Source organism: Escherichia sp. E2661 (assembly GCF_004745185.1).
Lineage (GTDB): Bacteria > Pseudomonadota > Gammaproteobacteria > Enterobacterales > Enterobacteriaceae > Escherichia.
This window is the reverse complement of sequence record NZ_PDIG01000001.1, coordinates 287,770-345,440: the sequence shown is the minus strand read 5'-3', so window position 1 is coordinate 345,440 and position 57,671 is coordinate 287,770. Positions and strand designations below refer to the sequence as shown.

The 57,671-nt window shown below is 51.2% G+C and carries 40 protein-coding genes and 6 pseudogenes (1 of these 46 running past the window's edge); 31 read left to right on the top strand and 15 right to left on the bottom strand.

From position 1 onward, the window contains the following. Positions 1–135 precede the first annotated feature (135 nt). Entirely contained in the window at positions 136–1,896 is a 1,761-nt protein-coding gene (gene ycaO, locus CRI63_RS01830) for a 30S ribosomal protein S12 methylthiotransferase accessory factor YcaO (RefSeq protein ID WP_135404496.1), read from the bottom strand. Between the two features lie 129 nt (positions 1,897–2,025). Here ycaO and CRI63_RS01825 point away from each other — a divergent pair, with 129 nt between their 5' ends. The 14 genes and pseudogenes from CRI63_RS01825 to CRI63_RS01755 all read left to right on the top strand — a co-directional run bounded on the left by CRI63_RS01825 (position 2,026) and on the right by CRI63_RS01755 (position 17,911). Then, entirely contained in the window at positions 2,026–2,718 is a 693-nt protein-coding gene (locus tag CRI63_RS01825) for a DUF421 domain-containing protein (protein WP_130205321.1), read from the top strand. A gap of 198 nt (positions 2,719–2,916) precedes the next feature. Further along, complete coding sequence (serC, locus tag CRI63_RS01820; RefSeq protein WP_000057132.1) at positions 2,917–4,005, top strand: 3-phosphoserine/phosphohydroxythreonine transaminase; 1,089 nt, start codon at positions 2,917–2,919, stop codon at positions 4,003–4,005. 70 nt (positions 4,006–4,075) lie between these two features. Beyond that, a complete protein-coding gene (aroA, locus tag CRI63_RS01815) occupies positions 4,076–5,359 on the top strand; it encodes a 3-phosphoshikimate 1-carboxyvinyltransferase (RefSeq protein ID WP_135518321.1) in 1,284 nt (427 codons plus the stop codon). Positions 5,360–5,529: 170 nt separating this feature from the next. Further along, positions 5,530–6,294 (top strand): metallopeptidase YcaL, encoded by a 765-nt coding sequence (gene ycaL / locus CRI63_RS01805; protein WP_130205325.1) that lies wholly within the window; start codon positions 5,530–5,532, stop codon positions 6,292–6,294. A gap of 172 nt (positions 6,295–6,466) precedes the next feature. Continuing rightward, positions 6,467–7,150 carry a (d)CMP kinase gene (cmk, locus tag CRI63_RS01800; RefSeq protein ID WP_000125014.1) on the top strand — a complete coding sequence of 228 codons (684 nt, stop codon included), beginning with the start codon at positions 6,467–6,469 and terminating at the stop codon, positions 7,148–7,150. A gap of 111 nt (positions 7,151–7,261) precedes the next feature. Next, entirely contained in the window at positions 7,262–8,935 is a 1,674-nt protein-coding gene (rpsA, locus tag CRI63_RS01795; RefSeq protein WP_000140327.1) for a 30S ribosomal protein S1, read from the top strand. A gap of 159 nt (positions 8,936–9,094) precedes the next feature. Continuing rightward, positions 9,095–9,379 (top strand): integration host factor subunit beta, encoded by a 285-nt coding sequence (gene ihfB, locus CRI63_RS01790; RefSeq protein WP_000167336.1) that lies wholly within the window; start codon positions 9,095–9,097, stop codon positions 9,377–9,379. Positions 9,380–9,584: 205 nt separating this feature from the next. Further along, positions 9,585–11,848, top strand: a pseudogene (locus CRI63_RS01785) (ComEC family protein). 36 nt (positions 11,849–11,884) lie between these two features. Continuing rightward, entirely contained in the window at positions 11,885–13,633 is a 1,749-nt protein-coding gene (msbA, locus tag CRI63_RS01780; RefSeq protein WP_130205329.1) for a lipid A ABC transporter ATP-binding protein/permease MsbA, read from the top strand. Next, the gene (gene lpxK / locus CRI63_RS01775) at positions 13,630–14,616 is read left to right on the top strand and encodes a tetraacyldisaccharide 4'-kinase (protein WP_135518319.1); all 987 of its coding nucleotides are present in this window, start codon (positions 13,630–13,632) and stop codon (positions 14,614–14,616) included. The genes msbA and lpxK overlap by 4 nt, the downstream gene beginning before the upstream one ends. A 36-nt stretch (positions 14,617–14,652) precedes the next feature. Continuing rightward, positions 14,653–15,885, top strand: a complete 1,233-nt coding sequence (ycaQ, locus tag CRI63_RS01770) for a crosslink repair DNA glycosylase YcaQ (RefSeq protein ID WP_135518317.1) — start codon at positions 14,653–14,655, stop codon at positions 15,883–15,885. A 51-nt stretch (positions 15,886–15,936) separates the two neighbouring features. Continuing rightward, entirely contained in the window at positions 15,937–16,119 is a 183-nt protein-coding gene (gene ycaR / locus CRI63_RS01765; RefSeq protein WP_000350058.1) for a protein YcaR, read from the top strand. After that, positions 16,116–16,862: a 3-deoxy-manno-octulosonate cytidylyltransferase gene (kdsB, locus tag CRI63_RS01760; RefSeq protein ID WP_064528339.1), complete on the top strand. Its 747-nt coding sequence runs from the start codon at positions 16,116–16,118 to the stop codon at positions 16,860–16,862. Before ycaR ends, kdsB begins: the two co-directional genes overlap by 4 nt. Positions 16,863–17,016: 154 nt before the next feature. Next, positions 17,017–17,911: pseudogene (locus CRI63_RS01755) on the top strand (YcbJ family phosphotransferase). On the opposite strand, the pseudogene elyC reads toward CRI63_RS01755, so the two are convergent. Beyond that, positions 17,888–18,668 (bottom strand): annotated as a pseudogene (gene elyC, locus CRI63_RS01750) (envelope biogenesis factor ElyC). The pseudogenes CRI63_RS01755 and elyC sit on opposite strands and share 24 nt — an antisense overlap. A gap of 135 nt (positions 18,669–18,803) precedes the next feature. Here elyC and cmoM point away from each other — a divergent pair. The 7 genes and pseudogenes from cmoM (at position 18,804) to gloC (ending at position 29,560) form a co-directional block, all read left to right on the top strand. After that, positions 18,804–19,589 carry a tRNA uridine 5-oxyacetic acid(34) methyltransferase CmoM gene (gene cmoM / locus CRI63_RS01745; RefSeq protein WP_135518315.1) on the top strand — a complete coding sequence of 262 codons (786 nt, stop codon included), beginning with the start codon at positions 18,804–18,806 and terminating at the stop codon, positions 19,587–19,589. Beyond that, on the top strand, positions 19,586–20,908 hold the full coding sequence (mukF, locus tag CRI63_RS01740; protein ID WP_130205341.1) for a chromosome partition protein MukF: 1,323 nt from the start codon (positions 19,586–19,588) through the stop codon (positions 20,906–20,908). The genes cmoM and mukF overlap by 4 nt, the downstream gene beginning before the upstream one ends. Continuing rightward, positions 20,889–21,593, top strand: coding sequence for a chromosome partition protein MukE (gene mukE / locus CRI63_RS01735; protein WP_130258244.1), 705 nt, complete (start codon positions 20,889–20,891; stop codon positions 21,591–21,593). Before mukF ends, mukE begins: the two co-directional genes overlap by 20 nt. Then, positions 21,593–26,051: pseudogene (gene mukB / locus CRI63_RS01730) on the top strand (chromosome partition protein MukB). Before mukE ends, mukB begins: the two are co-directional and overlap by 1 nt. Before the next feature lie 258 nt (positions 26,052–26,309). After that, positions 26,310–28,157 (top strand): L,D-transpeptidase, encoded by a 1,848-nt coding sequence (gene ldtD, locus CRI63_RS01725; RefSeq protein WP_135518313.1) that lies wholly within the window; start codon positions 26,310–26,312, stop codon positions 28,155–28,157. Between the two features lie 180 nt (positions 28,158–28,337). Beyond that, positions 28,338–28,886, top strand: coding sequence for a YcbK family protein (locus CRI63_RS01720; protein WP_130205347.1), 549 nt, complete (start codon positions 28,338–28,340; stop codon positions 28,884–28,886). Between the two features lie 26 nt (positions 28,887–28,912). Continuing rightward, positions 28,913–29,560, top strand: a complete 648-nt coding sequence (gene gloC, locus CRI63_RS01715; protein WP_135518311.1) for a hydroxyacylglutathione hydrolase GloC — start codon at positions 28,913–28,915, stop codon at positions 29,558–29,560. A 221-nt stretch (positions 29,561–29,781) separates the two neighbouring features. On the opposite strand, the gene aspC is transcribed toward gloC, so the two are convergent. The 4 genes from aspC to pncB all read right to left on the bottom strand — a co-directional run bounded on the left by aspC (position 29,782) and on the right by pncB (position 35,603). Continuing rightward, positions 29,782–30,972: an aspartate transaminase gene (aspC, locus tag CRI63_RS01710; protein WP_130205351.1), complete on the bottom strand. Its 1,191-nt coding sequence runs from the start codon at positions 30,970–30,972 to the stop codon at positions 29,782–29,784. Between the two features lie 183 nt (positions 30,973–31,155). Then, the gene (gene ompF, locus CRI63_RS01705) at positions 31,156–32,226 is read right to left on the bottom strand and encodes a porin OmpF (RefSeq protein ID WP_130205353.1); all 1,071 of its coding nucleotides are present in this window, start codon (positions 32,224–32,226) and stop codon (positions 31,156–31,158) included. Positions 32,227–32,831: 605 nt separating this feature from the next. Beyond that, positions 32,832–34,232 (bottom strand): asparagine--tRNA ligase, encoded by a 1,401-nt coding sequence (gene asnS, locus CRI63_RS01700; RefSeq protein WP_130205355.1) that lies wholly within the window; start codon positions 34,230–34,232, stop codon positions 32,832–32,834. Positions 34,233–34,400: 168 nt separating this feature from the next. Further along, positions 34,401–35,603 (bottom strand): nicotinate phosphoribosyltransferase, encoded by a 1,203-nt coding sequence (gene pncB / locus CRI63_RS01695; RefSeq protein ID WP_130205357.1) that lies wholly within the window; start codon positions 35,601–35,603, stop codon positions 34,401–34,403. A 265-nt stretch (positions 35,604–35,868) separates the two neighbouring features. Here pncB and pepN point away from each other — a divergent pair, with 265 nt between their 5' ends. Then, a complete protein-coding gene (gene pepN / locus CRI63_RS01690; RefSeq protein ID WP_135486369.1) occupies positions 35,869–38,481 on the top strand; it encodes an aminopeptidase N in 2,613 nt (870 codons plus the stop codon). 306 nt (positions 38,482–38,787) lie between these two features. Here the strand turns inward: pepN and ssuB are convergent, their stop codons facing one another. Genes ssuB through ssuE form a run of 5 tightly spaced genes read right to left on the bottom strand, consistent with a single transcriptional unit; the run spans position 38,788 to position 43,024 of the window. Next, positions 38,788–39,555, bottom strand: a complete 768-nt coding sequence (gene ssuB / locus CRI63_RS01685) for an aliphatic sulfonates ABC transporter ATP-binding protein (protein WP_130205361.1) — start codon at positions 39,553–39,555, stop codon at positions 38,788–38,790. Next, positions 39,552–40,343 (bottom strand): aliphatic sulfonate ABC transporter permease SsuC, encoded by a 792-nt coding sequence (gene ssuC, locus CRI63_RS01680; RefSeq protein WP_053263467.1) that lies wholly within the window; start codon positions 40,341–40,343, stop codon positions 39,552–39,554. The genes ssuB and ssuC overlap by 4 nt, the downstream gene beginning before the upstream one ends. Positions 40,344–40,354: 11 nt before the next feature. Next, entirely contained in the window at positions 40,355–41,500 is a 1,146-nt protein-coding gene (gene ssuD, locus CRI63_RS01675) for an FMNH2-dependent alkanesulfonate monooxygenase (protein ID WP_135518309.1), read from the bottom strand. Then, positions 41,497–42,456 (bottom strand): aliphatic sulfonate ABC transporter substrate-binding protein SsuA, encoded by a 960-nt coding sequence (gene ssuA / locus CRI63_RS01670; protein ID WP_135518307.1) that lies wholly within the window; start codon positions 42,454–42,456, stop codon positions 41,497–41,499. The genes ssuD and ssuA overlap by 4 nt, the downstream gene beginning before the upstream one ends. After that, positions 42,449–43,024, bottom strand: a complete 576-nt coding sequence (ssuE, locus tag CRI63_RS01665) for an NADPH-dependent FMN reductase (protein WP_135518306.1) — start codon at positions 43,022–43,024, stop codon at positions 42,449–42,451. Before ssuE ends, ssuA begins: the two co-directional genes overlap by 8 nt. Before the next feature lie 237 nt (positions 43,025–43,261). On the opposite strand from ssuE, the gene pyrD reads away from it, so the two are divergent. Together pyrD and zapC are read left to right on the top strand one after the other, a co-directional pair. Further along, entirely contained in the window at positions 43,262–44,272 is a 1,011-nt protein-coding gene (gene pyrD / locus CRI63_RS01655; RefSeq protein ID WP_130205367.1) for a quinone-dependent dihydroorotate dehydrogenase, read from the top strand. Positions 44,273–44,444: 172 nt separating this feature from the next. After that, the gene (gene zapC / locus CRI63_RS01650) at positions 44,445–44,987 is read left to right on the top strand and encodes a cell division protein ZapC (protein WP_064528385.1); all 543 of its coding nucleotides are present in this window, start codon (positions 44,445–44,447) and stop codon (positions 44,985–44,987) included. On the opposite strand, the gene ycbX is transcribed toward zapC, so the two are convergent. Further along, complete coding sequence (gene ycbX, locus CRI63_RS01645) at positions 44,984–46,093, bottom strand: 6-N-hydroxylaminopurine resistance protein YcbX (protein ID WP_135518304.1); 1,110 nt, start codon at positions 46,091–46,093, stop codon at positions 44,984–44,986. The two genes, zapC and ycbX, sit on opposite strands and share 4 nt — an antisense overlap. 242 nt (positions 46,094–46,335) lie before the next feature. Here ycbX and rlmKL point away from each other — a divergent pair. The 6 genes and pseudogenes from rlmKL (at position 46,336) to rmf (ending at position 54,450) form a co-directional block, all read left to right on the top strand. Further along, positions 46,336–48,445 (top strand): annotated as a pseudogene (gene rlmKL / locus CRI63_RS01640) (bifunctional 23S rRNA (guanine(2069)-N(7))-methyltransferase RlmK/23S rRNA (guanine(2445)-N(2))-methyltransferase RlmL). A gap of 11 nt (positions 48,446–48,456) precedes the next feature. Further along, positions 48,457–50,364: an ABC transporter ATP-binding protein gene (locus CRI63_RS01635; RefSeq protein WP_135518302.1), complete on the top strand. Its 1,908-nt coding sequence runs from the start codon at positions 48,457–48,459 to the stop codon at positions 50,362–50,364. 203 nt (positions 50,365–50,567) lie between these two features. Beyond that, positions 50,568–51,822: pseudogene (pqiA, locus tag CRI63_RS01630) on the top strand (membrane integrity-associated transporter subunit PqiA). Positions 51,823–51,826: 4 nt separating this feature from the next. Continuing rightward, positions 51,827–53,467 carry an intermembrane transport protein PqiB gene (gene pqiB / locus CRI63_RS01625; RefSeq protein WP_130205377.1) on the top strand — a complete coding sequence of 547 codons (1,641 nt, stop codon included), beginning with the start codon at positions 51,827–51,829 and terminating at the stop codon, positions 53,465–53,467. Then, positions 53,464–54,027: a membrane integrity-associated transporter subunit PqiC gene (gene pqiC / locus CRI63_RS01620; protein WP_064528397.1), complete on the top strand. Its 564-nt coding sequence runs from the start codon at positions 53,464–53,466 to the stop codon at positions 54,025–54,027. The genes pqiB and pqiC overlap by 4 nt, the downstream gene beginning before the upstream one ends. 255 nt (positions 54,028–54,282) lie before the next feature. Further along, positions 54,283–54,450, top strand: a complete 168-nt coding sequence (gene rmf, locus CRI63_RS01615) for a ribosome modulation factor (RefSeq protein ID WP_000828648.1) — start codon at positions 54,283–54,285, stop codon at positions 54,448–54,450. A gap of 69 nt (positions 54,451–54,519) precedes the next feature. Here rmf and fabA read toward each other — a convergent pair whose 3' ends face one another. Both fabA and CRI63_RS01605 read right to left on the bottom strand, forming a co-directional pair. Beyond that, complete coding sequence (fabA, locus tag CRI63_RS01610) at positions 54,520–55,038, bottom strand: bifunctional 3-hydroxydecanoyl-ACP dehydratase/trans-2-decenoyl-ACP isomerase (protein WP_000227926.1); 519 nt, start codon at positions 55,036–55,038, stop codon at positions 54,520–54,522. A 68-nt stretch (positions 55,039–55,106) separates the two neighbouring features. Next, positions 55,107–56,867, bottom strand: coding sequence for a Lon protease family protein (locus CRI63_RS01605; protein ID WP_135518300.1), 1,761 nt, complete (start codon positions 56,865–56,867; stop codon positions 55,107–55,109). Between the two features lie 185 nt (positions 56,868–57,052). Here CRI63_RS01605 and matP point away from each other — a divergent pair, with 185 nt between their 5' ends. Continuing rightward, positions 57,053–57,505 (top strand): macrodomain Ter protein MatP, encoded by a 453-nt coding sequence (matP, locus tag CRI63_RS01600; RefSeq protein WP_064528401.1) that lies wholly within the window; start codon positions 57,053–57,055, stop codon positions 57,503–57,505. 72 nt (positions 57,506–57,577) lie between these two features. Here the strand turns inward: matP and ompA are convergent, their stop codons facing one another. Continuing rightward, positions 57,578–57,671, bottom strand: the final stretch of a protein-coding gene (gene ompA, locus CRI63_RS01595; RefSeq protein ID WP_064528817.1) for a porin OmpA. 959 nt of this gene lie beyond the right edge of the window; 94 of the gene's 1,053 nt are visible here — the last part of the coding sequence; its start codon lies off the right edge, out of view — the gene reads right to left on this strand; it ends in the stop codon at positions 57,578–57,580.

Below are 57,671 nucleotides of genomic sequence, written 5' to 3'. Positions count from 1 at the left end.
CAAATTACCGATATTTAACTTTATAATTACAATTATTTTATTAATGCAAATATATGTAAAGCGGGGCATTAAAAAAATGCCCCGTAATATAACTCAGACGAATCATTAAGCCTACATTGCGTAGGCTATTTGATTTTATTTTGCCCAGAATGCTGCTTTGGCGCGCTGCAGCTTTTCGTAGGCCTTCAACAACGACTGATGTGCAGCAAACGCGTGCAGATCGCTATCTACTGGTTGCAACCCATAAAACGCCGCTTCGCCGCTCATTGCCGCACTGGCGGCTTCTACGGCATCTGCGCCGTACATGCGAACAAACGCATTCAGATATTGCAGCGGCTGGCGATCTTCTTCCTGTGCCAGTAATAACAACGTTTGCAGGCAACGATAATAGTTGGCGCGTTCCGGACTAAATACTGATGAGTTAAACTCCATCGTCCATTCGGTCCAGACCAGAGCCTGTTCCAGATCGCCACCAGCCAGCGCCAGCATGGCTTTTAATTCACCGATACGCAGAGTGTACCAGCCGTTATCCGGTCCGGTCGCCAGACCCAGCAGCTCACGCACGCGGGTAAAGTCATCAAAACCTTCTTCATCCAGTTGCTCGATGAGGTTCAGGTAATCTTCCTTTTCCCACTCGCTACCGGGCAGTGACAGAATTGTTTCCCGTAAATGGCTGCCCATACCGTTATTTGCCAGCCATAAATCTTCAGCCGGATAAATATCGGACATGCCAGGCACGATAATGCGGCAAGCGTAGACACCCAGATGCTCGTAATCGGCAATATAAACTTCTTTATCTTCCTTTTTGAAGATAGCCATCAGCGTGGCGAACTCTTCTTCCGTGGTGCCGGAGAAGCTCCAGTCAACAAACGGATAATCGGCATCCTGCTTGAACAGGTCCCAGGAGATCAAACCGCTGGAGTCGATAAAGTGCGTTTCGAGGTTAGTATGTTCAGCGACTTCTTCATCATCGAAGGTTGGTGGAGTAAACACATCCAAATCTTTCAGGCCACGACCTTGCAGCAGCTCGGTCACGGTACGTTCCAGTGCAACGCCAAAATCAGGATGCGCACCGAAAGAGGCAAAGCAGGTACCGTTAGCAGGATTGAACAGTACCACGCAAATCACCGGATACTGGCCGCCAAGCGAACCATCATAAGCAAAGATTGGGAAACCTTCTGCTTCCAGTGTTTCGATGGCTTCAACCACCGCTGGGTAACGCGCCAGCACGTCTGCCGGGATCTCTGGCAGGCTGATGCTTTCAGCAATAATGCGGTTTTTCACGTAGCGTTCGAAAACTTCAGACAATCCCTGAACGCGTGCTTCGTTGCGGGTATTACCTGCGGACATACCGTTGGAGACGTACAGGTTACCAATGATATTCATCGGAATATAAACGGTCTGATTGTCGGACTGACGCGTAAACGGCAGGCCGCAAATACCACGATCTTCGTTACCGGATTGCAGGTCAATCAGCATGCTACCGGTCAGTTCATTTTCCGGATCGTAAAATGCGCGCAGACGGTCATCGAGCAGCCCTTCTGGCACATCGTCATTTTCGGTCAGCGGGAACCATTTTTCGTTGGGATAATGCACGAACGGACCGTTGGCGATGGTTTCGCCCAGCCAGAAGTCCGCAAAGAAGTAGTTGGTAGACAGACGCTCGAAATATTCACCGAGGGCAGAAGCCAGCGCCGCTTTTTTGGTTGCGCCTTTGCCGTTGGTAAAACACAGGGCGCACTCTTTGTCGCGAATGTGCACAGACCAGACGTTCGGTACTGGATTCAGCCAGGAGGCCTCTTCAATCTGAAAACCGAGGTCGGAGAGTTTTTGCTGGAAGCGAGCGATGGAATCTTCCAGAGCGGCATCTTTGCCGGGGATAAATGTTTGCGTCATGAAAATCACTTTAGTCGTACGGAAAGCGCGCAATAATACGGGTTTTATCTCAAAGGCGCTATCACCGCCGCCATGCCGATGAACTGTTGACTATGCTTTTAGCGGATAAACCACGATAAGAGCATAAAAATGAAGGCGTTCGATCTCCACCGTATGGCATTTGATAAAGTGCCTTTTGATTTCCTTGGCGAAGTTGCACTACGTAGTCTTTATACCTTTGTACTGGTCTTTTTGTTCCTCAAAATGACCGGAAGACGCGGTGTGCGGCAGATGTCGCTGTTTGAAGTTTTAATCATTCTGACGCTGGGATCAGCGGCGGGAGATGTGGCGTTTTATGATGATGTGCCGATGGTCCCGGTACTTATCGTCTTTATTACTCTGGCGTTGTTATACCGCCTGGTAATGTGGTTGATGGCGCACAGTGAAAAACTGGAAGATTTGCTGGAAGGTAAACCGGTTGTCATTATTGAAGATGGCGAGCTGGCCTGGTCGAAACTCAATAACTCCAACATGACGGAATTTGAGTTCTTTATGGAACTACGGTTGCGTGGCGTGGAACAACTGGGGCAGGTACGTTTGGCTATTCTCGAAACCAACGGGCAAATTAGCGTCTATTTCTTTGAGAATGACAAAGTAAAACCGGGATTACTTATTTTACCCAGTGACTGTACTCAGCGTTACAAAGTGGTGCCGGAGTCGGCGGACTATGCATGCATCCGTTGCAGTGAAATCATTCATATGAATGCGGGGGAAAAACAATTATGTCCGCGCTGTGCAAATCCAGAATGGACGAAGGCAAGTCGGGCAAAACGGGTGACTTGACAGTAAAAACATCGGCTTTTTGCTAATAATCCGAGAGATTCTTTTGTGTGATGCAAGCCACATTTTTGCCCTCAACGGTTTTACTCATTGCGATGTGTGTCACTGAATGATAAAACCGATAGCCACAGGAATAATGTATTACCTGTGGTCGCAATCGATTGACCGCGGGTTAATAGCAACGCAACGTGGTGAGGGGAAATGGCTCAAATCTTCAATTTTAGTTCTGGTCCGGCAATGCTACCGGCAGAGGTGCTTAAACAGGCTCAACAGGAACTGCGCGACTGGAACGGTCTCGGTACGTCGGTGATGGAAGTGAGTCACCGTGGCAAAGAGTTCATTCAGGTTGCAGAGGAAGCCGAGAAGGATTTTCGTGATCTTCTTAATATCCCCTCCAACTACAAAGTATTGTTCTGCCACGGCGGCGGTCGCGGTCAGTTTGCTGCTGTACCGCTGAATATTCTTGGTGATAAAACCACCGCAGATTATGTTGATGCTGGTTACTGGGCGGCAAGTGCCATTAAAGAAGCGAAAAAATACTGCACGCCAAATGTCTTTGACGCCAAAGTGACTGTTGATGGTCTGCGTGCGGTTAAGCCAATGCGCGAATGGCAACTCTCTGATAATGCTGCTTATATGCATTACTGCCCGAATGAAACCATTGATGGTATCGCCATCGACGAAACGCCAGACTTCGGCAAAGATGTGGTGGTCGCTGCCGACTTCTCTTCAACGATTCTTTCCCGTCCGATTGACGTCAGCCGTTATGGCGTAATTTACGCTGGCGCGCAGAAAAATATCGGCCCGGCTGGCCTGACAATCGTCATCGTTCGTGAAGATTTGCTGGGCAAAGCGAATATCGCTTGTCCGTCGATTCTGGATTATTCCATCCTCAACGATAACGACTCCATGTTTAACACGCCGCCAACGTTTGCCTGGTATCTGTCTGGTCTGGTCTTCAAATGGCTGAAAGCGAACGGCGGTGTGGCTGCAATGGATAAGATCAATCAGCAAAAAGCAGAACTGCTGTATGGTGTGATTGATAACAGCGATTTCTACCGCAATGATGTGGCGAAAGCTAACCGTTCGCGGATGAACGTGCCGTTCCAGTTGGCGGATAGCGCGCTTGATAAATTGTTCCTCGAAGAGTCTTTCGCTGCGGGCTTACATGCGCTGAAAGGTCACCGTGTGGTCGGCGGAATGCGTGCTTCTATTTATAACGCCATGCCGCTGGAAGGCGTTAAAGCACTGACAGACTTCATGGTTGAGTTCGAACGTCGTCACGGCTAATGCCGACATTTTGCGTAATCCCCACAGCCAGACTGTGGGGTTTTTATTTCTGTTGTAGAGAGTTGAGTTCATGGAATCCCTGACGTTGCACCCCATCGCCCGTGTCGATGGCACTATTAATCTGCCCGGTTCCAAGAGCGTTTCTAACCGCGCTTTATTGCTGGCGGCATTAGCACACGGCAAAACAGTATTAACTAATCTGCTGGATAGCGATGACGTGCGCCATATGCTGAATGCATTAACGGCGTTAGGGGTAAGTTACACGCTTTCAGCCGATCGTACGCGTTGCGAAATCATCGGTAACGGCGGTCCATTACACGCAGAAAGCGCGCTGGAGTTGTTTCTTGGAAACGCCGGAACGGCTATGCGTCCGCTGGCGGCGGCACTTTGTCTGGGAAACAATGATATTGTCCTGACTGGTGAGCCGCGTATGAAAGAACGCCCGATTGGTCATCTGGTGGATGCGTTGCGCCAGGGCGGAGCGAAAATCACTTACCTGGAACAAGATAATTATCCGCCGTTGCGTTTACAGGGCGGTTTTACTGGCGGCAGCGTCGACGTTGATGGCTCCGTTTCCAGCCAGTTCCTCACCGCACTGTTAATGACTGCGCCTCTTGCGCCGAAAGATACAGTTATTCGTATTAAAGGTGATCTGGTTTCTAAACCTTATATCGATATCACGCTCAACCTGATGAAAACGTTTGGTGTTGAGATTGAAAATCAGCACTATCAACAATTTGTCGTAAAAGGGGGGCAGTCTTATCAGTCTCCGGGTACTTATTTGGTCGAAGGAGATGCATCTTCAGCTTCTTACTTCCTGGCAGCAGCAGCAATCAAAGGCGGCACGGTAAAAGTGACCGGCATTGGACGCAACAGTATGCAGGGCGATATTCGATTTGCTGATGTACTGGAAAAAATGGGGGCGACCATTAGCTGGGGCGATGATTATATTGCCTGCACGTGTGGCGAACTGAACGCCATCGATATGGATATGAACCATATTCCCGATGCGGCGATGACCATTGCCACGACGGCGTTATTTGCAAAAGGCACAACCACGCTGCGCAATATTTATAACTGGCGCGTAAAAGAAACGGATCGCCTGTTCGCGATGGCAACAGAGCTACGTAAAGTCGGTGCAGAAGTTGAAGAGGGGCACGATTTCATTCGCATAACTCCACCGGTAAAACTGAACTTTGCCGAGATCGCGACATACAATGATCACCGGATGGCGATGTGTTTCTCGCTGGTGGCATTGTCAGATACGCCAGTGACGATTCTTGACCCCAAATGTACGGCTAAAACCTTCCCGGATTACTTCGAACAACTGGCGCGGATAAGCCAACCAGCTTGAATAACGGGCGATAAATAGACAAATATTTCTTTCTAAAAACGTCGGCACATTGCCGGCGTTTTTTTTTTTTTTCGGACCTTGTGAGTCATTTTGAACAGTGGTAACGTCGATTATCAATGTAACTTATTGATACATAATATTTATATATGATTAATCAACGGATGATTCACATGAAGAATACTAAATTACTGCTGGCGATTGCGACTTCTGCAGCACTACTGACAGGGTGTCAAAATACGCACGGTATTGATACCAATATGGCTATCAGCTCCGGTTTAAATGCCTATAAAGCTGCAACGTTAAGCGACGCCGATGCAAAAGCCATTGCCAATCAGGGCTGTACCGAAATGGACAGCGGCAATCAAGTTGCAAGCAAATCCAGCAAGTACGGTAAACGTCTGGCAAAAATCGCCAAAGCATTGGGTAACAACATTAACGGTACGCCGGTTAACTATAAGGTTTATATGACCAGCGACGTTAACGCATGGGCGATGGCAAACGGCTGTGTCCGTGTCTACAGTGGCCTGATGGACATGATGAACGACAACGAAATTGAAGGCGTTCTGGGTCATGAACTGGGACACGTTGCATTGGGTCACTCTCTGGCTGAAATGAAAGCATCTTATGCGATTGTTGCCGCACGCGATGCAATTTCCGCCACCAGCGGTGTTGCTTCCCAGCTTTCTCGCTCGCAACTGGGCGATATCGCAGAAGGCGCTATCAATGCTAAGTACTCCCGCGATAAAGAGTCTGAAGCAGATGATTTCTCCTTTGATCTGCTGAAGAAACGTGGCATTAACACCCAGGGACTGGTCGGTAGCTTTGAAAAACTGGCCAGCCTGGATGGCGGTCGTACTCAGTCTATGTTTGACTCTCATCCACCATCAGCAGAGCGTGCACAGCACATCCGCGATCGTATCGCCTCCGGTAAGTAAATCATTGTCATCTTTCGGGCTGGTCTTTCGCCAGCCCGCTATAATTGCGCAATAAATCCCCATCTGAATACAGACAAAACTGGTTTTTGCACACAACGTTAACGATTTGTGGCGCCGACGCGTATAATGCGCGCGGTTATGTTAACGGTACGCCTGTTTTAAGGAGATAAAGATGACGGCAATTGCCCCGGTTATTACCATTGATGGCCCAAGCGGTGCAGGGAAAGGCACCTTGTGTAAGGCTATGGCGGAAGCGTTGCAATGGCATCTGCTGGACTCGGGTGCAATTTATCGCGTACTGGCACTGGCGGCATTACATCACCATGTTGATGTTGCGTCGGAAGATGCGCTGGTGCCGCTGGCATCCCATCTGGATGTACGTTTTGTGTCGACCAATGGCAATCTGGAAGTGATCCTCGAAGGGGAAGATGTCAGCGGCGAAATTCGTACTCAGGAAGTGGCGAATGCTGCTTCACAAGTCGCTGCATTCCCACGCGTTCGTGAAGCATTATTGCGTCGCCAACGCGCATTCCGGGAGTTACCCGGTTTGATCGCCGATGGTCGCGATATGGGGACAGTGGTATTCCCTGATGCGCCAGTAAAAATTTTCCTTGACGCCTCCTCGGAAGAACGTGCGCATCGCCGCATGCTACAGTTGCAGGAGAAGGGCTTTAGTGTTAACTTTGAGCGCCTTTTGGCCGAGATCAAAGAACGCGACGATCGCGATCGTAATCGCGCGGTAGCGCCCTTGGTTCCGGCAGCCGATGCTTTAGTTTTGGATTCCACCACCTTAAGCATTGAGCAAGTGATTGAAAAAGCGTTACACTACGCGCGCCAAAAATTGGCTCTCGCATAAGCGACCGAATTTGCAGTACCCCCCGTTGCAATGGAATGACAGCGGGTATGTTAAACAACCCCATCCGGCACGGAGCCAGGTGGACGTTAAATATAAACCTGAAGATTAAACATGACTGAATCTTTTGCTCAACTCTTTGAAGAGTCCTTAAAAGAAATCGAAACCCGCCCGGGTTCTATCGTTCGTGGCGTTGTTGTTGCTATCGACAAAGATGTAGTACTGGTTGACGCTGGTCTGAAATCTGAGTCTGCCATCCCGGCTGAGCAGTTCAAAAACGCCCAAGGCGAACTGGAAATCCAGGTAGGTGACGAAGTTGACGTTGCTCTGGACGCAGTAGAAGACGGCTTCGGTGAAACTCTGCTGTCCCGTGAGAAAGCTAAACGTCACGAAGCCTGGATCACGCTGGAAAAAGCTTACGAAGATGCTGAAACTGTTACCGGTGTTATCAACGGCAAAGTTAAGGGCGGCTTCACTGTTGAGCTGAACGGTATTCGTGCGTTCCTGCCAGGTTCTCTGGTAGACGTTCGTCCGGTGCGTGACACTCTGCACCTGGAAGGCAAAGAGCTTGAATTCAAAGTAATCAAGCTGGATCAGAAGCGCAACAACGTTGTTGTTTCTCGTCGTGCCGTTATCGAATCCGAAAACAGCGCAGAGCGCGATCAGCTGCTGGAAAACCTGCAGGAAGGCATGGAAGTTAAAGGTATCGTTAAGAACCTCACTGACTACGGTGCATTCGTTGATCTGGGCGGCGTTGACGGCCTGCTGCACATCACTGACATGGCCTGGAAACGCGTTAAGCATCCGAGCGAAATCGTCAACGTGGGCGACGAAATCACTGTTAAAGTGCTGAAGTTCGACCGCGAACGTACCCGTGTATCCCTGGGCCTGAAACAGCTGGGCGAAGATCCGTGGGTAGCTATCGCTAAACGTTATCCGGAAGGTACCAAACTGACTGGTCGCGTGACCAACCTGACCGACTACGGCTGCTTCGTTGAAATCGAAGAAGGCGTTGAAGGCCTGGTACACGTTTCCGAAATGGATTGGACCAACAAAAACATCCACCCGTCCAAAGTTGTTAACGTTGGCGATGTAGTGGAAGTTATGGTTCTGGATATCGACGAAGAACGTCGTCGTATCTCCCTGGGTCTGAAACAGTGCAAAGCTAACCCGTGGCAGCAGTTCGCGGAAACCCACAACAAGGGCGACCGTGTTGAAGGTAAAATCAAGTCTATCACTGACTTTGGTATCTTCATCGGCCTGGACGGCGGTATCGACGGCCTGGTTCACCTGTCTGACATCTCCTGGAACGTTGCAGGCGAAGAAGCAGTTCGTGAATACAAAAAAGGCGACGAAATCGCTGCAGTTGTTCTGCAGGTTGACGCAGAACGTGAACGTATCTCCCTGGGCGTTAAACAGCTCGCAGAAGATCCGTTCAACAACTGGGTTGCTCTGAACAAGAAAGGCGCTATCGTAACCGGTAAAGTAACTGCAGTTGACGCTAAAGGCGCAACCGTAGAACTGGCTGACGGCGTTGAAGGTTACCTGCGTGCTTCTGAAGCATCCCGTGACCGCGTTGAAGACGCTACCCTGGTTCTGAGCGTTGGCGACGAAGTTGAAGCTAAATTCACTGGCGTTGATCGTAAAAACCGCGCAATCAGCCTGTCTGTTCGTGCGAAAGACGAAGCTGACGAGAAAGATGCAATCGCAACTGTTAACAAACAGGAAGATGCAAACTTCTCCAACAACGCAATGGCTGAAGCTTTCAAAGCAGCTAAAGGCGAGTAATTCTCTGACTCTTCGGGATTTTTATTCCGAAGTTTGCTGAGTTTACTTGACAGATTGCAGGTTTCGTCCTGTAATCAAGCACTAAGGGCGGCTACGGCCGCCCTTAATCAATGCAGCAACAGCAGCCGTTAAATTTGCCTTTAAGGAACCGGAGGAATCATGACCAAGTCAGAATTGATAGAAAGACTTGCCACCCAGCAATCGCACATTCCCGCCAAGACGGTTGAAGATGCAGTAAAAGAGATGCTGGAGCATATGGCCTCGACTCTTGCGCAGGGCGAGCGTATTGAAATCCGCGGTTTCGGCAGTTTCTCTTTGCACTACCGCGCACCGCGTACCGGACGTAATCCGAAGACTGGCGATAAAGTAGAGCTGGAAGGAAAATACGTTCCTCACTTTAAACCTGGTAAAGAACTGCGCGATCGCGCCAATATTTACGGTTAAGTTTTAGTAAAACTTGAACGCGGAAAAAGCACCTGACGGGTGCTTTTTTCATTTCTGCAATATGGTTCTGGAAGCTGTCTCGCAGAGTTGTGTACAGTTTTCATGATCCTGCTAAATTCTTCCGAACGTGCCTCGGGCAACGCAAAACTCCCGCCAGACAACCACTCAACAAAGTTGCACACTTTCCAAAAACAGGGAGGAGTGCATGAAAATAACGACAGTTAGCCTGTGCATAATTTGCGGGATTTTTCCGCTGCTGATTTTGCCGCAGTTGCCTGGGACATTAACTCTCGCGAGTCTGACTGTATTCGTCTGCGTACTGGCATTTATTCCTGTTAAAGTCGTCCGTTATTTCACGCTGACATTGCTGTTTTTTCTTTGGGGCGTGTTGGCGGCGAAGCAAATTCTGTGGGCAGGAGAAAACTTAACTGGCGCGACGCAGGATGCAGTCGTCGAGATTACCGCCACTGACGGCATGACCACGCATTACGGGCAAATTACTCATCTACAAGGGCGGCGGTTATTTCCCGCGCCAGGCATCGCGCTATATGGCGAATATTTGCCACAATCGGTATGCGCTGGGCAACGATGGTCGATGAAACTCAAAGTACGTGCTGTTCATGGTCAACTTAATGATGGCGGCTTTGACAGCCAGCGTTATGCCATTGCCCAGCATCAGCCACTTACCGGACGTTTTCTGCAAGCAAGCGTCATTGAACCAGGTTGTAGCCTACGTGCGCAATATCTGGCATCCCTGCAAACGACGCTGCAGCCGTATTCATGGCAGACGGTGATGCTCGGCTTAGGAATGGGTGAACGGTTATCGGTATCTAAAGAAACTAAAAATATAATGCGCGATACCGGTACGGCACATTTAATGGCGATATCGGGTTTACACATCGCTTTTGCAGCATTACTGGCTGCGGGGCTAATTCGTGGCGGGCAAATTTTCCTCCCCGGGCGTTGGATTTACTGGCAGATGCCATTAATCGGTGGAGTTTGCTGCGCTGCTTTTTATGCCTGGCTTACCGGTATGCAGCCGCCTGCATTGCGTACCGTGGTGGCGCTTGCGACCTGGGGAGCGCTCAAATTGAGCGGCCGGCAATGGAGTGGTTGGGATGTGTGGATATGCTGCCTGGCAGCAATTCTGCTGATGGATCCTGTCGCTATCCTCTCGCAAAGTTTGTGGCTCTCTGCCGCAGCGGTGGCAGCGCTGATATTTTGGTATCAGTGGTTTCCCTGCCCAGTCTGGCCATTGCCGCCTGTATTGCAATCTATTGTTTCACTTATCCATCTGCAACTTGGTATAACACTCCTGCTAATGCCGGTGCAAATAGTCATATTTCATGGCATTAGTCTGACTTCATTTATGGCAAATTTGTTCGCTATTCCCTTAGTGACATTTATTTCGGTTCCGTTGATCCTCGCCGCGATGGTTGTACATTTAAGCGGGCCATTAATCCTGGAACAAGGTATATGGTTTCTTGCCGATCGGTCCTTAGCTTTACTTTTTTGGGGGTTAAAGAGTTTGCCTGAAGGGTGGATAAGCATTGCTGAACGTTGGCAATGGCTATCATTTTCGCCCTGGTTATTACTGGTGATATGGCGACTAAACGCATGGCAAACGTTGCCTGCGGTGTGTATGGCTGGAGGAATTATAATGTGTTGGCCACTGTGGCAAAAACCACGGTCTGATGAGTGGCAGGTTTATATGCTTGATGTCGGGCAAGGGCTGGCAATGGTGATCGCTCGAAACGGTAAAGCGGTTCTCTATGATACAGGGCTCGCCTGGCCGGAGGGGGACAGTGGGCAACAACTGATTATTCCCTGGCTCCGCTGGCATGACCTTGAACCGGTAGGCGTTATTCTTAGTCATGAACATCTTGATCATCGGGGTGGACTGGACTCGATATTACATGCCTGGCCGACGTTATGGGTAAGAAGCCCCTTAAACTGGGTGCATCATCAGCCTGCGTGCGTGGCGAAGCGTGGCAGTGGCAAGGATTGCAGTTTAGTGTGCTCTGGCCTTTGCAAGGGAGTAACGAAAAGGGAAATAACCATTCCTGTGTGATTAAGGTTGATGATGGAACACATAGCATTCTTTTGACTGGCGATATTGAAGCCCCCGCTGAACAAAAAATGCTAAGTCATTACTGGCAACAGGTTCAGGCAACTTTGATTCAGGTACCCCATCACGGTAGTAATACCTCGTCATCAGTGCCATTGATTCAGCGGGTAAATGGAAAAATGGCACTGGCATCGGCATCGCGCTATAACGCATGGCGATTGCCCTCCAGTAAAGTCAAACTTCGCTATCAACTACAAGGATATCAATGGGTTGACACCCCACATCAGGGGCAAATAACGGTCTATTTTTCAGCTCAAGGTTGGCGGGTGAGCAGCCTAAGGGAGCAAATTTTACCTCGTTGGTATCATCAGTGGTTTGGCGTGCCAGTGGATAACGGGTAGAATATGCGGCTATTTCAACAAATGCTGGTTTTTTGAATGCATAACGACAAAGATCTCTCTACGTGGCAGACATTCCGCCGACTGTGGCCAACCATTGCGCCTTTTAAAGCGGGTCTGATCGTGGCGGGCATAGCGTTAATTCTCAACGCAGCCAGCGATACCTTCATGTTATCGCTCCTTAAGCCGCTTCTCGATGATGGCTTTGGTAAAACAGATCGCTCCGTGCTGATGTGGATGCCGCTGGTGGTTATCGGGCTGATGATTTTACGTGGTATCACCAGTTATATCTCCAGCTACTGTATCTCCTGGGTATCAGGAAAAGTGGTCATGACCATGCGTCGACGTCTGTTCGGCCACATGATGGGAATGCCAGTGTCATTTTTTGACAAACAGTCAACCGGGACACTGCTTTCACGTATTACATACGACTCTGAACAGGTTGCTTCGTCGTCTTCCGGCGCGCTGATTACGGTGGTGCGTGAAGGTGCTTCCATTATCGGTCTGTTCGCCATGATGTTCTATTACAGCTGGCAGCTGTCGATCATTTTGATTGTGTTGGCGCCGATTGTCTCGATTGCGATTCGTATCGTGTCGAAGCGTTTTCGCAGCATCAGTAAAAACATGCAGAACACCATGGGGCAGGTGACCACCAGTGCTGAACAGATGCTGAAAGGCCACAAAGAAGTATTGATTTTTGGCGGCCAGGAAGTAGAAACAAAGCGTTTTGATAAGGTCAGCAACAAGATGCGTTTGCAGGGCATGAAAATGGTTTCTGCTTCTTCCATCTCTGACCCGATCATTCAGCTGATCGCCTCTCTGGCACTGGCATTTGTTCTCTACGCTGCGAGCTTCCCAAGCGTGATGGATAGCCTGACCGCCGGTACGATTACTGTCGTCTTCTCTTCGATGATTGCACTGATGCGTCCGTTGAAATCGCTGACCAACGTTAACGCCCAGTTCCAACGCGGGATGGCAGCATGTCAGACGCTGTTTACCATTCTGGATAGTGAACAGGAGAAAGACGAAGGTAAACGCGAGATTGAGCGTGCTACCGGCGACGTCGAATTCCGCAATGTCACCTTTACCTATCCGGGGCGTGAAGTCCCGGCGCTGCGTAATATCAACCTGAAGATCCCGGCAGGGAAAACAGTGGCTCTGGTAGGGCGTTCGGGGTCGGGTAAATCGACCATCGCCAGCCTGATCACCCGTTTTTATGATATCGATGAAGGCGAGATCCTGATGGATGGTCACGATCTGCGCGAGTATACCCTGGCGTCTTTACGTAACCAGGTTGCTCTGGTGTCGCAGAATGTCCATCTGTTTAATGACACGGTTGCCAACAACATTGCTTACGCCCGTACTGAACAGTACAGCCGTGAGCAAATTGAAGAAGCTGCACGTATGGCCTACGCCATGGACTTTATCAATAAGATGGATAACGGTCTTGATACGGTGATTGGTGAAAACGGCGTGTTGCTCTCTGGCGGTCAGCGCCAGCGTATTGCCATTGCCCGTGCCTTGCTGCGTGATAGCCCAATTCTGATTCTGGATGAAGCCACCTCGGCGCTGGACACCGAATCCGAACGCGCGATTCAGGCGGCGCTGGACGAGTTGCAGAAAAACCGTACCTCTCTGGTGATTGCCCACCGCTTGTCTACCATTGAAAAGGCAGACGAAATTGTGGTCGTCGAGGACGGGATCATTGTGGAACGCGGTACGCATAACGATTTGCTTGAGCACCGTGGAGTCTACGCACAACTTCATAAAATGCAGTTTGGCCAATGATCGAAAAAATCTGGTCTGGCGAGTCGCCTTTGTGGCGGCTACTGCTGCCACTCTCCTGGCTGTATGGTCTGGTGAGTGGCGTTATCCGTCTTTGCTATAAACTAAAACTGAAGCGCGCCTGGCGTGCCCCCGTACCGGTTGTCGTGGTTGGTAATCTCACCGCAGGCGGCAACGGAAAAACTCCGGTGGTTGTCTGGCTGGTGGAACAACTACAAAAACGCGGTATTCGTGTTGGCATAGTGTCCCGGGGCTATGGCGGTAAAGCTGAGTCGTATCCGCTGTTATTGTCGGCAGATACCACCACCGCACAGGCGGGCGATGAACCGGTGCTGATTTATCAGCGTACGGGTGCACCTGTTGCAGTTTCTCCTGTCCGTTCAGATGCGGTAAAAGCCATTCTGGCGCAATATCCCGATGTGCAGATTATCGTGACTGATGACGGTTTACAGCATTATCGTCTGGCGCGTGATGTGGAAATCGTCGTCATCGATGGCGTACGTCGCTTTGGCAATGGCTGGTGGTTGCCTGCGGGGCCAATGCGCGAGCGCGCGGGGCGCTTAAAATCGGTTGATGCGGTAATCGTCAACGGCGGTGTCCCCCGCAGCGGTGAAATCCCCATGCATCTGCTGCCGGGTCAGGCGGTGAATTTACGTACCGGTACGCGTTGTGACGTTGCTCAGCTTGAACATGTGGTGGCGATGGCGGGGATTGGGCATCCGCCGCGCTTTTTTGCCACGCTGAAGATGTGCGGCGTACAACCGGAAAAATATGTACCGCTGGCCGATCATCAGTCTTTGAATCATGCGGATGTTAGTGCGTTGGTAAGCGCCGGGCAAACGCTGGTAATGACTGAAAAAGATGCGGTGAAATGTCGGGCTTTTGCAGAAGAAAATTGGTGGTATTTGCCCGTTGACGCACAGCTTTCAGGTGATGAACCAGCAAAACTGCTTGCGCAACTAACTTCGCTGGCTTCTGGCAACTAGTTACGCCGCGGCAGCGTTCGATTGATGGAGTCATGAATGTCGCTGCCGCACCTCTCCCTTGCTGATGCGCGTAATCTTCACCTTGCCGCGCAAGGCCTGTTAAACAAACCCCGCCGTCGAGCGTCGTTGGAGGATATTCCAGCAACGATCTCCCGCATGTCCTTGCTGCAAATCGATACCATCAATATTGTTGCCCGTAGTCCATATCTGGTGCTTTTCAGTCGTCTGGGAAATTATCCTGCGCAGTGGCTGGATGAGTCTCTGGCGTGTGGCGAATTAATGGAATACTGGGCGCATGAAGCCTGCTTTATGCCGCGTAGCGATTTTCGTCTTATTCGCCACCGCATGCTGGCACCTGAAAAAATGGGCTGGAAATACAGAGATGCCTGGATGCAGGAACATGCGGCGGAAATTGCACAGTTAATTCAGCATATTCATGATAAGGGGCCGGTACGTTCAGCCGATTTTGAGCATCCTCGTAAAGGGGCGAGCGGCTGGTGGGAGTGGAAGCCGCATAAACGGCATCTGGAAGGGCTCTTTACCGCCGGAAAGGTGATGGTGATTGAACGGCGCAACTTCCAGCGCGTTTATGATTTAACCCACCGAGTCATGCCTGACTGGGATGATGAGCGCGACCTCGTTTCGCAAACAGAAGCAGAAATCATCATGCTGGATAACAGTGCGCGCAGCCTGGGAATATTTCGCGAGCAGTGGCTGGCGGATTACTACCGGCTGAAACGTCCGGCGCTGGCGGCGTGGCGCGAAGCGAGGGCTGAACAGCAGCAAATCATTGCTGTGCATGTTGAAAAATTGGGTAATCTTTGGCTGCATGCTGATTTGCTGCCGCTACTCGAACGTGCGCTCGCCGGAAAGCTCACTGCAACGCACAGCGCGGTACTTTCGCCTTTTGATCCTGTTGTCTGGGATCGTAAACGGGCAGAGCAACTTTTTGATTTTAGCTACCGGCTGGAGTGCTACACGCCAGCGCCCAAACGCCAGTATGGTTATTTCGTTCTACCGTTATTGCATCGTGGGCAATTAGTTGGGCGAATGGATTCTAAGATGCATCGCCAGACTGGCATCTTTGAAGTGCTCTCTCTCTGGTTACAGGATGGGGTAAAACCAACAGTGACCCTTCAAAAAGGGCTGCGTCAGGCGATTACTGATTTTGCTCACTGGCAGCAGGCAACACGAGTAACAATAGGGCGCTGCCCGCACGGTTTCTTTACCGATTGCCGCACCGGCTGGGAAATAGACCCCGACGCATAAATGATTATGATAAGATTTATGCATTCATAACCCGATCCATCTGGAGGAACTATGGATCATCGTCTGCTTGAAATCATTGCCTGCCCGGTTTGCAACGGCAAACTTTGGTATAACCAGGAAAAACAAGAACTTATTTGCAAACTGGACAACTTGGCTTTTCCGCTGCGCGATGGCATTCCAGTGCTGCTGGAAACGGAAGCCCGCGTGCTGACTGCTGATGAGAGTAAATCATGAGTTTTGTGGTCATTATTCCCGCGCGCTACGCTTCCACGCGTCTGCCAGGTAAGCCGCTGGTCGATATTAACGGCAAACCCATGATTGTTCATGTACTCGAACGCGCGCGCGAATCAGGTGCCGAGCGCATCATCGTCGCAACCGATCATGAGGATGTCGCCCGCGCTGTTGAAGCTGCTGGCGGTGAAGTATGCATGACGCGTGCTGATCACCAGTCAGGTACAGAACGCCTGGCGGAAGTTGTCGAAAAATGCGCGTTCAGCGACGACACGGTGATTGTGAATGTGCAGGGGGATGAACCGATGATCCCCGCGACAATCATTCGTCAGGTTGCCGATAACCTTGCCCAGCGTCAGGTTGGAATGGCGACCCTGGCTGTGCCTATCCACAGTGCGGAAGAAGCCTTTAATCCGAATGCGGTTAAAGTTGTTCTCGACGCCGAAGGTTATGCGCTCTACTTCTCGCGCGCCACCATTCCGTGGGATCGTGACCGTTTTGCGAAAGGTCTGGAAACCGTAGGAGATAACTTCCTGCGACATCTCGGCATTTATGGCTATCGTGCAGGTTTTATCCGCCGCTATGTTAACTGGCAGCCAAGCCCGTTAGAACATATCGAAATGCTAGAGCAGCTTCGTGTGCTGTGGTATGGAGAAAAAATCCATGTTGCTGTCGCCCAGGAGGTTCCTGGCACCGGTGTAGATACTCCCGAAGATCTTGAGCGTGTTCGCGCTGAAATGGCTTAATTTTTCCCCACGACACTCCATCTCAATTTTGGGAGGAGTGTCGTAGCGTTACGATTCTCTTCATTTTTTCCCTTCAACAATTGATCTCATTCAGGTGACATCTTTTACATTGGCGCTCATTATGAAAGCAGTAGCTTTTATGAGGGTAATCTGAATGGAACAGCTGCGTGCCGAACTAAGCCATTTACTGGGCGAAAGATTGAGTCGTATAGAGTGTGTGAATAGAAAAAGCAGACACAACTCTGTGGGCGTTGTATGACAGCCAGGGAAACCCGATGCCGCTCATGGCGCGAAGTTTTTCTACCCCGGGGCAGGCCAGACAGCTGGCATGGAAAACCACCATGCTGGCTCGGAGCGGGACTGTTCGCATGCCGACTATCTATGGCGTGATGACGCATGAAGAACATCCCGGTCCCGATGTCTTGTTGCTGGAGCGGATGCGCGGTGTTTCTGTGGAAGCTCCCGCAAGAACGCCAGAGCGCTGGGAACATCTGAAAGATCAAATTGTTGAAGCGTTGCTGGCCTGGCACCGTCAGGACAGCCGCGGATGTGTTGGCGCAGTTGACAATACTCAGGAAAATTTCTGGCCTTCCTGGTATCGTCAGCACGTTGAAATGCTGTGGGCGACGCTCAATCAGTTCAATAACACAGGTTTAACCATGCAGGATAAGCGGATTCTGTTTCGCACTCGTGAATGTCTGCCGGTGTTGTTTGAAGGTTTTAACGATAATTGTGTGCTGATTCACGGCAATTTCTGTTTGCGTAGCATGCTGAAAGATTCCCGTAGCGATCAGCTCCTGGCGATGGTCGGACCGGGGTTAATGCTCTGGGCGCCGCGTGAGTATGAATTATTCCGGTTGATGGATAACACCCTGGCGGAAGATTTGCTCTGGAGTTACCTGCAACGCGCGCCAGTGGCGGAGTCTTTCATCTGGCGGCGTTGGCTGTATGTGTTATGGGATGAAGTTGCGCAACTGGTCAATACCGGACGGTTTAACCGTAGCAACTTTGATCTGGCGACTAAATCACTCCTGCCGTGGCTCGCCTGACGAACCTTTTAACCACTGCCAGATGCGGCCAAGCGTTTCATAGCCAACGCGGTCGCTATGCATCAACCAGACCGGAGACGGGATTGCCCGTTCCCAAGGATTAAGCGGCGAGTCGATTGCTAACTGGTTCGCCGGGGCTGGCAGCGGATTTAGCCCTTCCTGCTGAAAAAAGATCATCGCGCGTGGCAAATGAGACGCAGATGTCACCAGCAGGAAAAGGGCATCGCCAATCGCCTGTTTCACTGCGGCAGCTTCTTCTTCGGTATCTTTTGGTAAATCCAGTGTGATAATTTGCTCGCGTGGGACACCCAGCGATTGCGCCACTCTGGCACCTACTTCCGCTGTACTCACCGTATTGGTTTTTGCTACGCCTCCCGTGAAGATCAGCTTTGATCCCGGATTTTCGCGCCATAAGCGAATACCTTCATTCAGGCGCGGCAAACTGTTATTGATTAAATTAGAGCTCGGTGCCCACTGTGGGTTCCAGGTATAACCACCTCCGAGCACCACGATATAGTCCACTTTTTTGCGCATTATTCCATGTCGGATAGGTGCTTTCGATGGGACGCAGCAGGCGGTCGGCTACCGGTTGCAAACTCAATAACAAGAGCGCCAGCCACCCAATGCTAACAAAAATCTTCCCGGTTTTTTGAAAACGGCTAAACCACAGCAGCGCCAGGCCAGCACCAATAATCAACAACATCAGCGGAAGTGGCAGCAGCATGCCGCCAATCACTTTTTTCAGTGTAAAAAGCATCCTTTCTGGTTCCTTTTTTGACCATATAGCAAGGGATCGCCAGCGATATTACACCAGACGGGTTCATTCTCGCCGTGGCTGTGACAAAATAGCGTCTTTATCAGAAAACGTCTTAGCCAACCGGTGGAGAAAGCAATGCAGGATCGCAATTTTGATGATATTGCGGAAAAGTTTTCCCGTAACATTTACGGCACCACCAAAGGGCAGCTTCGACAGGCTATTCTGTGGCAGGATCTCGATCGCGTGCTGGCGGAAATGGGCCCGCAAAAACTGCGTGTGCTGGATGCTGGCGGTGGAGAAGGGCAGACCGCAATCAAAATGGCCGAGCGCGGGCATCAGGTCATTTTATGCGATCTCTCTGCGCAGATGATCGACCGCGCAAAACAGGCGGCAGAAGCAAAAGGTGTGAGCGACAACATGCAATTTATACATTGCGCCGCTCAGGATGTTGCTTCACATTTGGAAACGCCCGTTGATCTGATATTGTTCCATGCGGTGCTGGAGTGGGTGGCCGATCCCCGCAGCGTATTGCAGACCCTGTGGTCAGTGTTGCGTCCAGGCGGCGTGTTGTCATTAATGTTCTACAATGCGCACGGCTTGCTGATGCATAACATGGTCGCCGGGAATTTTGATTACGTGCAGGCGGGAATGCCGAAAAAGAAAAAACGGACGCTTTCGCCAGATTATCCACGCGACCCGGCGCAGGTTTATCTGTGGCTGGAAGAAGCTGGTTGGCAAATTATGGGTAAGACAGGCGTTCGCGTGTTTCATGATTATCTGCGTGAAAAGCACCAACAGCGCGACAGCTATGAAGCATTACTTGAATTAGAAACGCGTTATTGCCGTCAGGATCCGTATATTAACCTGGGGCGTTATATTCATGTCACCGCGCACAAACCGCAGAGCAAGGATAAAGTATGAGTGAATTATCCCAGACAGTCCCCGAACTGGTTGCCTGGGCCAGAAAAAATGACTTCTCCATCTCGCTGCCGGTAGACCGACTCTCTTTTCTGCTGGCGGTTGCCACTCTAAATGGCGAGCGTCTTGATGGTGAGATGAGTGAAGGCGAGTTGGTGGATGCGTTCCGCCATGTGAGTGATGCGTTTGAGCAAACCAGCGAAACCATCGGCGTGCGCGCCAACAACGCGATCAACGATATGGTACGTCAACGTCTGCTGAACCGCTTTACCAGCGAGCAGGCGGAAGGGAATGCTATTTATCGCCTGACGCCGCTCGGCATCGGCATTACTGACTACTACATCCGTCAGCGCGAGTTTTCTACGTTGCGCCTTTCTATGCAGTTGTCGATTGTGGCGGGTGAGTTAAAACGTGCAGCCGATGCCGCCGAAGAGGGCGGTGATGAATTTCACTGGCACCGCAACGTCTATGCGCCGCTGAAATATTCGGTAGCGGAAATTTTCGACAGCATCGACCTGACGCAACGTCTGATGGACGAACAGCAGCAGCAGGTGAAGGACGATATCGCTCAGTTGCTGAATAAAGACTGGCGGGCGGCGATCTCCAGCTGTGAATTGTTGCTTTCGGAAACTTCCGGAACGCTGCGTGAATTGCAGGATACGCTGGAAGCAGCAGGCGACAAGTTGCAGGCCAACCTGTTGCGCATTCAGGATGCGACGATGACCCATGACGACCTGCATTTTGTCGATCGTCTGGTGTTCGATCTGCAAAGTAAGCTCGATCGTATTATCAGCTGGGGCCAGCAATCCATCGACTTGTGGATTGGCTACGATCGCCACGTACACAAATTTATTCGTACCGCTATCGATATGGATAAAAACCGCGTCTTTGCCCAGCGTTTACGTCAGTCGGTACAAACCTATTTTGATGAGCCGTGGGCGCTGACTTACGCCAATGCCGATCGTTTGCTGGATATGCGTGACGAAGAGATGGCACTGCGCGATGAAGAAGTGACCGGGGAACTTCCGCCAGATTTAGAGTACGAAGAGTTTAACGAGATCCGCGAACAACTCGCCGCGATTATCGAAGAGCAGCTCGCCGTCTATAAAACCAGACAAGTACCGCTGGATCTTGGTCTGGTGGTACGCGAATATCTGGCGCAGTATCCGCGTGCGCGTCACTTTGACGTCGCGCGTATTGTAATTGATCAGGCGGTACGCCTCGGCGTAGCGCAAGCAGACTTCACCGGACTGCCAGCGAAATGGCAGCCGATTAATGATTACGGAGCCAAGGTACAGGCGCATGTCATCGACAAATATTGAACAAGTGATGCCGGTTAAGCTGGCGCAGGCGCTGGCGAATCCGTTATTTCCGGCGCTGGATAGCGCCTTACGTTCAGGCCGCCATATTGGCCTCGACGAACTGGATAATCATGCTTTCCTGATGGATTTTCAGGAATATCTGGAAGAGTTTTACGCGCGTTATAACGTGGAGTTAATCCGCGCGCCGGAAGGTTTCTTCTATTTACGTCCACGTTCCACCACCATCATCCCACGTTCCGTATTGTCTGAACTGGACATGATGGTCGGTAAAATCCTCTGTTATCTCTATCTCAGCCCGGAACGGCTGGCCAACGAGGGGATCTTTACCCAGCAGGAACTGTATGACGAACTGCTCACTCTGGCCGATGAAGCAAAATTGCTGAAACTGGTGAACAATCGTTCTACCGGTTCAGACGTTGACCGCCAGAAGTTGCAGGAAAAAGTGCGCTCTTCGCTCAACCGTCTGCGTCGCTTAGGCATGGTGTGGTTTATGGGCCACGACAGCAGCAAGTTCCGCATTACCGAATCGGTGTTCCGCTTTGGTGCCGATGTGCGTGCGGGCGACGATCCGCGTGAAGCACAACGTCGTCTGATTCGCGATGGCGAAGCAATGTCGCTGGAAAATCACCTGCAACTCAATGACGAAACTGAAGAGAGTCAGCCAGATAGCGGAGAGGAAGAATAATGATTGAACGCGGTAAATTTCGCTCACTGACGCTGATTAACTGGAACGGCTTTTTTGCCCGAACTTTTGACCTGGATGAGCTGGTTACGACGCTTTCCGGCGGTAACGGGGCGGGCAAATCCACTACTATGGCGGCGTTTGTTACGGCGCTCATTCCCGACCTGACCCTGCTGCATTTCCGTAACACCACGGAAGCCGGGGCTACCAGTGGTTCGCGCGATAAAGGTCTGCACGGTAAGCTGAAAGCGGGTGTCTGTTATTCGATGCTCGATACCATTAACTCGCGCCACCAGCGCGTGGTGGTCGGTGTGCGTCTGCAACAGGTTGCCGGACGCGATCGTAAAGTGGATATCAAGCCGTTTGCCATTCAGGGACTGCCGATGTCGGTGCAGCCGACACAGCTGGTGACCGAATCCCTGAACGAACGTCAGGCGCGCGTGCTGCCGCTTAACGAGCTGAAAGACAAGCTCGAGGCGATGGAAGGCGTGCAGTTTAAACAGTTCAACTCCATTACCGATTACCACTCGCTGATGTTCGATCTGGGCATCATCGCGCGTCGTCTGCGCTCAGCGTCTGATCGTAGTAAATTCTATCGTCTGATCGAAGCCTCGCTGTATGGCGGGATCTCCAGTGCCATTACCCGTTCTCTGCGCGACTACCTGCTGCCGGAAAACAGCGGCGTGCGTAAAGCGTTCCAGGACATGGAAGCGGCGCTGCGTGAAAACCGTATGACGCTGGAAGCGATTCGCGTCACCCAGTCGGACCGCGACCTGTTTAAACATCTGATCAGCGAAGCCACCAACTACGTGGCGGCGGACTACATGCGTCACGCCAACGAGCGCCGTGTCCATCTCGATAAAGCGCTGGAGTTTCGTCGCGAGCTACATACTTCGCGTCAGCAACTGGCGGCGGAGCAGTACAAACATGTCGATATGGCGCGTGAACTGGCAGAGCACAACGGTGCCGAGGGCGATCTGGAAGCGGATTATCAGGCGGCCAGCGATCACCTGAACCTGGTGCAAACCGCTTTGCGTCAGCAGGAGAAAATCGAACGCTACGAAGCGGACCTCGATGAACTGCAGATCCGTCTGGAAGAGCAAAATGAAGTGGTGGCAGAAGCCATCGAGCGTCAGGAAGATAACGAAGCGCGCGCGGAAGCCGCCGAACTGGAAGTGGACGAGCTGAAAAGCCAGCTTGCCGACTACCAGCAGGCGCTGGACGTCCAGCAACGCGCGCGATCCAGTACAACCAGGCGATTGCTGCGCTTAATCGTGCCAAAGAACTGTGCCATCTGCCAGACTTAACCGCCGACAGCGCCGCCGAATGGCTGGAAACCTTCCAGGCGAAAGAGCTGGAAGCGACTGAAAAAATGCTCTCTCTTGAGCAGAAAATGAGCATGGCGCAAACCGCGCACAGCCAGTTTGAGCAGGCTTATCAGCTGGTGGTTGCAATCAACGGCCCGCTGGCGCGTAACGAGGCGTGGGATGTCGCCCGCGAACTGCTGCGCGAAGGGGTCGATCAGCGTCACCTGGCAGAGCAGGTTCAGCCACTGCGGATGCGTTTAAGCGAACTGGAACAGCGTCTGCGCGAGCAGCAAGAAGCTGAACGTCTGCTGGCAGATTTCTGCAAACGTCAGGGCAAGAATTTTGATATCGACGAACTGGAAGCCCTGCATCAGGAACTGGAAGCGCGTATTGCCTCTCTTTCTGACAGCGTTTCCAACGCCCGTGAAGAGCGTATGGCACTGCGTCAGGAACAGGAACAGCTGCAATCTCGTATTCAGAGCCTGATGCAGCGTGCGCCGGTTTGGCTGGCAGCGCAAAACAGTCTCAATCAGTTGAGCGAGCAGTGCGGTGAAGAGTTCACCTGCAGCCAGGATGTCACCGAATATCTGCAACAACTGCTGGAGCGTGAGCGCGAAGCGATTGTTGAACGTGATGAAGTGGGCGCGCGCAAAAACGCTGTCGATGAAGAGATCGAACGTTTAAGCCAGCCAGGCGGCTCCGAAGACCAGCGTCTGAATGCGCTGGCGGAACGCTTTGGCGGCGTGCTGCTGTCAGAAATTTATGACGACGTTAGCCTGGACGATGCGCCGTACTTCTCGGCGTTGTATGGCCCGTCTCGCCACGCCATTGTGGTGCCGGATCTGTCACAGGTGGCCGAACAGCTGGAAGGCTTAACCGATTGCCCGGAAGATCTCTACTTGATCGAGGGAGATCCGCAGTCGTTCGATGATAGCGTGTTCAACGTCGATGAGCTGGAAAAAGCGGTGGTGGTGAAAACCGCCGAGCGTCAGTGGCGTTATTCACGTTTCCCGGAAGTGCCGCTGTTTGGTCGCGCGGCGCGTGAAAGCCGGATCGAAAGCCTGCACGCCGAGCGCGAATTGCTCTCTGAACGCTTTGCTACGCTCTCCTTTGATGTTCAGAAAACCCAGCGACTGCATCAGGCATTCAGCCGCTTTATTGGCAGCCATCTGGCAGTGGCGTTTGAGTCCGATCCGGAAGCCGAAATTCGCCAACTGAACAGCCGCCGTGTCGAACTGGAGCGGGCGTTGAGTAATCATGAAAATGATAACCAGCAGCAGCGAATTCAGTTTGAGCAGGCGAAAGAGGGCGTTGCGGCACTGAACCGTATCCTGCCGCGTCTCAACCTGTTGGCGGATGACTCACTGGCGGATCGTGTCGATGAAATCCGCGAACGTCTTGATGAAGCTCAGGAAGCTGCGCGTTTTGTTCAGCAGTTTGGCAACCAACTGGCGAAACTGGAGCCGATCGTTTCTGTGTTGCAGAGCGACCCGGAACAGTTCGAACAGTTAAAAGAAGATTACGCGTATTCTCAGCAGATGCAGCGCGATGCCCGTCAACAGGCATTTGCCCTGACTGAAGTGGTACAGCGTCGTGCGCACTTTAGCTACTCTGACTCGGCAGAAATGCTTAGTGGGAACAGCGATCTCAACGAAAAACTGCGCGAACGTCTGGAGCAGGCGGAAGCGGAGCGTACCCGCGCTCGTGAAGCGTTGCGCGGACACGCTGCGCAGTTGAGTCAGTACAACCAGGTACTGGCTTCTCTGAAAAGTTCTTACGACACCAAAAAGAGCTGCTCAACGATCTGCAACGCGAACTGCAGGATATCGGCGTGCGTGCCGATAGCGGGGCAGAAGAGCGGGCGCGTATTCGTCGTGACGAATTGCATGCGCAACTGAGCAATAACCGTTCACGCCGCAATCAACTGGAAAAAGCGCTGACCTTCTGCGAGGCGGAGATGGACAACCTGACCCGCAAACTGCGCAAGCTGGAACGTGATTACTTTGAGATGCGCGAGCAGGTAGTGACCGCCAAAGCGGGCTGGTGTGCGGTAATGCGCATGGTGAAAGATAATGGCGTTGAACGCCGCTTACACCGTCGTGAGTTGGCTTATCTCTCTGCCGATGATTTACGTTCCATGTCGGATAAGGCGTTAGGTGCGCTGCGTCTGGCGGTGGCGGATAACGAACATCTGCGCGACGTGCTGCGCATGTCGGAAGATCCAAAACGACCTGAGCGCAAAATCCAGTTCTTCGTGGCGGTTTATCAGCATCTGCGCGAACGTATTCGCCAGGATATTATTCGTACCGATGATCCGGTGGAAGCTATCGAGCAGATGGAAATCGAACTCAGCCGTCTGACCGAAGAGTTAACTTCTCGCGAACAGAAACTGGCGATCAGCTCCCGCAGTGTGGCGAACATCATTCGCAAAACCATTCAGCGCGAACAGAACCGTATCCGCATGCTCAACCAGGGCTTGCAGAGCGTATCGTTCGGTCAGGTGAACAGTGTGCGTCTGAACGTGAACGTGCGTGAAACCCACGCCATGTTGCTTGACGTGCTTTCAGAACAGCATGAGCAACATCAGGATCTGTTCAAGAGCAACCGCCTGACCTTCTCGGAAGCTCTGGCAAAACTGTATCAGCGACTTAACCCACAAATTGATATGGGCCAGCGCACGCCGCAGACCATTGGTGAAGAACTTCTGGATTACCGTAACTACCTGGAGATGGAAGTTGAGGTTAACCGTGGTTCCGATGGCTGGCTGCGCGCGGAGTCTGGCGCACTGTCGACCGGTGAGGCTATCGGTACGGGGATGTCGATTCTGGTGATGGTAGTACAGAGCTGGGAAGATGAATCTCGCCGCCTGCGCGGTAAAGATATCTCTCCTTGCCGTCTGCTATTCCTCGATGAAGCTGCGCGACTGGATGCCCGTTCCATCGCCACGCTGTTTGAATTGTGTGAGCGTTTGCAAATGCAGCTCATCATCGCGGCACCTGAAAATATCAGCCCGGAGAAAGGCACCACCTATAAACTGGTGCGTAAAGTCTTCCAGAATACCGAACACGTTCACGTAGTCGGCCTGCGAGGATTTGCGCCGCAACTCCCTGAAACGCTTCCAGGAACAGATGAAGCGCCTTCTCAGGCAAGTTAAGTTCAAGGCGGCAGCGATGCCGCCTTTTTTTTCGAAAAACTCCGTTTCTGCACTAAAAAAAATGCCGCATTATGGCGCGCTTTTCTTTAAACTTCTTTACATTAGGTTGTGTAAAAACGTACCGACGTTTATATACTGAAGGTAAGCTTGATAAGTAACAGGCTTGCTCGTCATACTTTCATGAGTATTGGCGTTGTAAAGGCAGTTAAGATAAAACAGCCTGGCTATTCAGAGTATGATAAAAACAGGGGGCAAGGGATGTTGCTTAACATGATGTGTGGTCGTCGGCTTTCGGCAATCAGTTTGTGCCTGGCCGTAACATTCGCTCCACTGTTCAGTGTGCAGGCTGATGAGCCTGAGGTTATCCCTGGTGACAGCCCGGTGGCTGTAAGTGAACAGGGAGATGTACTGCCGCAGGCGCAAGCCACGGCAATAATGGCGGGGATCCAACCGCTACCTGAAGGTGCGGCAGAAAAGGCCCGCACGCAAATTGAATCACAATTACCTGCAGGTTATAAGCCGGTTTATCTTAACCAGCTTCAACTCTTGTATGCAGCACGCGATATGCAGCCGATGTGGGAAAATCGTGATGCAGTTAAAGCTTTCCAGCAGCAGTTGGCGGAAGTGGCGATTGCCGGTTTTCAACCGCAGTTTAACAAATGGGTGGAGTTACTGACTGACCCTGGCGTTAACGGTATGGCACGTGATGTGGTGCTATCGGATGCAATGATGGGGTATCTCCATTTCGTCGCAAACATTCCGGTCAAAGGTACCCGCTGGCTGTACAGCAGTAAACCTTATGCGCTCTCAACACCGCCGCTCTCGGTCATTAACCATTGGCAGGTGGCGCTGGATAACGGTCAACTGACCACGTTTGTCTCAGGGTTGGCACCACAGCATCCGCAATATTCAGCAATGCATGAATCTTTGCTGACCTTATTGAGTGATTCCAAACCGTGGCCGCAACTGACCGGTAAAGCAACGCTACGCCCTGGTCAATGGAGTAACGACGTCCCGGCGCTGCGCGAGATTTTGCAGCGTACAGGTATGCTCGAAGGTGGGCCGAAAATAGCACTGCCGGGCGATGAAACATCGACAGGCGCGGTAGTTAGTCCGTCTGCCGCTGCAATCGAAACAGCCGAAACTAAGCCGATGGATAAGCAAACTACAGCTCGCAGTAAACCTGCGCCAGCCGTCCGAGCTGCTTATGATAATGAGCTGGTGGAAGCCGTTAAACGTTTTCAGGCATGGCAAGGCTTAGGGGCAGATGGATCTATTGGCCCGGCAACGCGAGACTGGTTAAACGTCACGCCTGCACAGCGTGCGGGCGTGCTGGCGCTCAATATCCAGCGATTGCGCTTGCTGCCATCCGAGCTTTCTACTGGCATCATGGTTAACATTCCGGCCTACTCGCTGGTCTATTATCAGAACGGCAATCAAGTGCTGGATTCACGGGTCATTGTCGGTCGTCCCGATCGCAAAACGCCGATGATGAGCAGTGCCTTAAACAATGTGGTGGTAAACCCGCCGTGGAACGTACCACCGACGCTGGCACGCAAAGATATTCTGCCAAAGGTGCGTAACGATCCTGGTTATCTGGAAAGTCATGGCTATACGGTGATGCGCGGCTGGAACAGCAAAGATACGCTTGACCCGTGGCAGATTGACTGGTCGACGATCACCGCATCGAATTTGCCGTTCCGCTTCCAGCAAGCTCCTGGTCCGCGAAATTCGCTAGGACGGTATAAATTTAATATGCCGAGTTCAGACGCTATCTATTTGCATGACACGCCGAATCACAATCTTTTCAAACGTGAAACGCGCGCGTTGAGTTCTGGCTGTGTGCGGGTGAACAAGGCGTCGGATCTGGCAAATATGCTGCTGCAGGATGCTGGCTGGAATGACAAACGTATCTCCGATGCTCTGAAGCGGGGTGATACCCGTTACGTTAATATTCGTCAATCGATACCGGTTAATCTTTACTATCTGACCGCCTTTGTTGGTGCAGATGGTCGTACCCAATATCGTACAGATATTTACAATTATGATCTGCCTGCACGATCCAGCTCGCAAATTGTCTCAAAAGCGGAACAATTAATCAGATAAATGAAGTAGTTCGGGAAAATCTGTTGTCGTAATAATTGGCATGTTCGGGGGCTATTCTCTGTAGCCCCCGTCGCTGCTGGGGGTGAGTCATCTTGACGTCAGCTTTATGGGCGGTTAAGGTGCCTCTTGTGCGCCAGAAGTGCATATAAACGATAACATTGACCTGTAGACTTGATTATCATGGACAAATTCGACGCTAATCGCCGCAAACTACTGGCGCTTGGTGGCGTTGCACTTGGTGCCGCCATCCTGCCGACGCCTTCATTTGCGACACTCTCTACCCCACGTCCGCGCATTTTGACACTTAACAATCTCCACACCGGAGAGTCAATTAAGGCGGAGTTTTTCGATGGCAGAGGCTATATTCAGGAAGAATTGGCAAAACTAAACCATTTTTTCCGCGATTTCCGCGCGAACAAAATAAGGTCCATCGACCCAGGATTATTCGACCAGTTATATCGCCTGCAAGGGTTGTTAGGCACTCGCAAGCCAGTACAGCTCATATCTGGCTACCGTTCGATTGACACCAATAACGAATTACGCGCCCACAGCCGTGGAGTAGCAAAGAAAAGCTATCACACTAAAGGGCAGGCGATGGACTTCCATATTGAAGGTATTGCGTTAAGCAATATACGCAAAGCAGCGTTATCTATGCGCGCAGGTGGTGTAGGATATTACCCACGCAGTAACTTTGTGCATATTGATACCGGGCCAGCGCGGCACTGGTAACAATCGCTTAACGAAACAGGGGCAGTATGAACTATCGTATTATTCCGGTCACCGCATTTTCCCAGAACTGTTCATTGACCTGGTGTGAGCAAACTCGCCTGGCAGCACTGGTCGATCCGGGCGGCGATGCGGAAAAAATCAAACAGGAAGTTGACGCCAGCGGTCTGACGCTAATGCAGATCCTGCTGACGCATGGTCATCTGGACCACGTTGGCGCAGCGGCGGAACTGGCACAACACTACGGCGTGCCAGTGCTTGGCCCGGAAAAAGAAGATGAGTTCTGGCTGCAAGGCTTGCCTGCGCAGAGTCGCATGTTTGGCCTGGAAGAGTGTCAGCCATTAACGCCAGATCGCTGGCTGAATGAAGGCGACACTATCAGCATAGGGAATGTGACTTTACAGGTGTTACATTGCCCAGGGCATACGCCAGGCCATGTGGTTTTCTTTGATAATCAGGCAAAACTGTTGATTTCTGGCGACGTCCTTTTCAAAGGCGGAGTAGGGCGCAGTGACTTCCCACGAGGCGATCACAATCAACTGATTTCTTCAATCAAAGATAAATTGCTGCCATTGGGGGATGACGTGACATTTATTCCGGGTCACGGACCATTATCCACTCTTGGTTATGAGCGCCTGCATAATCCCTTCCTGCAAGACGAAATGCCCGTCTGGTAAAAGCACATAAAAAAGCCCGCTTTTAATGCGGGCCTGGATTTCTGGCAAAGTGCGCTTTGTTTATGCCGGATGCGGCGCGAGCACCTTATCCAGCTTACAAAATGGTGCAAATTCAAAATATTGCAGGGGACGCATAGGTCTGATAAGCGTAGCGCATCAGGCAATGTTGCGTTTGTCATCAGTCTCAGCCCGCTTTCAGCGGGCTTCATCGGTTTTAACGCTTACAGCACAGCCACAATCGCTTCGCACAGCGGCGCCATGTTATCTGGCGTCATTCCGGCCACGTTTACGCGACCAGAAGCAACAGCATACACGCCAAACTCTTCACGCAGACGCAGTACCTGTTCTTTTGTCAGGCCACTGAAAGAGAACATACCATTCTGTTTGATGATAAAGCTAAAGTCGCGGTTTGCGCCTTTCTCCTGCAGTGTATTAACAAATAACTGACGCATACGCTGAATACGCTGGCGCATATCGGTCAGCTCTTGTTCCCAGATCGCACGCAAAGCCTCGTTGCTCAGGATCGTAGCAACAACCGAAGCCCCGTGAGCCGGTGGGTTAGAATAGTTTGCACGAATTACTGCTTTCATCTGGCTGAATGCACGATCGACAGTTTCACTGTCTGCGGCAACCAGAGTACAAGCGCCAACACGCTCGTTGTACAGGCCAAAGTTCTTAGAGTAGGAACTGGCGACGATCAACTCTTTATGCAGAGCCGCGAAAGCGCGCAGACCTTCAGCATCCTCTTCCAGACCACGGGCGAAACCCTGGTAAGCGAAGTCAAATAGCGGCAGCCAGCCTTTCTCAACAGAAAGCTGCGCCAGTGTTTGCCATTGCTCCAGTGTAGGATCGATGCCGGTAGGGTTATGGCAGCAGCCGTGGAACAGGACAACGTCACCAGCCTGAGCTTCGTTCAGACTGTTAACTAAAGCGTCGAAGTCCAGAGTGTGATTTTCCGCATCGTAATAAGCGTATTCACGAACTTCCAGACCCGCAGAGTTAAATACGCTCTTATGGTTTGGCCAGCTTGGGTTGCTCACCCACACGCGCTTAACGCTGGTATTTTTTGCCAGGAAATCGGCGGCTACACGTAATGCCCCGGTACCACCTGGGGTCTGGGCTGTACGAGCGCGTTTGTCATTGATTAAGGCGCTACCTTTACCAAACAGCAGTTCCTGAGTACAACGACCAAATTCAGGAATACCGTCAATGCCGAGGTAGTTTTTGGTGGTTTCATTTTCGAGCAGATACTGTTCAGCCTTTTTAACGCTGGTCAATACCGGGGTTTTGCCCGTCTCATCTTTATAGACACCAATCCCGAGGTTAATTTTGCCGGGACGTTCATCGGCACGAAACAGATCGGCCAGGCCCAGAATCGGGTCGGCAGGAGCGGCGGTAATGTTCTCAAACATGACGAGGTTCCATTATGGTTACAGAAGGGAAGTCCGCTATCAGGGTAACGGGAGATTTACAAAATTCCAACTATTACTGATGAAAACGCAGGCTGTTTTTTCAAGACGTGAGATTGCTCTGGAAGGCATAAAAAAACAGGACCAAAGTCCTGTTTTTTCGGCATTTAACAAAGAGGTCTGCTATTAGAACTGGTAAACGATACCTACAGCAACGGTATCATCAGAACCTACGCCCAGTTTGTTGTCAGAATCGATCTGGTTGATGATGTAGTCAACATAAGTGGACATGTTTTTGTTGAAGTAGTAGGTTGCGCCCACTTCAACGTAGTTCACCAGATCAACATCACCGATGCCTTCTACGTCTTTCGCTTTAGATTTGGTGTAAGCGATGGACGGACGCAGACCAAAGTCAAACTGGTATTGCGCAACTAACAGAACGTCTTGCGTTTTGTTGGCAAAGCCACCAGTGATCGGGGTAGCGTTACGGGTTTCACCGTAGTTTGCTGCCAGGTAGATGTTATTTGCATCATACTTCAGGCCAGTTGCCCACTGTTCAGCTTTTTTACCCTGGCCGAGAGGCTGAGCTTCTTGCAGGTCGGTGCGGTCAGCTGCACCATAAGCACCAACGATACCAAAGCCTTCGAATTCGTAGCTGATGGAACCGCCAACACCGTCGCCGTTAGAACGTCGTGCAGTATCACGCTCGTTTTTACCGAGGTACTGAACAGCGAAGTTCAGGCCGTCAACCAGACCAAAGAAGTTGGAGTTACGGTAAGTTGCAACGCCGCCAACACGACCAACGAAGAAGTCATCGCTGTATGCGGTATCACCACCGAACTCTGGCAGCATATCGGTGTAGCCCAGTGCGTCATAAACAACACCGTAATTACGACCGTAATCGAAAGAACCTACGTCAGCGTATTTCAGACCAGCGAATGCCAGACGGGTTTTGTTGCCAGTTTGAGCGTCAGCACCTTCAGAGTTGTTACCCTGGAAGTTGTATTCCCACTGACCGTAACCGGTCAGATCGGAATTGATTTGAGTTTCCCCTTTAAAACCAAGACGGGCATAGGTCATGTCACCATTGCCACCGTAACTGTTTTCACCGTTATCCTTGGAAAAATAATGCAGACCGACAGCTTTACCGTACAGATCTACTTTGTTGCCATCTTTGTTATAGATTTCTGCAGCGTTTGCAGTACCTGCTACTAACAGAGCAGGGACAATCACTGCCAGAATATTGCGCTTCATCATTATTTATTGCCCTCATGGTTTTTTTTTATAACACCTGCCACTGCCGCCAATAAGTTCTGTCAATGAATCTTTACGGAACTATTGATGAGAGTTTGGTGTTTTATGTATCTGCAGGCATCTTTCCATTCAAACTAACGTTTCGCTACCGTGAAAGTGCTACAAAGATAAAGATATAGTTACAAAAAGCAAAAATGTGTAACCAATAGTAAAATTTAAGGAACTTTGTGAACGCCGTCATATTTCCATTGGACTTTAATGATATTTGCAGTGGATTTTATCTATTTATATGATTTCCTTATATTTAAATTAACTAAACGAAAATTTTCTTTCTGATCATTTATCCCCGCAGTCACACTGAATCACGCTTTCAGGCGTCCAGAAAGCCAAAAATAAGTATAAAAAATTGTGCTATCAGCTAAGAAATTGCTAATCCGCAATAAGACTGTGGGTTAATTTTTTGTTCGCAAATATTTCAGAGAAATATTCCGTAACAGGAAGAGGGGCCTTGAGGGGTTGCAAATAGATTGATTGACTTAACAAACAGATAACTTGACAGAAGGGGATGAAAAAAGAGCCAGCGTGCGCTGGCTCTTTCAGGAAGTGAATTAGAAGCTGGCGTTACGCGGGGTACGTGGGAAAGGAATCACGTCACGCACGTTCTGTACGCCGGTCACGTAGGCAATCAGGCGTTCAAAGCCAAGACCGAAACCGGAATGTGGAACAGTACCGTAGCGACGCAGATCGCGATACCACCAGTAATCTTCTTTGTTCAGGCCCATCTCCAGCATGCGCTCGTCCAGCACGTCCAGACGCTCTTCACGCTGCGAACCACCAATGATCTCACCGATACCCGGCGCCAGAACGTCCATTGCGGCAACGGTTTTACCGTCTTCGTTAAGGCGCATATAGAACGCTTTAATGTCTTTCGGATAGTTTTTAACCACTACCGGTGCTTTAAAGTGTTCTTCCGCCAGATAACGCTCGTGCTCAGAAGAGAGATCGACGCCCCAGTAAACCGGGTTTTCAAATTTCTTACCGCAGTTTTCAAGGATGGTGACTGCTTCGGTGTAATCAACCTGGGCGAAGTCTGCTTCAATGAAACGTTCCAGGCGGCTTACAGCATCTTTGTCCACGCGTTCAGCGAAGAATTTCATGTCGTCAGCACGTTCTTCGAGAACTGCTTTGAAGACATATTTCAGCATGGCTTCAGCCAGACCGGCGATATCGTTCAGATTAGCAAACGCGACTTCTGGCTCCAGCATCCAGAATTCCGCCAGGTGACGGCTGGTGTTGGAGTTTTCAGCACGGAAGGTCGGGCCGAAGGTATAAATTTTCGACAGCGCACAGGCATAGGTTTCGCCGTTCAACTGACCAGATACGGTCAGGAAAGACTCTTTACCAAAGAAGTCTTTATCGAAATCGACTTTGCCCTGATCGTTACGCGGCAGGTTTTCTAGATCCAGCGTTGAAACGCGGAACATTTCGCCAGCGCCTTCGGTATCGGACGCGGTAATCAGCGGCGTAGAAACCCAGAAGAAGCCCTGCTCGTTAAAGAAGCGATGCAGCGCCTGTGCCAGCGTGTGGCGAACGCGTGCTACTGCGCCAATCAGGTTGGTACGCGGACGCAGGTGAGCGACTTCACGCAGATATTCGATGCTGTGGCGTTTTGCGGCCATCGGGTAAGTGTCTGGATCTTCAACCCAACCGGCAACTTCAACGTTGCTGGCCTGAATTTCAAATTGTTGCCCCTGGCCCGGCGATGCCACGACTTTACCCGTCACAATGACCGAGCAACCGGTGGTCAGACGCAGTACGTCTTCATTGTAATTGGGCAGAGAATTATTGATGACAGCCTGTACAGGATCAAAGCAGGAACCGTCATAAACGGCGAGGAAGGAGATGCCAGCTTTTGAATCTCGGCGGGTACGTACCCATCCGCGCACGGTGACTTCGCTGTCAACGGCTATGCGGCCCTGGAGTACGTCGGCTACAGGCACAACGCTCATAATATTCTCTCTGTTAATAGTCGGAAAAAATAAACACTTGTCCACCCGTCAATGGGGGGATACCTATGTTACCTGGCATCTGCAATCAGACAAGCAGAATTCGCAGATGGGACAAAAGATTTCGGAATAAAAGGCAAAAAAGGGAGCCGTTATGGCTCCCTGATGATATTAACTGGCTTTTTTAATGTGCGGAAGGTCGAATGCTTTACGTAGCGCGCGGACAAACGCTTTGTCATGGCAGATAGTTTTGCCAGGGCTGTCAGAAAGTTTCGCCACCGGTTTACCGTTACACTCCACCAGTTTAATCACGATATTCAAGGGTTTTACCTGAGGAATATCACAAGTCAGGCGTGTGCCAATGCCAAAACTTAATTGCACGCGAGAAGAGAAGTGGCGATAAAGCTCAACCGCTTTAGGTAAATCCAGATTGTCGGAGAAAACCAGTATTTTGCTTTGCGGGTCAATCCCCAGTTTCTCATAATGTGCAATCGCTTTTTCGCCCCATTCTACCGGGTCGCCAGAGTCATGACGCAAGCCCTGATAGCGGCTGGCAAACTCCACGCCGAAATCACGTAAGAATGCATCCATCGTAATACAGTCGGTTAACGCAATCCCCAGTTGATCGGGATACTCTTCCAGCCAGGCAGCAAGTGCAGCTCGCTGGCTGTTGGCAAGGTCCGGGCTGATTTGCTGATGTGCCTGGAACCATTCGTGTGCCTGGGTTCCCATCGGCGTGAGGGAAAGTCGACGCGCCAGATCGTAATTACTGGTGCCAACGAACCACTTTTCCTGTTGTAGGCGTTTAACGATGGTTTCTTGTACTTCGCGAGAAAAACGGCGGCGAGTGCCAAAATCCATCAGATGGAAGCGCGACATATCAAGGTCGGCGGTTAACGCCGAGAAGTTGACTAATTTGCTTTCCAGTGTGTCGAGGGCTTGCGCAACGTCGGCCTGCGGTGAGCGATAGCGATGTACCAGTTCACTAATGACCGCCAGCAAAGGAACTTCCCATAGGATGACTTCACGCCACGGACCGCTTAAACGAATATCCAGCTTACCGTTATCGTTGCTAACAGTGACCTGTTCCGGATTAAAGCGAAATTCACGCAGCCAGTCGAGATAGTCGGCTTTAAAGAAAGGCAGGGCAGAGAGCCACTGATATTCATCATCCCGCAGGCACAAGTTTTCCATCGCCTGAACCTGTTCACGAATAGCATCGGCATAAATACCCAGCAGATCGTCACCACGGCAACGAAACTCCGCCGCGACATGCACATCATAGTAGTGATGAAACACGGCTTGCTGCATATGCAACTTATAAGCATCTGTATCCAGCAACGAGTGCAGAACAGGAGAAGCGAATTGTGTCATAGGTGCGCAGTAGCGTCCTCTTACGGGAGCGTTTAGTACAATAAACATCTTAGGAAACTGCTGGAGTATACCTTGTTTCGCAATTTATTGAACCCCGATCACACCATATGCCACCTTTATGGTCGATAGCGTTGCGCTGTGTATGTTATACAAATGTAGCAATAAAAGCGTTTGTACCTGAAAAGATGAAGATTCTGCGTAGCGAGATTTACGCAACAGGAATAGACTGAACACCAGACTCTATAAAAGATGCTAAAGGTTATTTATGACTCAACAGCCACAAGCCAAATACCGTCACGATTATCGTGCGCCGGATTACCAGATTACTGATATTGACTTGACCTTTGACCTGGACGCGCAAAAGACGGTAGTTACCGCAGTCAGCCAGGCTGTCCGTCACGGTGCATCAGATGCACCGCTTCGTCTTGATGGCGAAGATCTTAAACTGGTTTCTATTCATATTAATGATGAGCCGTGGACCGCCTGGAAAGAAGAAGAGGGCGCACTGGTCATCAGTAATTTACCGGAGTGTTTTACGCTCAAGATTGTTAATGAAATTAGCCCGGCGGCGAATACCGCGCTGGAAGGACTTTATCAGTCAGGCGATGCGCTTTGCACCCAGTGTGAAGCCGAAGGTTTCCGCCATATTACGTATTATCTCGACCGCCCGGACGTGCTGGCGCGTTTTACCACCAAAATTATTGCCGATAAAACCAAATATCCCTTCCTGCTTTCCAACGGTAACCGCGTTGCGCAAGGCGAACTGGAAAACGGACGTCATTGGGTACAGTGGCAGGACCCGTTCCCGAAACCGTGCTACCTGTTTGCGCTGGTGGCAGGCGACTTTGATGTACTGCGCGACACCTTCACCACGCGTTCTGGTCGCGAAGTAGCGCTGGAGCTGTACGTCGATCGCGGTAACCTTGATCGCGCGCCGTGGGCGATGACCTCGCTGAAAAACTCCATGAAGTGGGATGAAGAACGCTTCGGCCTGGAGTATGACCTCGACATCTATATGATCGTCGCGGTGGATTTCTTCAATATGGGCGCAATGGAGAATAAGGGTCTGAATATCTTTAACTCCAAATATGTGCTGGCGCGCACCGACACCGCCACCGATAAAGATTACCTTGATATTGAGCGCGTTATTGGTCACGAATATTTCCATAACTGGACCGGTAACCGTGTGACCTGCCGCGACTGGTTCCAGCTCAGCCTGAAAGAAGGTTTAACCGTCTTCCGCGATCAGGAATTCAGCTCTGACCTTGGTTCCCGCGCGGTAAACCGTATCAATAATGTGCGCACCATGCGCGGATTGCAGTTTGCGGAAGATGCCAGCCCGATGGCGCACCCGATCCGCCCGGATATGGTCATTGAGATGAACAACTTCTACACCCTGACCGTTTACGAGAAGGGTGCGGAAGTGATTCGTATGATCCACACTCTGCTGGGCGAAGAAAACTTCCAGAAAGGGATGCAGCTCTATTTCGAGCGTCATGATGGCAGTGCAGCGACCTGCGACGATTTCGTTCAGGCGATGGAAGACGCGTCGAATGTCGATCTCTCCCATTTCCGCCGTTGGTACAGCCAGTCCGGTACGCCGGTTGTGACCGTCAAAGACGACTACAATCCGGAAACTGAGCAGTACACCCTGACCATCAGCCAGCGCACGCCAGCTACGCCGGATCAGGCTGAAAAACAGCCGCTGCATATTCCGTTTGCCATCGAACTGTATGACAACGAAGGCAAAGTGATCCCGTTGCAGAAAGGCGGTCATCCGGTGAATTCCGTGCTGAACGTTACTCAGGCGGAACAGACCTTTGTCTTTGATAATGTCTACTTCCAGCCGGTGCCTGCGCTGCTGTGCGAATTCTCTGCGCCAGTGAAACTGGAATATAAGTGGAGCGATCAGCAACTGACCTTCCTGATGCGTCATGCGCGTAATGATTTCTCCCGTTGGGATGCGGCGCAAAGCCTGCTGGCAACCTACATCAAGCTGAACGTCGCCCGTCATCAGCAAGGACAGCCGCTGTCTCTGCCGGTGCATGTGGCTGATGCTTTCCGCGCGGTGCTACTCGATGAGAAGATTGACCCGGCACTGGCGGCAGAAATCCTCACGCTGCCATCCGTCAATGAAATGGCGGAACTGTTCGATATCATTGATCCGATTGCCATTGCCGAAGTGCGCGAAGCACTCACCCGTACTCTGGCGACTGAATTGGCGGATGAGCTGCTGGCAATCTATAACGCGAATTACCAGAGCGAGTATCGCGTTGAGCATGAAGATATTGCGAAACGGACGCTACGTAATGCCTGCCTGCGCTTCCTCGCTTTTGGTGAAACGCATCTGGCTGATGTGCTGGTGAGCAAGCAGTTCCACGAAGCGAACAATATGACCGATGCGCTGGCGGCGCTCTCTGCGGCGGTTGCTGCGCAGTTGCCATGCCGTGACAAGTTGATGCAGGAATATGACGATAAGTGGCATCAGGACGGTCTGGTGATGGATAAATGGTTTATCCTGCAAGCCACCAGCCCGGCGGCGAATGTGCTGGAGACGGTGCGTGGTCTGTTGCAGCATCGCTCATTTACCATGAGTAACCCGAACCGTATTCGTTCGTTGATTGGCGCGTTTGCGGGCAGCAACCCGGCAGCGTTCCATGCCGAAGATGGCAGCGGTTACCAGTTCCTGGTGGAAATGCTTACTGACCTGAACAGCCGTAACCCGCAGGTGGCTTCACGCTTGATTGAGCCGTTGATTCGCCTGAAACGTTACGATGCCAAACGTCAGGAGAAAATGCGCGCGGCGCTGGAACAGTTGAAAGGGCTGGAAAATCTCTCTGGCGATCTGTACGAGAAGATAACTAAAGCTCTGGCTTGACACAAATATGCCTGATGCGACGCTGACGCGTCTTATCAGGCCTGCAAGCCCGTTGAAATTGCTGGTTTTGTAGGCCGGAAAAGGCGTTCACGCCGCATCCGGCAACCGTGTCCAACTGCCTGATGCGACGCTTGACGCGTCTTATCAGGCCTACAAGCCCGTTGAAACTGCTGGTTTTGTAGGCCGGAAAAGGCGTTCACACCGCATCCGGCAACCGTGTCCAACTGCCTGATGCGACGCTTGACGCGCCTTATCAGGCCTACAAGCCCGTTGAAGCTGCTGGTTTTGTGCGCCGCATCCGGCATATTAACCATGACGCCGAATCGGTTGTTCAGAATGCCCACGATGCATCACCCGCTGCAACACTTCCGCTTCCAGCTCCGCTAATCGTACTGATCCTAACCGGCGCGGACGGGGGATATCCACCGTCAAATCCAGACCAATTTTTCCTTCTTCAATTAACAGCACCCGGTCAGCCATCGCTACCGCTTCGCTCACATCATGCGTCACCAGCAAAACAGTAAAGCCATGATCCTGCCAGAGTGACACAATCAAATCCTGCATCTCCAGTCGCGTTAAAGCGTCCAGCGCACCGAGTGGTTCATCAAGCAACAATAAACCCGGTCGATGGATCAACGCTCGCGCCAGCGCCACACGCTGTTTCTGCCCGCCAGAAAGTGCGGCAGGCCATTCCCCCGCGCGATTCTCCAGCCCTACCGCAGCCAACGCCCGACGAGCGGCATCGCGCCACTGGCCTTTAAGGCCTAACCCAACGTTATCAATCACCGATTTCCATGGCAGCAGACGCGCATCCTGAAACATCATTCGCGTATCATCCTGAATCTCAGCCAGCGGTGTTGTACCTGCCAGCACATCGCCTGCGGTAGGCGTTTCCAGACCTGCCAGCAGGCGCAGCAGGGTACTTTTGCCACCACCGCTGCGGCCCACCACCGCCACAAACTGACCTGCCGGAATATGTAAATCCAGTTGGTTCAGGACGATATTTTCCGCGTAATGTTTGCTTACTGCATTGAGCAACAATGGTGTGCCCTGGTTCAGACGAGCCGTATTCATACCGTGGCCTCCTTCAGATGATAAGCCGGGTTCCAGCGCAACCAGAGGCGCTCTAAAAGTTGCGCGCTGACGTCAGCAAGTTTGCCGAGTAGGGCGTAAAGAATAATGGCAACCACCACCACGTCCGTTTGCAAAAACTCCCGCGCATTCATCGCCAGATAACCAATACCGGAATTGGCCGAAATGGTTTCGGCAACTATCAGAGTCAGCCACATCAGACCCAACGCAAAACGCACGCCGACCATAATTGAGGGTAGGGCGCCAGGCAGGATCACATGGATAAATAGCGGCAAACCGGATAATCCATAGCTACGCGCCATTTCCACCAGCCCGCGATCGATATTACGGATGCCGTGCCAGGTGTTGATATAAATGGGGAATAGCGTACCGAGCGCCACCAGAAATATTTTTGCGGATTCATCAATGCCAAACCACAAAATCACCAGCGGGATCAGCGCCAGATGCGGCACGTTGCGCAACATCTGAATGGAGGTATCCAGCAGCCTTTCTCCCCAGCGCGACAGCCCGCTAATCAGCCCCAGAATCAAGCCCAGCGATCCGCCAATTGAAAAGCCAATCAGCGCCCGCCAGGAGCTGATCGCCAGATGCTGCCACAGTTCGCCGCTGGCGGAGAGCGTCCAGAACGCCATCACCACCCCTTCCGGTGAGGGCAAAATACGCGTCGACAACCAGCCAACCGAGGAGGCCAGTTGCCACACCGCCACGATGCCCACCGGTAAAAACCAGGGGGCAACGCGCAATAACCACTTTTTCACTGGCGTTGCCATTATTTTGTTCCTTAGCTTTGCGCGACTTTACGGGGGATAAAATCATTTGCCACCGCTTCGCCTTGCGGATTCAGCGGTTGTGGCTGGGGAATTTCCGGGATGGCGATATCCAGATGCGGGAACAGTAACTCGCCGACCCGATACGCTTCTTCCAGATGCGGGTAGCCCGAAAGCACAAAACTGTCGATGCCAAGTGCGGCGTATTCGTTGATTCGCGCAGCGACCGTCGGACCATCGCCCACCAGCGCCGTCCCGGCACCACCGCGGACTAAGCCAACGCCCGCCCATAAATTGGGGCTGATCTCCAGATTGTCGCGCTTGCCATTATGCAGCGCCGCCATTCGCTGTTGCCCTACGGAATCCGTCCGAGCGAATGCGGCCTGTGCTTTGGCGATAGTTTCATCATCAAGATGGGAGATTAACCGCTCGGCGGCCTGCCACGCTTCGTCGTTAGTTTCACGAACAATCACATGCAGACGAATACCGAAACGAATTTTGCGTCCATGCGCGGCAGCTTTCGCCCGCACTTGTTCGATTTTCTCTTTAACCAGTTCCGGCGGTTCGCCCCAGGTGAGATAAAGATCAACCTGTTCGGCGGCCAGATCCTGGGCGATGTCTGACGATCCGCCAAAGTAAAGCGGGGGGTAGGGCTGTTGAATTGGTGGAAAGAGCAGTTTGGCTCCGCGTACATGAATATGTTTGCCGTTGAAATCCACCGTTTCGCCCAGCAATAAACGTCGCCAGACCTGGGTAAATTCCGCCGAAGCTTCGTAACGCTCGCTATGGTCGAGGAATACGCCGTCGCCTGCCAGCTCTTGTGGATCGCTGCCTGTGACCAGGTTAAACAACGCGCGTCCGTTAGAGAGACGATCAAGCGTGGCGGCCTGGCGGGCGGCAACGGTAGGTGAGGTTACGCTGGGGCGCAGGGCGACAAGAAACTTCAGCCGCTGCGTCACCGGGATCATCGACGCCGCCACCAGCCACGCATCTTCACACGATCGCCCCGTTGGAATTAGCACACCGGTATAGCTCAGACGATCCGCCGCTTGCGCAATTTGTTGCAGATAACCATGATCAACCGGGCGTGAACCTTCTTCCGTTCCCAGATAATGCCCGTCACCGTGGGTCGGTAAAAACCAGAACATATTCAGACTCATAATTGTTTTCCTTCCAGTTGCGTGGGCTGCCAGATGCGCTGGCGAATATCGACTTTTTTCGGCACCAGACGGTTTTCATAAAACAGATCTGCCGTTTGCTGCTGTAAGGCGGCAACCTCGGCGTTAACCGGTTTGATGGTGGTGGGAGGACGATGATCCAGATACGAGGCAATTACCGGAGCCGGTAAGCCCATTGTTTTTGCCAGTAAAGCGATGCTTTGCTCGCGCTGGCTGCGGGTTAATGAATCGGCCTCACTAAAGGTTGTGAGCACACCCTGAATAAAAGCGCCGTTTTTTTCTGCATAGGGACGAGCTGCCAGATAAAACGATCCGGTTTGATTGAGACTAGTGCCATCTTTCAACACCCGCACGCCGCCCTGTAATAACGCGGCGGAGTAGTAGGGATCCCAGATAGCCCAGGCGTCGACGTTACCTTGCTGGAACGCGGCGCGGGCATCGGCGGGCGTCAGGTAAGTGGGCTGGATATCGGTGAATTTAAGCCCGGCCTGTTGCAGGGCGCGCAGTAAAAGGTTGTGCGAACTGGAACCTTTCTGAAAGGCAACTTTGTGGCCTTTTAGATCGGCTACGGTTTTGATCGGGCTGTTTTCTGGTACCAGAATCACTTCGGCTTTGGGCTTTGGCGGCTCGACGCCCACGTACACCAAATCAGCCCCGGCGGCCTGAGCAAAGATGGGTGGAATATCCCCCGTACTGCCGAGATCAATACTGCCAACGTTTAACGCCTCCAGCATCTGCGGGCCAGCCGGGAACTCCACCCAGGAGATTTTTGTTTGCGGATAGCGTTTTTCCAGCATTTGGTAATTTTTCGCCAGTACCGAACTGATATTGCTTTTCTGATAGCCAATCCTTAACGCCTCTGGCGAAGACTCTGCGGCAACTGCAAGTGTAGAGACGCTAAGCAATCCAACCAGCGCCAGTTTAATGATGTTACGCATGGGCATTACCTCGCAGAGAAAGAAGGTCAGGAACCTGAACATCACGGCGGTGCAGCGCCTGCCAGAAGGTTTCCAGCGCGGTATCAAGACGGGTTTGCAGATTTGGCGTGAACAGGGGTTTGTGCTGGTAATCAATCACCTGCGAGTCATCGGCAAACACGCCGTGCAGGATCTCCTGGGCTTTCAGCGCGCTTAAAACTGGTTTAAGGGCGTAATCGACCGCCAGCAGATGAGCCACCGTGCCGCCCGTCGCCAGTGGCAGTACCACTTTGCTTTGCAAAGCGCGTTCTGGCAGTAGGTCGAGCAGGGTTTTCAGCGCGCCAGAATAGGCGGCTTTATACACAGGTGTAGCGACTATCAGTCCATCGGCCTGTTGCAGCTGTTCGGTGAAGGTCTTGAGTGCCGGACTATCGAAACGGGCATAGAGCAGATCTTCCGGGGCGAAGTTTTGCAGATTCCAGTGATAAACCTCAACATCCAGGCCATTCAGTTTTTCCCGCGCATATTCCAGTAAGGAACTGGAGCGAGAAGGAAAGCGAGGACTACCCGCCAGGGTGATGACACGCATACTCTCTCCTTATAACCAATTGTTCTTGTTTTGTTAACATTGATAACAATTCGGTCAGTCTGACAGAGGGCGTTCGTGAGTCGAAATGATTTATCTGAAGAAGGAAAGCCAAAAAAAGCATAAAAAAGGCGCAACAAGAAAAACGTTTGCTATTTATTGCCGCAGGTCAATTCCCTTTTGCTGCGAACTCGCACATAATACGCCCCCGGTTTGCACACCGGGAATCCAGGAGAGTTCATGTACTACCCCTTCGTTCGTAAAGCCCTTTTCCAGCTCGATCCAGAGCGCGCACACGAGTTTACTTTTCAGCAATTACGCCGCATCACCGGAACACCCTTTGAAGCGCTTGTTCGGCAAAATGTTCCAGCGAAGCCCGTTAACTGTATGGGACTGACCTTTAAAAACCCGCTTGGCCTGGCTGCCGGTCTTGATAAAGACGGGGAGTGTATTGATGCCCTTGGTGCAATGGGATTTGGATCGATCGAGATCGGTACTGTCACCCCGCGTCCACAACCAGGAAACGACAAACCGCGTCTTTTTCGCCTGGTAGATGCTGAAGGTTTAATAAACCGTATGGGCTTTAATAACCTCGGCGTTGATAACCTCGTTGAGAACGTTAAAAAAGCCCACTACGACGGTGTTCTGGGAATCAATATCGGCAAAAATAAAGATACGCCGGTTGAGCAAGGCAAAGATGACTATCTGATTTGTATGGAAAAAATCTACGCCTATGCAGGATATATTGCCATCAATATTTCATCACCAAATACCCCGGGATTACGCACTCTGCAATATGGCGAAGCACTGGATGATTTATTAACGGCAATTAAAAATAAACAAAATGATCTGCAAGCGCACCACCATAAATATGTACCAATAGCAGTGAAGATCGCGCCGGATCTTTCTGAAGAAGAGTTGATCCAGGTTGCCGATAGTTTAGTTCGCCATAATATTGATGGCGTCATTGCAACTAATACGACCCTCGATCGTTCTTTGGTTCAGGGGATGAAAAATTGTGATCAAACCGGTGGCTTAAGTGGTCGTCCTTTACAATTAAAAAGTACGGAAATTATTCGCCGCTTGTCGCAGGAATTAAACGGCCGCTTACCGATTATTGGTGTTGGTGGTATTGACTCGGTAATTGCTGCTCGCGAGAAGATAGCTGCAGGGGCTTCTTTGGTGCAAATTTATTCCGGTTTTATTTTTAAAGGTCCGCCGCTGATTAAAGAAATCGTTAACCATATCTAATTATTTCTTTCATTTTCTCTTTATAAGATAATCAGGGCTTTATTTTCAGCCCTGGTTGTTTTATATTCATTGCTGTTACTTATTTAGACATTTTGTACTTTTTTGTTGAGGTTATTAAGCGAAGCGACAATGGAATATGTTGCAGTGGATTTATAGGGTAGAGGAGACGCATATGCGAATTAAACCAGACGATAACTGGCGTTGGTATTATGATGAAGAGCATGATCGAATGATGCTTGATTTAGCCAATGGCATGCTATTTCGCTCACGTTTTGCGCGCAAAATGTTGACACCAGATGCCTTTTCTCCAGCGGGATTCTGCGTTGATGACGCCGCGCTCTATTTCTCGTTTGAAGAAAAATGCCGCGACCTTAACTTATCAAAAGAACAAAAAGCTGAACTGGTGCTTAATGCGCTGGTGGCTGTTCGTTATCTCAAACCGCAAATGCCGAAAAGCTGGCATTTTGTTTCTCATGGTGAAATGTGGTCGCCAGTGCCGGGTGATGCAGCCTGTGTCTGGTTAAGCGATACCAATGAACAAGTCAGCCTGCTGGTTGTTGAATCTGGCGAAAATGCCGCGCTGTGTCTCCTTGCGCAGCCTTGTGTTGTCATCGCCGGTCGCGCCATGCAACTGGGTGACGCCATCAAAATTATGAATGACAGACTGAAACCTCATATGAGTTATGACAGCTTCAGCCTTGAACAGGCCGTTTAACCTTTCAGTTTCAATGCAGTCTTCGGTACACAACTACAGCAAAGAATTGTCCCGTCGTCGCTCATAGCTGATTTTTTCAGCGGGGTGACTTCGCCTTCCAGAAGCTGAACCCGACAACTTCCGCATATGCCCGCGCGGCAAGAATAGGGGATCCGAATCCCTTGATTTTCTAATTGCTCCAACAAAACCTGTTGATTATTACCGCGAAATGCCAGTCCTTGCCAGTCGATATCTACATTTGCATCCATTTGCTGCGTTGTCGGGAGAGTATCGTCTGCGGCTGCCGCGCCGTAGATTTTCGCCGGTGCAGTTGCAAGAATTTCCACTGCATCACCAACACGAACAACGCCACTATTGCGGGCAATTAAATTCTGACCAAAATCGACATCGCCATTATCCCGGGCAGTGCGGAATGATTGCAGCGTTTTTAACGGTTCGCCTGCCGGATGCTTTTGTCCTTTTTCCGGGCTGACAGTGGTGAAAATACAGCGGCTGCAGGGCTTTACGACGTCAAACACCACATCGCCAATGCGAATCACTTTCCAGGTATCTTCTTCCCAGGCTGCCGCGCCGGAAACCACCAGATTGGGGCGAAATTGCTCCATTTTTACACTTGCCGGGCAGCGTTGCTGCACATCACGCAGTGAGGCTTCATTAGCGAGCAGATACGGATAGCCATCAGCAAACGACAAGGGTACAGTGTTATGGCGTTTTACGCGCCGTGTCATCTGCGGTCCTACCCAGCGCAGTTGCACTTCACGGGAGAAAAAGCCGCTTAACCATTTGTTGATCTCATCTGGCGCAATGCGTGCAGTAAAATGGTTACCCCACACTTCGGTTGGCGCGTCCTGCATAGCGAAATCAGCAAAACGGATGTATGCGCTGCTGCCATCTGGCGCGGTGAGATGTAAGCCGTCATGCACGGGCGAAGGGGTAAACCGCACCATTTGCGGAAACTGGCGGGCAGTAATAAACGTACCGTCAGGTTCTGTGACCATGAAGATGCGATCGAAGGCCAGACCGCTGACATCAGCCAGAGCATGTGTCAGACCGATGCCGCGCATCGATTTAACAGGATGAATAAAAAGCCGGGTTAATGTCGTCACGGTGCGGTCCTCAAATGAAAATAAGCCCTCAACTTTATGACATGACGCGCTTATTAGCTATAATGCGCAACAATTTTCTTAGTGCCTATCCCGTTAGGCTATTTTATTTGTCAGTTTAGCCCTGGGCAGTGCTCGAAATCCTCACGTACTGGTGTACGTTCCGGTTTCTCCGTGCTGTCCATGTCCAAACTGACTGCAACAATTACGCCTACTGCGGTAGGCCTTAGAGTAAAAGTGACGATATGAATTCTCTGTTTGCCAGTACGGCCCGTGGGCTGGAAGAGCTGTTAAAAACTGAACTCGAAAACCTGGGGGCCGTTGAATGCCAGGTGGTTCAGGGTGGGGTCCATTTCAAGGGCGACACGCGGCTTGTTTACCAGAGCCTGATGTGGAGTCGCCTGGCCTCGCGTATTATGTTGCCGCTGGGCGAGTGTAAGGTTTACAGCGACTTAGACCTTTATCTCGGCGTTCAGGCGATCAACTGGACAGAGATGTTTAATCCTGGCGCGACCTTTGCTGTCCATTTCAGTGGTTTGAATGACACCATACGCAACAGTCAGTACGGTGCGATGAAAGTGAAAGACGCGATCGTCGATGCTTTCACGCGGAAAAATCTGCCGCGTCCAAATGTTGATCGCGATGCGCCGGATATCCGCATTAACGTCTGGCTGCATAAAGAAACCGCCAGCATCGCTCTCGATTTAAGTGGTGATGGTTTGCATTTGCGCGGCTATCGCGATCGTGCTGGTATTGCGCCGATCAAAGAAACTCTGGCGGCGGCAATTGTGATGCGTTCCGGTTGGCAGCCAGGAACACCGCTGCTCGATCCAATGTGTGGTTCTGGTACGTTGCTGATTGAAGCGGCGATGCTGGCGACCGACCGCGCACCGGGCTTGCACCGCGGGCGTTGGGGCTTTAGCGGCTGGGCGCAACATGATGAAGCTATCTGGCAAGAAGTAAAAGCGGAAAGCGCAAACCCGCGCCCGTAAAGGCCTGGCGGAGTATAGCTCCCATTTCTACGGTTCCGACAGCGATGCGCGGGTGATTCAACGTGCGCGCACCAACGCCCGTCTTGCGGGGATTGGCGAACTGATCACTTTTGAAGTGAAAGATGTCGCGCAATTGACCAATCCGCTGCCGAAAGGGCCATACGGTACAGTGTTGAGTAACCCGCCTTACGGCGAACGTCTGGACAGCGAACCGGCGCTGATTGCGCTGCATAGCCTGCTGGGCCGAATCATGAAAAACCAGTTCGGCGGCTGGAATCTCTCTTTATTCAGTGCCTCGCCGGATCTGTTAAGTTGCCTGCAGTTGCGTGCAGACAAACAGTACAAAGCGAAAAACGGTCCATTAGACTGCGTGCAGAAAAATTACCACGTTGCCGAAAGCACTCCAGACAGCAAACCGGCAATGGTGGCAGAAGACTACGCCAACCGTCTGCGTAAGAACCTCAAAAAATTCGAGAAGTGGGCTCGCCAGGAAGGAATTGAATGTTACCGCCTGTATGACGCCGATCTGCCGGAATATAACGTTGCTGTTGACCGTTATGCCGACTGGGTGGTGGTGCAGGAGTATGCGCCACCAAAAACCATTGATGCGCACAAAGCGCGTCAGCGTCTGTTCGATATTATCGCTGCAACTATTTCGGTACTCGGGATTGCGCCAAACAAACTGGTACTGAAAACCCGTGAACGCCAGAAGGGCAAAAATCAGTACCAGAAACTGGGCGAGAAGGGCGAGTTTCTTGAAGTCACCGAATATAACGCTCACCTGTGGGTGAACCTGACGGATTATCTTGATACTGGTTTGTTCCTCGATCACCGTATCGCCCGTCGTATGCTCGGTCAGATGAGCAAAGGCAAAGATTTCCTCAACTTGTTCTCCTATACCGGTAGCGCCACCGTGCACGCGGGATTAGGCGGCGCGCGCAGCACCACTACGGTGGATATGTCGCGTACCTATCTGGAGTGGGCAGAACGAAACCTGCGCCTTAACGGCTTAACCGGTCGTGCGCATCGCCTGATTCAGGCCGACTGCCTGGCGTGGTTACGTGAGGCTAATGAACAGTTCGATCTGATCTTTATCGATCCACCAACGTTCTCTAACTCAAAACGAATGGAAGATGCGTTTGATGTTCAGCGCGATCATCTGGCGCTGATGAAAGATTTGAAACGTCTGCTGCGCGCAGGTGGGACGATCATGTTCTCGAACAACAAACGTGGTTTCCGTATGGATCTTGACGGACTGGCAAAACTGGGACTGAAAGCACAAGAAATTACGCAAAAAACGCTCTCCCAGGATTTCGCCCGTAACCGCCAGATCCACAACTGCTGGCTGATTACCGCAGCCTGAAAGGAATAGTAATGTCATTAATCAGTATGCATGGCGCATGGTTGTCGTTCAGCGACGCGCCGCTTCTCGATAACGCAGAACTGCATATCGAAGATAACGAACGTGTTTGTCTGGTAGGCCGTAACGGCGCGGGCAAATCGACGTTAATGAAGATCCTCAACCGTGAACAGGGGCTGGATGACGGTCGCATTATTTACGAGCAAGATTTGATTGTAGCTCGTCTGCAACAGGATCCGCCGCGTAACGTTGAGGGTAGCGTTTATGATTTCGTTGCCGAAGGCATTGAAGAACAAGCGGAATACCTGAAACGCTATCACGATATTTCGCGCCTGGTGATGAACGACCCGAGCGAGAAGAATCTCAACGAACTGGCGAAGGTTCAGGAACAGCTGGATCACCACAACCTGTGGCAACTGGAAAACCGCATCAACGAAGTGCTGGCACAGCTTGGGCTGGATCCTAACGTCGCGCTGTCGTCGCTTTCCGGCGGCTGGTTGCGTAAAGCCGCATTAGGGCGAGCGCTGGTGAGTAATCCGCGCGTGTTGCTGCTCGATGAACCGACTAACCACCTGGATATTGAAACCATCGACTGGCTGGAAGGTTTCCTGAAAACGTTCAACGGTACGATTATTTTCATCTCCCACGACCGTTCATTTATTCGCAATATGGCGACGCGCATTGTCGATCTTGATCGCGGCAAACTGGTGACCTATCCGGGGAATTACGACCAGTATCTGCTGGAAAAAGAAGAAGCCCTGCGCGTGGAAGAACTACAAAATGCCGAGTTCGATCGCAAACTGGCGCAGGAAGAGGTGTGGATCCGTCAGGGGATCAAAGCACGCCGCACCCGTAATGAAGGCCGCGTACGCGCCCTGAAAGCAATGCGTCGCGAGCGTGGTGAACGTCGCGAAGTGATGGGTACCGCAAAGATGCAGGTGGAAGAGGCCAGCCGCTCCGGTAAGATCGTTTTCGAAATGGAAGACGTTTGCTACCAGGTTGACGGCAAGCAACTGGTGAAAGATTTTTCTGCCCAGGTTCTACGTGGCGACAAAATTGCCCTGATTGGTCCGAATGGGTGCGGCAAAACCACGCTGCTGAAACTAATGCTTGGTCAACTTCAGCCGGACAGCGGACGCATTCACGTCGGCACTAAACTGGAAGTCGCCTATTTTGACCAGCACCGCGCGGAACTCGATCCCGACAAAACGGTGATGGATAACCTTGCTGAAGGTAAGCAAGAGGTGATGGTTAACGGTAAACCGCGCCATGTACTGGGCTATTTACAGGACTTCCTGTTCCATCCGAAACGGGCGATGACGCCGGTGCGCGCGCTTTCTGGCGGGGAACGTAACCGTCTGCTTTTGGCGCGTCTGTTCCTGAAACCCAGTAACTTACTGATCCTCGACGAACCGACCAACGATCTCGATGTTGAAACGCTGGAACTGCTTGAAGAGCTGATCGACAGCTACCAGGGTACAGTATTGCTGGTTAGTCACGATCGTCAGTTTGTTGATAACACCGTAACAGAGTGCTGGATCTTCGAAGGTGGCGGCAAAATTGGCCGTTATGTCGGCGGTTATCACGACGCGCGCGGACAGCAAGAACAGTATGTGGCGTTAAAACAGCCTGCGGTGAAAAAAAACGAAGAAGTAGCTGCGCCGAAAGCAGAAACTGTAAAACGCAGCAGTAGCAAACTAAGCTATAAATTGCAGCGCGAATTAGAACAGCTACCGCAACTGCTTGAAGATTTGGAAGCAAAACTGGAAGGCTTACAGGCGCAGGTGGCAGATGCCTCTTTCTTCAGCCAGCCCCATGAGCATACGCAAAAAGTGCTCGCTGATCTGACTGCCGCTGAACAGGAACTGGAGCAGGCTTTTGAACGTTGGGAGTATCTTGAAGCGTTAAAAAATGGTGGCTGATCGCTAATCAGTTAAGTGAAAAGAGAGACTGCTGATAACGGCCAAATTGCCTGATGCGCTACGCTTATCTGGCCTGGGTGGAAACGTCAATTTATTGCGTTTCCACGAGCTCCCTGAGCGGATAATGCGGTAGTTCAGCATCCGGCATTAAAGCGAGTGCTATGTCAGCATTCTGTAGAATAGCGCATCATTAAGGAGTACCAATGTGCGAACATCATCATGCCGCGAAGCACATCCTGTGCTCGCAGTGTGACATGCTGGTGGTTTTACCCCACCTTGAGCATGGTCAGAAGGCGGCATGTCCTCGGTGTGGCACAACGTTAACCGTTGCGTGGGATGCCCCTCGACAGCGTCCTACCGCTTATGCGTTGGCTGCACTGTTCATGCTGCTGCTGTCCAACCTGTTCCCTTTTGTCAATATGAACGTTGCAGGGGTAACCAGTGAGATTACGTTGCTGGAAATCCCGGGCGTACTGTTTTCCGAGGACTATGCCAGCCTTGGTACTTTTTTCCTGTTGTTTGTACAACTGGTCCCCGCGGTTTTGCCTGATCACTATTTTACTGTTGGTTAATCGCGCGGAAATACCTGTTCGTTTAAAAGAACAACTGGGGCGGGTACTTTTTCAGCTTAAAACCTGGGGAATGGCGGAGATTTTCCTTGCCGGTGTGTTGGTCAGTTTTGTCAAACTGATGGCTTACGGCAGCATTGGCGTGGGCAGTAGTTTCATTCCCTGGTGTTTATTTTGTGTGCTGCAATTACGCGCCTTTCAGTGCGTTGATCGCCGCTGGTTATGGGATGATATTGCCCCGATGCCAGAGCTTGACCAGACGCTGAAACCGGGCATAACGGGAATACGCCAGGGGCTGCGCTCTTGCTCATGCTGTACGGCAATTCTTCCTGCCGATGATCCAGTGTGTCCGCGCTGTGGCACCAAAGGATATGTTCGACGCAAAAACAGTCTGCAATGGACGCTGGCACTGCTTTTTACGTCGATCATGTTATATCTCCCGGCGAACATCTTACCCATTATGGTGACCGATTTTTTAGGCTCTAAGATGCCGTCGACTATTCTCGCCGGGGTTATCTTATTATGGAGCGAAGGCTCTTATCCGGTTGCCGCCGTCATCTTTTTAGCCAGTATCATGGTGCCAACTTTAAAGATGATCGCCATAGCCTGGCTGTGCTGGGATGCGAAAGGGCACGGCAAGCGTGATAGTGAAAGAATGCATTTGATTTACGAAGTTGTTGAGTTTGTAGGCCGCTGGTCAATGATTGACGTTTTCGTGATAGCGGTGCTCTCGGCGCTGGTGCGTATGGGAGGCTTAATGAGTATTTATCCGGCAATGGGTGCATTAATGTTTGCTTTAGTCGTCATTATGACAATGTTTTCTGCGATGACGTTTGATCCACGTTTGTCGTGGGATCGTCAACCTGAACCAGAGCATGAGGAGTCCTGACAGTATGGAATCTAATAGTGGGGAAGCCAAAATCCAGAAAGTGAAGAACTGGTCCCCTGTGTGGATATTTCCCATCGTTACGGCACTCATCGGGGCCTGGGTACTTTTTTATCATTACAGTCATCAAGGGCCGGAAGTTACCCTGATCACTGCTAATGCGGAAGGAATAGAAGGCGGCAAGACTACCATTAAAAGTCGTAGCGTGGACGTCGGTGTGGTCGAAAGTGCCACGCTGGCTGATGATTTAACGCATGTTGAAATCAAAGCGCGTCTCAACGCCGGTATGGAAAAACTGCTGCACAAAGATACTGTCTTTTGGGTAGTGAAACCACAAATTGGTCGTGAAGGTATTAGTGGCCTTGGTACGTTGCTTTCCGGTGTGTATATCGAGTTGCAACCGGGGGCTGCCGGCAGCAAGCAAACAAAATATGATTTGCTTGATTCTCCACCGTTGGCCCCACCAGATGCCAAAGGGATCCGTGTCATTCTTGACAGCAACAAAGCTGGGCAACTCACGGCGGGAGATCCCGTCCTGTTTCGTGGTTATCGCGTAGGGTCGGTTGAAACCAGCACCTTCGATACCCAGAAGCGTAATATCAGCTATCAACTGTTCATCAATGCGCCTTATGACCGCCTGGTAACGAGCAACGTTCGCTTCTGGAAAGATAGCGGCATAGCGGTGGATCTGACCTCGGCGGGGATGCGCGTAGAGATGGGGTCATTGACGACGTTGCTAAGTGGTGGTGTCAGCTTTGACGTGCCTGAAGGGCTGGATTTGGGACAGCCGGTTGCGCCAAAAACGTCATTCGTTTTGTATGATGATCAGAAGAGTATCCAGGATTCACTGTATACAGATCACATTGATTATCTGATGTTCTTTAAAGATTCGGTACGCGGTCTGCAACCTGGCGCGCCAGTGGAATTCCGCGGTATTCGTCTCGGTACGGTAAGCAAAGTGCCATTCTTTGCGCCGAATATGCGTCAGGTCTTTAACGATGATTATCGCATTCCAGTCATGGTGCGTATTGAACCAGAACGACTGAAAATGCAGTTAGGTGAAAATGCTGATGTGGTAGAACACCTGGCCGAATTGCTGAAGCGCGGTTTACGCGGTTCACTGAAAACCGGGAATCTGGTCACGGGAGCGCTGTACGTCGATCTGGACTTCTATCCAAATGCTCCGGCAATTACCGGTGTGCGTGAGTTTAATGGCTATCAAATAATCCCGACCGTTAGCGGTGGTCTGGCGCAAATCCAGCAACGTCTGATGGAAGCGTTGGATAAGATTAACAAACTGCCGTTGAATCCGATGATTGAACAGGCGACCAGTACGTTGTCGGAAAGTCAGCGCACGATGAAAAACCTGCAGACTACGCTGGATAGTATGAACAAGATCCTTGCCAGCCAGTCGATGCAACAGTTGCCGACGGATATGCAGTCGACACTGCGCGAATTGAACCGCAGCATGCAGGGCTTCCAGCCGGGTTCCGCAGCTTATAACAAGATGGTGGCGGATATGCAGCGTCTTGATCAGGTATTGCGTGAACTGCAACCGGTTCTGAAAACGCTCAACGAGAAGAGCAACGCGCTGGTATTTGAAGCGAAGGATAAAAAAGATCCAGAGCCGAAGAGGGCGAAACAATGAAAAAGTGGCTAGTGACGATAGCGGCACTGTGGCTGGCCGGATGCAGCTCCGGTGAAATTAACAAAAACTATTACCAATTACCTGTGGTGCAGAGCGGTACGCAAAGTACCGCCAGCCAGGGTAACCGCCTGCTATGGGTCGAGCAGGTTTCCGTACCTGATTATCTGGCAGGGAATGGTGTGGTATACCAGACCAGTGATGTGAAGTATGTGATTGCCAATAACAACCTGTGGGCCAGCCCGCTGGATCAACAGTTGCGCAATACCCTGGTCGCTAACCTGAGTGCGCAACTGCCCGGTTGGGTCGTAGCCTCCCAGCCTTTGGGAAGTACCCAGGACACGCTTAATGTGACTGTGACGGAGTTTAACGGCCGTTACGATGGTAAGGTGATTGTGAGTGGCGAATGGCTACTAAACCATCAGGGACAACTGATAAAACGTCCGTTCCGTGTGGAAGGTGTGCAGAATCAGGATGGCTACGATGAAATGGTCAAAGTGCTGGCCAGTGTCTGGAGTCAGGAAGCCGCGACTATTGCGCAAGAGATAAAGCGTCTACCTTAATTATAAAGATTTGTAAATATAACCGTCTCCGGCATGTAGCCTGAGGCGGTTTTTTTGTTTATAAGCCATGAGAAAACTTGTTCCGCTTCACATTTTTTGTACAACCGACATGCCCGTGTAGCTCACAAATATGGCAGTGGCGTGAATTTTGCGCATTGACGGCAGTTATGATTCGCGGTATTGCTTAACTGTGATTGCACATTTAGTAATCACTGTTTTCTTTTCCACCAGAAACCAGTATGAGGGAAACGAGGCATGAAGAGACAAAAACGAGATCGCCTGGAACGGGCACATCAACGTGGTTATCAGGCCGGCATCGCCGGACGCTCAAAAGAAATGTGTCCCTATCAGACGCTGAATCAAAGGTCACAATGGCTGGGAGGCTGGCGAGAAGCCATGGCGGACAGGGTAGTAATGGCCTGATTCTGTCTCTTTAAAAAGAAACCTCCGCATTGCGGAGGTTTCGCCTTTATATACTCTGTCTGATTAAAATCAGAATGCAGACGTATCCTGGAACAGACCCACTTTCAGGTCGTTGGCGGTATAGATCAAACGACCATCAACCAGCACTTCGCCATCCGCTAGGCCCATAATCAGACGACGGTTAACAATGCGTTTAAAGTGAATACGATAGGTCACTTTTTTCGCCGTCGGCAGCACCTGGCCTGTGAATTTCACTTCGCCAACGCCCAGGGCGCGGCCTTTACCTTCGCCGCCCAGCCAGCCGAGGTAGAACCCTACTAGCTGCCACATCGCGTCCAGGCCCAGGCAGCCCGGCATTACCGGATCGCCGATGAAGTGGCAACCGAAGAACCACAGGTCCGGATTAATATCCAGCTCTGCTTCTACATACCCTTTGTCGAAGTTACCGCCCGTTTCAGTCATTTTGACCACACGGTCCATCATCAGCATGTTCGGTGCTGGCAATTGTGGGCCTTTAGCACCAAACAGTTCACCGCGACCAGAGGCAAGAAGGTCTTCTTTTGTATAGGATTCGCGTTTATCTACCATGTTCTCTGTAAGCCTTATTTTATTGAAGCACGCAGGATAGCTAACACGTGTACGCTGAACAAGTCCGATCAGTTCGGAATAAACCAGTTCAGCCAACGTAGTGGCCACGGAAAACGGTGACGCCCTTCCTGTTGCGATGCTTGCGCGATACGTTCCTGGATAGTTTGCATCAGCGTCGTCTGGCCTTCGCCATCCCACACCAGATTTAATAATAACGGCAGTGCATCAGTCACATCGTCCACTGCCCAGATGGTGAATTTGCCTTCCTCTACCGCCTTCACCAGTTCACTGTGAAGACTTAAATGGCGAACGTTAGCGCTGGGGATAATCACACCTTGCTTCCCACTTAACTCACGCTGCTGGCAAATAGCAAAGAAGCCTTCGATTTTCTCATTCAGACCGCCCACAGGCTGGGCGCGACCGAACTGATCCACTGAACCTGTAATGGCGATACTCTGATTCACCGGGACATCAGCAAGGGCACTGATCAGAGCGCAGAGCTCGGCCATTGATGCGCTGTCACCATCCACTTCACTGTAAGATTGCTCAAAGGTCAGTGACGCCGAGAAAGGGATCTGTTGCTCAAGCTGAAGTTCCGACATCAAAAACGCCTGCATGATCATCATCCCTTTAGCGTGAATGTTGCCGCCAAGCTCCGCTTTGCGTTCGATGTCGGTGAATTCACCATCGCCAATATGCACAACGCAGCTAATGCGAGAAGGTTCGCCAAATGCGCGTGGATGGCCTGGAAATTCAATGACCGAAAGGGCGTTAATTTGCCCGATGCGTTCACCTTCGGTTTCAATCAGGATCTGCTCCTGAAGGATTTCATCCTGCATACGCTCGGCGAGGAAACCTTCGCGCCATTCCCGCTGCTGTAGCATTAAGTTTAGCTGCTCGCCAGAGAAGGTATCACCTTCGCACAATGAAGCGACCTCTTTACACTGGCGGAGGATCCACTGCGGACTAAGGGGCAGCGTTTCTTGCTCACCGGTATAGCGTACTGCTTCGCGGATAAGCACCGGCCAGGCGTCGGCATCTGGCGCTGGCAAGTGGTTAAGTCTGGCAATAAACGTCACCCAGCGACACCACTGGCGTACGGATTCGGCATCGACTATCTGCAGAGTATCTTCAAATTCGCTATAGATCGCTTGTTCAGACAGTTCTGGCTCCATCTCCTGGAAATCGGCCAATGAATCGCGTTCGCCTACCAGAATGACCTTCAGCTTCAATGGCATTGAAGGTACAGAGACGGGGAGAGGGCGCGACTCATCAAATGCTATCCAATCGAAGCGTTCGCGGTTGACGATGTTCTTCAGACGCATCCACAGCAATGGCTGGGCCAGCAGTGTACGCAAGGAGATAATCAAAATGCCGCCATTGGCCTGATGTACCAGTCCTGGCTGCAAGGTAATGTCGCCATTAAACTGGCGCAAACAGCCAAAAAGCTGTTCGGCTTCAGCCCAGTCAGCAGTAACAACCTGGGTTAAGGTCGCAAAATTATCGTCAGTGCTAACTGCGTTCCGTAAGCGTATGGTGTGGCCGGAAATCTCATAGTGAGCGCCCATCAGTTGGCCTGCATCGCTTTGTAGCGTGCGTGCAGCATCGGCTATAAGATTCAGATAATCGGATTCTTCCGGCGCTTTTGCCAGTATAAAAGAGGATGATGCCCGCGCGTGCAGCAACTGCTCAAGCGCAAATTGCAGTCGCGGTTGAGTGTCACTGAATAAAGGATCGTTTTCGTCAATCAAATGTGGCTGTGCGAATACTTCCTGATAGCTTTCGGTATCAGGAATCAGGTCACGCCATGCAAGTTTCGTAATGGTCAAAGTCGATGTTTTTTAGTCTGTTGTCAAAGGCGCGATTATACCGTAACCGGCACTGCAGCACACGTAGAAAGCACCGACAAAAGTCCCGGCATGCGCGTTAAAGCTCACAGGACAGAGATTCTTTTCATCACACAGGTAAAAAGCTGATATTCTGTAAAGAGTTACACGGTAACATTGAGATCGCTATGAAATATCAACAACTTGAAAATCTTGAAAGTGGTTGGAAATGGAAATATCTGGTGAAGAAGCACCGTGAAGGTGAGTTGATCACCCGTTACATAGAGGCCAGTGCCGCCCAGGAAGCCGTCGATGTGTTGCTATCGCTGGAGAACGAACCTGTACTCGTAAATGGCTGGATTGAAAAACATATGAATCCAGAGCTGCTTAATCGCATGAAACAGACGATTCGGGCCAGACGAAAACGGCACTTTAATGCGGAGCATCAGCATACGCGCAAGAAATCTATCGATCTGGAATTTATTGTCTGGCAAAGGTTAGCAGGGCTTGCGCAACGTCGTGGTAAAACGCTATCCGAAACGATTGTCCAGCTGATTGAAGATGCGGAAAACAAAGAGAAGTATGCGAATAAAATGTCTTCTTTGAAGCAGGATTTGCAGGCATTACTTGGTAAGGAATAACTGGCGAAGGTCATTTACTTTACTACAGATGAAAAAACCCCGCAGTAGCGGGGTTTTTTATTAGACGAGAACTTAAGCCTGCGGCTGAGTTACAACGTCTTTGATGCCTTTAACTTCGATCTCTACGCGACGATCCGGAGCCAGGCAGTCGATCAGAGCAGCACGC

Bases quoted from the DNA above. Each gene is read 5' to 3' on its own strand.
- fabA (WP_000227926.1), bottom strand. From the start codon at position 55,038: ATGGTAGATAAACGCGAATCCTATACAAAAGAAGACCTTCTTGCCTCT.
- matP (WP_064528401.1), top strand. From the start codon at position 57,053: ATGAAATATCAACAACTTGAAAATCTTGAAAGTGGTTGGAAATGGAAA.
- ycaR (WP_000350058.1), top strand. From the start codon at position 15,937: ATGGATCATCGTCTGCTTGAAATCATTGCCTGCCCGGTTTGCAACGGC.
- zapC (WP_064528385.1), top strand. From the start codon at position 44,445: ATGCGAATTAAACCAGACGATAACTGGCGTTGGTATTATGATGAAGAG.
- ycaL (WP_130205325.1), top strand. From the start codon at position 5,530: ATGAAGAATACTAAATTACTGCTGGCGATTGCGACTTCTGCAGCACTA.
- CRI63_RS01720 (WP_130205347.1), top strand. From the start codon at position 28,338: ATGGACAAATTCGACGCTAATCGCCGCAAACTACTGGCGCTTGGTGGC.
- mukF (WP_130205341.1), top strand. From the start codon at position 19,586: ATGAGTGAATTATCCCAGACAGTCCCCGAACTGGTTGCCTGGGCCAGA.
- msbA (WP_130205329.1), top strand. From the start codon at position 11,885: ATGCATAACGACAAAGATCTCTCTACGTGGCAGACATTCCGCCGACTG.
- lpxK (WP_135518319.1), top strand. From the start codon at position 13,630: ATGATCGAAAAAATCTGGTCTGGCGAGTCGCCTTTGTGGCGGCTACTG.
- ssuA (WP_135518307.1), bottom strand. From the start codon at position 42,456: ATGCGTAACATCATTAAACTGGCGCTGGTTGGATTGCTTAGCGTCTCT.
- ldtD (WP_135518313.1), top strand. From the start codon at position 26,310: ATGTTGCTTAACATGATGTGTGGTCGTCGGCTTTCGGCAATCAGTTTG.
- CRI63_RS01635 (WP_135518302.1), top strand. From the start codon at position 48,457: ATGTCATTAATCAGTATGCATGGCGCATGGTTGTCGTTCAGCGACGCG.
- pqiC (WP_064528397.1), top strand. From the start codon at position 53,464: ATGAAAAAGTGGCTAGTGACGATAGCGGCACTGTGGCTGGCCGGATGC.
- asnS (WP_130205355.1), bottom strand. From the start codon at position 34,232: ATGAGCGTTGTGCCTGTAGCCGACGTACTCCAGGGCCGCATAGCCGTT.
- gloC (WP_135518311.1), top strand. From the start codon at position 28,913: ATGAACTATCGTATTATTCCGGTCACCGCATTTTCCCAGAACTGTTCA.
- CRI63_RS01825 (WP_130205321.1), top strand. From the start codon at position 2,026: ATGAAGGCGTTCGATCTCCACCGTATGGCATTTGATAAAGTGCCTTTT.
- mukE (WP_130258244.1), top strand. From the start codon at position 20,889: ATGTCATCGACAAATATTGAACAAGTGATGCCGGTTAAGCTGGCGCAG.
- ssuD (WP_135518309.1), bottom strand. From the start codon at position 41,500: ATGAGTCTGAATATGTTCTGGTTTTTACCGACCCACGGTGACGGGCAT.
- pncB (WP_130205357.1), bottom strand. From the start codon at position 35,603: ATGACACAATTCGCTTCTCCTGTTCTGCACTCGTTGCTGGATACAGAT.
- rpsA (WP_000140327.1), top strand. From the start codon at position 7,262: ATGACTGAATCTTTTGCTCAACTCTTTGAAGAGTCCTTAAAAGAAATC.
- aroA (WP_135518321.1), top strand. From the start codon at position 4,076: ATGGAATCCCTGACGTTGCACCCCATCGCCCGTGTCGATGGCACTATT.
- ycaQ (WP_135518317.1), top strand. From the start codon at position 14,653: ATGTCGCTGCCGCACCTCTCCCTTGCTGATGCGCGTAATCTTCACCTT.
- serC (WP_000057132.1), top strand. From the start codon at position 2,917: ATGGCTCAAATCTTCAATTTTAGTTCTGGTCCGGCAATGCTACCGGCA.
- rmf (WP_000828648.1), top strand. From the start codon at position 54,283: ATGAAGAGACAAAAACGAGATCGCCTGGAACGGGCACATCAACGTGGT.
- ompF (WP_130205353.1), bottom strand. From the start codon at position 32,226: ATGATGAAGCGCAATATTCTGGCAGTGATTGTCCCTGCTCTGTTAGTA.
- pqiB (WP_130205377.1), top strand. From the start codon at position 51,827: ATGGAATCTAATAGTGGGGAAGCCAAAATCCAGAAAGTGAAGAACTGG.
- kdsB (WP_064528339.1), top strand. From the start codon at position 16,116: ATGAGTTTTGTGGTCATTATTCCCGCGCGCTACGCTTCCACGCGTCTG.
- ycaO (WP_135404496.1), bottom strand. From the start codon at position 1,896: ATGACGCAAACATTTATCCCCGGCAAAGATGCCGCTCTGGAAGATTCC.
- cmk (WP_000125014.1), top strand. From the start codon at position 6,467: ATGACGGCAATTGCCCCGGTTATTACCATTGATGGCCCAAGCGGTGCA.
- aspC (WP_130205351.1), bottom strand. From the start codon at position 30,972: ATGTTTGAGAACATTACCGCCGCTCCTGCCGACCCGATTCTGGGCCTG.
- ssuB (WP_130205361.1), bottom strand. From the start codon at position 39,555: ATGAATACGGCTCGTCTGAACCAGGGCACACCATTGTTGCTCAATGCA.
- ssuE (WP_135518306.1), bottom strand. From the start codon at position 43,024: ATGCGTGTCATCACCCTGGCGGGTAGTCCTCGCTTTCCTTCTCGCTCC.
- ssuC (WP_053263467.1), bottom strand. From the start codon at position 40,343: ATGGCAACGCCAGTGAAAAAGTGGTTATTGCGCGTTGCCCCCTGGTTT.
- pepN (WP_135486369.1), top strand. From the start codon at position 35,869: ATGACTCAACAGCCACAAGCCAAATACCGTCACGATTATCGTGCGCCG.
- pyrD (WP_130205367.1), top strand. From the start codon at position 43,262: ATGTACTACCCCTTCGTTCGTAAAGCCCTTTTCCAGCTCGATCCAGAG.
- cmoM (WP_135518315.1), top strand. From the start codon at position 18,804: ATGCAGGATCGCAATTTTGATGATATTGCGGAAAAGTTTTCCCGTAAC.
- ihfB (WP_000167336.1), top strand. From the start codon at position 9,095: ATGACCAAGTCAGAATTGATAGAAAGACTTGCCACCCAGCAATCGCAC.